This window comes from Dehalobacter sp. DCA (genome assembly GCF_000305775.1).
GTDB lineage: Bacteria > Bacillota > Desulfitobacteriia > Desulfitobacteriales > Syntrophobotulaceae > Dehalobacter > Dehalobacter alkaniphilus.
In genome coordinates this window covers 2,238,015-2,295,685 of the sequence record NC_018866.1, presented here as the reverse complement: position 1 = coordinate 2,295,685, position 57,671 = coordinate 2,238,015, and the positions used below count along the sequence as shown (strand labels likewise).

Annotated in this window: 50 protein-coding genes, 1 tRNA gene, 1 pseudogene and 1 riboswitch (2 of these 53 cut by a window edge); of the genes and pseudogenes, 44 read left to right on the top strand and 8 right to left on the bottom strand. The window is 45.7% G+C overall.

Annotation, left to right across the window (positions count from 1 at the left end; translation table 11 throughout):
- The 5 genes from DHBDCA_RS11080 to DHBDCA_RS11060 form a co-directional block, all read left to right on the top strand.
- A protein-coding gene (locus DHBDCA_RS11080; RefSeq protein ID WP_015044301.1) for a cation-translocating P-type ATPase crosses the window boundary here: on the top strand, positions 1 to 713 show its end. The gene continues 1,834 nt to the left of window position 1, outside the view; 713 of the gene's 2,547 nt are visible here — the last part of the coding sequence; the start codon falls outside the window, past its left edge; the stop codon is at positions 711 to 713.
- Between the two features lie 100 nt (positions 714 to 813).
- A complete protein-coding gene (locus DHBDCA_RS11075; RefSeq protein ID WP_015044300.1) occupies positions 814 to 1,758 on the top strand; it encodes a phosphodiester glycosidase family protein in 945 nt (314 codons plus the stop codon).
- Positions 1,736 to 2,164 carry a hypothetical protein gene (locus tag DHBDCA_RS11070; protein ID WP_242824899.1) on the top strand — a complete coding sequence of 143 codons (429 nt, stop codon included), beginning with the start codon at positions 1,736 to 1,738 and terminating at the stop codon, positions 2,162 to 2,164. Before DHBDCA_RS11075 ends, DHBDCA_RS11070 begins: the two co-directional genes overlap by 23 nt.
- A 90-nt stretch (positions 2,165 to 2,254) precedes the next feature.
- Positions 2,255 to 2,354: riboswitch (NiCo riboswitch) on the top strand.
- A 170-nt stretch (positions 2,355 to 2,524) separates the two neighbouring features.
- Positions 2,525 to 3,382: a cation diffusion facilitator family transporter gene (locus tag DHBDCA_RS11065; protein ID WP_015044298.1), complete on the top strand. Its 858-nt coding sequence runs from the start codon at positions 2,525 to 2,527 to the stop codon at positions 3,380 to 3,382.
- A 276-nt stretch (positions 3,383 to 3,658) separates the two neighbouring features.
- Complete coding sequence (locus DHBDCA_RS11060; RefSeq protein ID WP_015044297.1) at positions 3,659 to 5,611, top strand: carbohydrate-binding domain-containing protein; 1,953 nt, start codon at positions 3,659 to 3,661, stop codon at positions 5,609 to 5,611.
- Positions 5,612 to 5,761: 150 nt separating this feature from the next.
- On the opposite strand, the gene DHBDCA_RS11055 is transcribed toward DHBDCA_RS11060, so the two are convergent.
- Positions 5,762 to 6,109 (bottom strand): cupin domain-containing protein, encoded by a 348-nt coding sequence (locus DHBDCA_RS11055; RefSeq protein ID WP_015044295.1) that lies wholly within the window; start codon positions 6,107 to 6,109, stop codon positions 5,762 to 5,764.
- A 197-nt stretch (positions 6,110 to 6,306) separates the two neighbouring features.
- Between DHBDCA_RS11055 and DHBDCA_RS11050 the strand changes: the two genes are divergently transcribed.
- The 10 genes from DHBDCA_RS11050 to DHBDCA_RS11005 all read left to right on the top strand — a co-directional run bounded on the left by DHBDCA_RS11050 (position 6,307) and on the right by DHBDCA_RS11005 (position 15,601).
- Positions 6,307 to 6,936: a site-2 protease family protein gene (locus tag DHBDCA_RS11050; protein WP_015044294.1), complete on the top strand. Its 630-nt coding sequence runs from the start codon at positions 6,307 to 6,309 to the stop codon at positions 6,934 to 6,936.
- A gap of 81 nt (positions 6,937 to 7,017) precedes the next feature.
- Positions 7,018 to 7,094 (top strand) — tRNA-Val (locus DHBDCA_RS11045).
- Between the two features lie 536 nt (positions 7,095 to 7,630).
- A complete protein-coding gene (locus DHBDCA_RS11040) occupies positions 7,631 to 7,828 on the top strand; it encodes a hypothetical protein (protein ID WP_015044292.1) in 198 nt (65 codons plus the stop codon).
- Positions 7,829 to 8,222: 394 nt separating this feature from the next.
- A complete protein-coding gene (locus DHBDCA_RS15825) occupies positions 8,223 to 8,693 on the top strand; it encodes a hypothetical protein (RefSeq protein WP_242824898.1) in 471 nt (156 codons plus the stop codon).
- 326 nt (positions 8,694 to 9,019) lie between these two features.
- Positions 9,020 to 9,550 carry a DUF2284 domain-containing protein gene (locus tag DHBDCA_RS11030; RefSeq protein WP_015044289.1) on the top strand — a complete coding sequence of 177 codons (531 nt, stop codon included), beginning with the start codon at positions 9,020 to 9,022 and terminating at the stop codon, positions 9,548 to 9,550.
- Positions 9,551 to 9,746: 196 nt separating this feature from the next.
- Positions 9,747 to 10,496, top strand: a complete 750-nt coding sequence (locus DHBDCA_RS11025; protein ID WP_015044288.1) for an ABC transporter ATP-binding protein — start codon at positions 9,747 to 9,749, stop codon at positions 10,494 to 10,496.
- Positions 10,490 to 11,407, top strand: coding sequence for a SufB/SufD family protein (locus DHBDCA_RS11020; protein WP_015044287.1), 918 nt, complete (start codon positions 10,490 to 10,492; stop codon positions 11,405 to 11,407). The genes DHBDCA_RS11025 and DHBDCA_RS11020 overlap by 7 nt, the downstream gene beginning before the upstream one ends.
- Positions 11,408 to 11,814: 407 nt before the next feature.
- The gene (abc-f, locus tag DHBDCA_RS11015; protein ID WP_167967865.1) at positions 11,815 to 13,293 is read left to right on the top strand and encodes a ribosomal protection-like ABC-F family protein; all 1,479 of its coding nucleotides are present in this window, start codon (positions 11,815 to 11,817) and stop codon (positions 13,291 to 13,293) included.
- A gap of 119 nt (positions 13,294 to 13,412) precedes the next feature.
- Positions 13,413 to 13,772: a BlaI/MecI/CopY family transcriptional regulator gene (locus DHBDCA_RS11010; protein ID WP_015044285.1), complete on the top strand. Its 360-nt coding sequence runs from the start codon at positions 13,413 to 13,415 to the stop codon at positions 13,770 to 13,772.
- Complete coding sequence (locus DHBDCA_RS11005; RefSeq protein WP_015044284.1) at positions 13,769 to 15,601, top strand: M56 family metallopeptidase; 1,833 nt, start codon at positions 13,769 to 13,771, stop codon at positions 15,599 to 15,601. The genes DHBDCA_RS11010 and DHBDCA_RS11005 overlap by 4 nt, the downstream gene beginning before the upstream one ends.
- Positions 15,602 to 15,748: 147 nt before the next feature.
- Here the strand turns inward: DHBDCA_RS11005 and DHBDCA_RS15285 are convergent, their stop codons facing one another.
- A complete protein-coding gene (locus DHBDCA_RS15285; protein WP_015045365.1) occupies positions 15,749 to 15,949 on the bottom strand; it encodes a hypothetical protein in 201 nt (66 codons plus the stop codon).
- 194 nt (positions 15,950 to 16,143) lie between these two features.
- On the opposite strand from DHBDCA_RS15285, the gene recQ reads away from it, so the two are divergent.
- Both recQ and DHBDCA_RS10990 read left to right on the top strand, forming a co-directional pair.
- Positions 16,144 to 17,934: a DNA helicase RecQ gene (recQ, locus tag DHBDCA_RS10995; RefSeq protein WP_015044281.1), complete on the top strand. Its 1,791-nt coding sequence runs from the start codon at positions 16,144 to 16,146 to the stop codon at positions 17,932 to 17,934.
- A complete protein-coding gene (locus DHBDCA_RS10990) occupies positions 17,918 to 18,367 on the top strand; it encodes a YaiI/YqxD family protein (protein ID WP_015044280.1) in 450 nt (149 codons plus the stop codon). Before recQ ends, DHBDCA_RS10990 begins: the two co-directional genes overlap by 17 nt.
- Positions 18,368 to 18,624: 257 nt before the next feature.
- Here DHBDCA_RS10990 and DHBDCA_RS10985 read toward each other — a convergent pair whose 3' ends face one another.
- Positions 18,625 to 19,155 (bottom strand): TetR/AcrR family transcriptional regulator C-terminal domain-containing protein, encoded by a 531-nt coding sequence (locus DHBDCA_RS10985; RefSeq protein WP_015044279.1) that lies wholly within the window; start codon positions 19,153 to 19,155, stop codon positions 18,625 to 18,627.
- Between the two features lie 155 nt (positions 19,156 to 19,310).
- On the opposite strand from DHBDCA_RS10985, the gene DHBDCA_RS10980 reads away from it, so the two are divergent.
- The 13 genes from DHBDCA_RS10980 (at position 19,311) to DHBDCA_RS10920 (ending at position 36,959) form a co-directional block, all read left to right on the top strand.
- The gene (locus tag DHBDCA_RS10980) at positions 19,311 to 20,105 is read left to right on the top strand and encodes an SDR family NAD(P)-dependent oxidoreductase (RefSeq protein WP_015044278.1); all 795 of its coding nucleotides are present in this window, start codon (positions 19,311 to 19,313) and stop codon (positions 20,103 to 20,105) included.
- Between the two features lie 415 nt (positions 20,106 to 20,520).
- On the top strand, positions 20,521 to 21,369 hold the full coding sequence (locus DHBDCA_RS10975; RefSeq protein ID WP_015044277.1) for a sulfide/dihydroorotate dehydrogenase-like FAD/NAD-binding protein: 849 nt from the start codon (positions 20,521 to 20,523) through the stop codon (positions 21,367 to 21,369).
- A gap of 2 nt (positions 21,370 to 21,371) precedes the next feature.
- Positions 21,372 to 22,760, top strand: a complete 1,389-nt coding sequence (gene gltA / locus DHBDCA_RS10970; protein ID WP_015044276.1) for an NADPH-dependent glutamate synthase — start codon at positions 21,372 to 21,374, stop codon at positions 22,758 to 22,760.
- Between the two features lie 41 nt (positions 22,761 to 22,801).
- A complete protein-coding gene (locus DHBDCA_RS10965; protein WP_015044275.1) occupies positions 22,802 to 24,679 on the top strand; it encodes an NADH-quinone oxidoreductase subunit 5 family protein in 1,878 nt (625 codons plus the stop codon).
- Complete coding sequence (locus tag DHBDCA_RS10960) at positions 24,676 to 25,524, top strand: respiratory chain complex I subunit 1 family protein (RefSeq protein ID WP_015044274.1); 849 nt, start codon at positions 24,676 to 24,678, stop codon at positions 25,522 to 25,524. The genes DHBDCA_RS10965 and DHBDCA_RS10960 overlap by 4 nt, the downstream gene beginning before the upstream one ends.
- Positions 25,525 to 25,541: 17 nt before the next feature.
- Entirely contained in the window at positions 25,542 to 26,021 is a 480-nt protein-coding gene (locus DHBDCA_RS10955; protein WP_015044273.1) for an NADH-quinone oxidoreductase subunit B family protein, read from the top strand.
- Positions 26,003 to 26,389, top strand: coding sequence for an NADH-quinone oxidoreductase subunit C (locus DHBDCA_RS10950; protein WP_015044272.1), 387 nt, complete (start codon positions 26,003 to 26,005; stop codon positions 26,387 to 26,389). The genes DHBDCA_RS10955 and DHBDCA_RS10950 overlap by 19 nt, the downstream gene beginning before the upstream one ends.
- A complete protein-coding gene (locus DHBDCA_RS10945) occupies positions 26,386 to 27,465 on the top strand; it encodes a hydrogenase large subunit (RefSeq protein WP_015044271.1) in 1,080 nt (359 codons plus the stop codon). The genes DHBDCA_RS10950 and DHBDCA_RS10945 overlap by 4 nt, the downstream gene beginning before the upstream one ends.
- Positions 27,466 to 27,470: 5 nt before the next feature.
- Positions 27,471 to 27,860 carry a 4Fe-4S dicluster domain-containing protein gene (locus DHBDCA_RS10940; protein ID WP_015044270.1) on the top strand — a complete coding sequence of 130 codons (390 nt, stop codon included), beginning with the start codon at positions 27,471 to 27,473 and terminating at the stop codon, positions 27,858 to 27,860.
- A 709-nt stretch (positions 27,861 to 28,569) separates the two neighbouring features.
- Positions 28,570 to 28,896 (top strand): MazG-like protein, encoded by a 327-nt coding sequence (locus DHBDCA_RS10935; RefSeq protein ID WP_015044269.1) that lies wholly within the window; start codon positions 28,570 to 28,572, stop codon positions 28,894 to 28,896.
- A 172-nt stretch (positions 28,897 to 29,068) separates the two neighbouring features.
- On the top strand, positions 29,069 to 29,251 hold the full coding sequence (locus DHBDCA_RS10930; protein WP_034378645.1) for a transposase: 183 nt from the start codon (positions 29,069 to 29,071) through the stop codon (positions 29,249 to 29,251).
- A 129-nt stretch (positions 29,252 to 29,380) separates the two neighbouring features.
- Positions 29,381 to 32,884 (top strand): helicase-exonuclease AddAB subunit AddB, encoded by a 3,504-nt coding sequence (gene addB, locus DHBDCA_RS10925; protein WP_015044268.1) that lies wholly within the window; start codon positions 29,381 to 29,383, stop codon positions 32,882 to 32,884.
- Positions 32,877 to 36,959 carry a UvrD-helicase domain-containing protein gene (locus DHBDCA_RS10920; RefSeq protein ID WP_015044267.1) on the top strand — a complete coding sequence of 1,361 codons (4,083 nt, stop codon included), beginning with the start codon at positions 32,877 to 32,879 and terminating at the stop codon, positions 36,957 to 36,959. Before addB ends, DHBDCA_RS10920 begins: the two co-directional genes overlap by 8 nt.
- On the opposite strand, the gene DHBDCA_RS10915 is transcribed toward DHBDCA_RS10920, so the two are convergent.
- Positions 36,923 to 37,372, bottom strand: coding sequence for a Fur family transcriptional regulator (locus tag DHBDCA_RS10915; RefSeq protein WP_015044266.1), 450 nt, complete (start codon positions 37,370 to 37,372; stop codon positions 36,923 to 36,925). The genes DHBDCA_RS10920 and DHBDCA_RS10915 overlap by 37 nt on opposite strands.
- 303 nt (positions 37,373 to 37,675) lie before the next feature.
- On the opposite strand from DHBDCA_RS10915, the gene DHBDCA_RS10910 reads away from it, so the two are divergent.
- The 10 genes from DHBDCA_RS10910 to DHBDCA_RS10865 all read left to right on the top strand — a co-directional run bounded on the left by DHBDCA_RS10910 (position 37,676) and on the right by DHBDCA_RS10865 (position 47,808).
- Positions 37,676 to 38,659: a metal ABC transporter substrate-binding protein gene (locus DHBDCA_RS10910; RefSeq protein ID WP_015044265.1), complete on the top strand. Its 984-nt coding sequence runs from the start codon at positions 37,676 to 37,678 to the stop codon at positions 38,657 to 38,659.
- Positions 38,656 to 39,483 (top strand): metal ABC transporter ATP-binding protein, encoded by an 828-nt coding sequence (locus DHBDCA_RS10905; RefSeq protein ID WP_015044264.1) that lies wholly within the window; start codon positions 38,656 to 38,658, stop codon positions 39,481 to 39,483. The genes DHBDCA_RS10910 and DHBDCA_RS10905 overlap by 4 nt, the downstream gene beginning before the upstream one ends.
- Positions 39,464 to 40,306, top strand: a complete 843-nt coding sequence (locus DHBDCA_RS10900; protein WP_015044263.1) for a metal ABC transporter permease — start codon at positions 39,464 to 39,466, stop codon at positions 40,304 to 40,306. The genes DHBDCA_RS10905 and DHBDCA_RS10900 overlap by 20 nt, the downstream gene beginning before the upstream one ends.
- A gap of 364 nt (positions 40,307 to 40,670) precedes the next feature.
- Positions 40,671 to 41,282, top strand: a complete 612-nt coding sequence (locus tag DHBDCA_RS10895) for an FmdE family protein (RefSeq protein ID WP_015044262.1) — start codon at positions 40,671 to 40,673, stop codon at positions 41,280 to 41,282.
- Positions 41,283 to 41,700: 418 nt separating this feature from the next.
- Positions 41,701 to 42,714: a 3-deoxy-7-phosphoheptulonate synthase gene (aroF, locus tag DHBDCA_RS10890; protein ID WP_015044260.1), complete on the top strand. Its 1,014-nt coding sequence runs from the start codon at positions 41,701 to 41,703 to the stop codon at positions 42,712 to 42,714.
- Positions 42,715 to 42,735: 21 nt separating this feature from the next.
- The gene (locus DHBDCA_RS10885) at positions 42,736 to 43,599 is read left to right on the top strand and encodes a prephenate dehydrogenase (RefSeq protein ID WP_242824897.1); all 864 of its coding nucleotides are present in this window, start codon (positions 42,736 to 42,738) and stop codon (positions 43,597 to 43,599) included.
- A gap of 12 nt (positions 43,600 to 43,611) precedes the next feature.
- Positions 43,612 to 44,907, top strand: a complete 1,296-nt coding sequence (gene aroA, locus DHBDCA_RS10880; protein WP_015044258.1) for a 3-phosphoshikimate 1-carboxyvinyltransferase — start codon at positions 43,612 to 43,614, stop codon at positions 44,905 to 44,907.
- A complete protein-coding gene (gene aroC / locus DHBDCA_RS10875) occupies positions 44,888 to 45,988 on the top strand; it encodes a chorismate synthase (RefSeq protein ID WP_015044257.1) in 1,101 nt (366 codons plus the stop codon). The genes aroA and aroC overlap by 20 nt, the downstream gene beginning before the upstream one ends.
- The gene (gene pheA / locus DHBDCA_RS10870) at positions 45,976 to 47,163 is read left to right on the top strand and encodes a prephenate dehydratase (RefSeq protein ID WP_015044256.1); all 1,188 of its coding nucleotides are present in this window, start codon (positions 45,976 to 45,978) and stop codon (positions 47,161 to 47,163) included. Before aroC ends, pheA begins: the two co-directional genes overlap by 13 nt.
- A 297-nt stretch (positions 47,164 to 47,460) precedes the next feature.
- On the top strand, positions 47,461 to 47,808 hold the full coding sequence (locus DHBDCA_RS10865; protein ID WP_015044255.1) for a cupin domain-containing protein: 348 nt from the start codon (positions 47,461 to 47,463) through the stop codon (positions 47,806 to 47,808).
- Between the two features lie 277 nt (positions 47,809 to 48,085).
- On the opposite strand, the gene DHBDCA_RS10860 is transcribed toward DHBDCA_RS10865, so the two are convergent.
- Positions 48,086 to 48,904 carry a lytic transglycosylase domain-containing protein gene (locus DHBDCA_RS10860; protein ID WP_015044254.1) on the bottom strand — a complete coding sequence of 273 codons (819 nt, stop codon included), beginning with the start codon at positions 48,902 to 48,904 and terminating at the stop codon, positions 48,086 to 48,088.
- Positions 48,905 to 49,087: 183 nt separating this feature from the next.
- Between DHBDCA_RS10860 and DHBDCA_RS10855 the strand changes: the two genes are divergently transcribed.
- Positions 49,088 to 49,414, top strand: coding sequence for a hypothetical protein (locus tag DHBDCA_RS10855; protein WP_015045362.1), 327 nt, complete (start codon positions 49,088 to 49,090; stop codon positions 49,412 to 49,414).
- A gap of 46 nt (positions 49,415 to 49,460) precedes the next feature.
- Here the strand turns inward: DHBDCA_RS10855 and DHBDCA_RS10850 are convergent, their stop codons facing one another.
- Entirely contained in the window at positions 49,461 to 51,620 is a 2,160-nt protein-coding gene (locus tag DHBDCA_RS10850) for a PepSY domain-containing protein (protein ID WP_015044252.1), read from the bottom strand.
- Positions 51,621 to 51,902: 282 nt separating this feature from the next.
- Between DHBDCA_RS10850 and DHBDCA_RS10845 the strand changes: the two genes are divergently transcribed.
- Positions 51,903 to 52,331, top strand: coding sequence for an acyl-CoA thioesterase (locus DHBDCA_RS10845; protein ID WP_015044251.1), 429 nt, complete (start codon positions 51,903 to 51,905; stop codon positions 52,329 to 52,331).
- A 164-nt stretch (positions 52,332 to 52,495) separates the two neighbouring features.
- Positions 52,496 to 53,206, top strand: a complete 711-nt coding sequence (locus DHBDCA_RS10840; protein ID WP_015044250.1) for an ATP-binding protein — start codon at positions 52,496 to 52,498, stop codon at positions 53,204 to 53,206.
- 34 nt (positions 53,207 to 53,240) lie between these two features.
- Here the strand turns inward: DHBDCA_RS10840 and DHBDCA_RS10835 are convergent, their stop codons facing one another.
- Both DHBDCA_RS10835 and DHBDCA_RS10830 read right to left on the bottom strand, forming a co-directional pair.
- Complete coding sequence (locus tag DHBDCA_RS10835; RefSeq protein ID WP_015044249.1) at positions 53,241 to 54,641, bottom strand: Sapep family Mn(2+)-dependent dipeptidase; 1,401 nt, start codon at positions 54,639 to 54,641, stop codon at positions 53,241 to 53,243.
- Between the two features lie 187 nt (positions 54,642 to 54,828).
- Positions 54,829 to 56,211, bottom strand: coding sequence for a reductive dehalogenase (locus DHBDCA_RS10830; protein ID WP_015045361.1), 1,383 nt, complete (start codon positions 56,209 to 56,211; stop codon positions 54,829 to 54,831).
- A gap of 737 nt (positions 56,212 to 56,948) precedes the next feature.
- Here DHBDCA_RS10830 and DHBDCA_RS10825 point away from each other — a divergent pair.
- Positions 56,949 to 57,671: pseudogene (locus DHBDCA_RS10825) on the top strand (IS110 family transposase); it runs 518 nt beyond the window's last position.

The following is a 57,671-nucleotide window of genomic DNA, read 5'->3' as shown; positions in this document are numbered from 1 at the left end:
CCGATTTGGTCCTGCTGGATGACAACTTTTCAACCATTGTTGATACCATTAAGGATGGCCGAAGAATCTATGATAACATCAGAAAAGCCGTGGGCTATGTTTTCACGATCCATATCCCGATCGCATTTGCCTCTTTACTTGCACCCTTCCTGGGAATCAGTCCGGCGAGTCTTTTGCTGTTGCCGCTGCACGTGGTACTGCTTGAAGTTGTTATTGACCCCACCTGTTCAATTGTGCTGGAGCGGCAGCCGGCCGAACGGGATATCATGGATCAGCCTCCGCGGAATCCCAATGAAAAGCTGCTCACTGCAAAAATACTGTCTAAAAGTGTCCTACAGGGTCTCGTGATCTTTGGTGCATCATTCGGAACCTATTTCACTGTTTTAAACAACCATCCTGATCAGGCTTCTCTGGCCAGGACCATGGCACTAGCGATTATTTTGCTGGCAAACCTAGTGCTGGTTCAGGTGAACAGCTCCAATACGGATTCTGCTTTTCGGTCTTTTGCGAAACTGATTAGAGATAAGGTCATGTGGATGGTAAATATTGGAACAATAGCAGGATTACTTCTTATTATCTATACACCGCTGAATCACTTATTGAAGCTCGCGCCGTTGTCCTGGAAACAGCTTATCCTGGCCGCTGCTTTGGCCGTCGTATCTGTCGGATGGTATGAGGTTGTCAAAGGGTTTAAGCGCTGGAAAAGAACATAATATTCAATGAATGCTCATCAATAGTTCATCAAACTGTCACATGGGTCATTTAAGATAAAACAGAAATCGATGACAGAAGACAGGAGTGTTCATTGGCAACATGAAAAAATTCTTAGCCAAACCCTACCGTTGGGCGGCCGTCTTAGCTGTTTTACTGACATTTTCTTTTGTTTTTGTTCTGCTGGACACCTTTGTAATTCCAAAGAACGTGACCGAAGTCAAGCAGCGCGAGGCTGCCGAACAGCAAAATACATCCTCTGAGCAGCAAAGTGCAGCAGAGGATCCGTCCGAGTCCGGGTCGGAGACTAAAGCTGCGGTTACCGATCATTCTTATCAGGATGAAAATATCAAAATAACGATTGACACAGTACAGGCGTATGAAACAACCTTTTATGTCGCCGATATCCGGCTCAGCGATGTGTCTTACCTGAAAACGGCGTTGGCCGAGAACAGCTTTGGGCGCAATCTCAAGGAGACGACCTCGGATATGGCCGAAGAACATCAGGCAATCTTCGCGGTCAATGGCGACTACTACGGATTTAGAAATAACGGTTATGTTTTACGCAATGGCGTCTTGTACAGGGATACGGCCCGGGAGGCCGGAAACGATGAAGCCTTGGTGATTGACGACCATGGGAATTTCTCAATTATTAATGAAAATGCGGTCAGTGCCGATTCCCTGACAAATACCTGGCAGGTGCTTTCATTTGGACCAGCCCTGATCGAAAATGGAGAAATCGTGGTAGACAGTACCAGTGAGGTATCCCAGTCCAAAAACAGCAATCCGAGGACCGCGATCGGTCAGGTCTCCGGTCTGCATTATATCGTAATTGTCTCTGACGGCCGGACGGAAGAGAGCGCAGGATTTTCCTTGCTGGAGCTTGCGCAGGAGTTTGCCGAAAGAGGATGTACGATCGCGTATAATTTGGATGGAGGAGGCTCTTCGACCATGTACTTTAACGGAGAAATCGTCAATCATCCGACCGATGGCAGGAGTTCTCAGCAGAGAGAGGTGAGCGACATTGTCTATATCGGTAATGAATAGTAGGGAAGGATCACGGCAGATCCGCAAAACGGTGATTGTCTATCTGATACTCACAGCGGTATCCATTGCTGTCAATAATATCTATGCACAGTTCGGTCATGGGGTTCGTTCGGCGGCAATGACCCTGATGTTTCTGTATCCGCTTTTGGGCGGCGCATTGTTCTATTTTACTCTGGGGCTGATCGTTCCCCGGATCAGCGATCGCAGAAACTATCGTTTGTTTTACAATATCTATAATTCCGGCATTGCGGTATTAACCGTAGGCAGTCTGCTGAAGGGGATACTCGATATTGCCGGGACTGCATCCGGCTACGTTCAGCTGTTCCAAGTGACCGGCTGGGCCGGGGCGGCAGCAGGATTGGTGTGCTTGATTGCAATGGTATTTAAACGCAGGGAGCTATCCTAAATTTTAGGTAGAGCTATCTCAAGTTTTAGGCAAAACGATATTGACAGTAGAGGTTGTTTTCAAATATACTGGTTCTTGATTTATCAAAAAATATTGCGCATCGATCAGGCCGATACACTTGACACTTGATTTAGGTGTATAAGGCTGGGCCGGTATACTGGCAGCAGGAGACAAACCCTGTGGGACTATATTTCCAACAATTATAGTTCCACAGTTTTTTTATATAAGAAGGGGTTTCTCAATCATTTGCCTTGTCTTACAGAAATCTGCTCGTCATTATATTGTAATTTTAGGGTTAACAAGGTACTAGGTAATTTTAAGAAATTGATATTTTTGGTGATTTTGGGAGGAAGAAAAGCGGTGGCTGACAGAAGAGTCAAGTTTGCATTGTTATCCATTTTTTCGAATACTGCGCTGATCATATTTAAGATCATAGCAGGCATTCTGAGTGGTTCCGTCAGTATTATTTCCGAGGCGATCCACTCAAGCATGGACCTTGCCGCATCGATTGTCGCCTTTTTCTCGGTGAGACAGTCAACAAAGCCGGCGGATAAGGATCATCCCTACGGACATGGAAAGATCGAAAATATTTCGGGCCTTGTCGAAGGGCTTCTAATTTTTGTTGCAGCGGCACTGATTATTATTGAAGCTATTAAGAAAATATTTGAGCCTTCCGAGATTGAACAGGCAGCTGTTGCCATCGGAGTGATGCTGGTATCGGCGCTTGTCAATCTGGTTGTATCAAAAAAATTATATCAGGTGGGCAAAGAAGAGGAATCCATGGCCCTGGAAGCAGATGCACTTCACCTGAAAACCGATGTTTATACGTCGTTAGGCGTCGGCGTAGGAATCCTGCTGATTGAACTTACCGGAGTTGCCGCACTGGACTCCGTTGTCGCGGTTATTGTGGCTTTGCTGATCATCAAAGAAGCGTTTCACTTATGCAAAACAGCCTTTAACTTCCTTCTCGACTCGAAGCTCTCTGATGAAGAAGAAGCTGAGATTGAAAAGATCATTTCTGAGCACAGTCATCAATTCAGAGATTATCACAAGCTTAAAACAAGAAAATCAGGAAATATGAAACACATCGATTTTCACATTACGATCGATCACAACGTTACCGTCAAAGAAGCGCATGATATTATTGGAACCCTGAAAAAGGACATGAGTGACAAGTTGAAAAATACCCGCGTGAATATCCATCTTGACCCTTATTAAGATCAGAAAGATAAAGAGATAGACAAGTAAAAACATACGTAAAAGCTGCCACAAGACAGCATGATAAATCCGTTATGAGAATTTTTTTGGAACAATGGACAAATGAAAGAGAATTACAATAGTATAGGATACCTAGTATAAGGCCGGTTCGATCTGAACCGGCTTTTAATTATCGATTGTTGAATGTTTTCATCATTCTGTCACATTGCCTACACCTCATAGTCACAAACCTGTTGTACAATCACAAAAAAAGATTCCTGGAAAGGATGAAGACTGATGGGACCTAAGACCCCCAATACTCCCAATATTTCCAAGAAAAAAATAATTTTCATTGGCATGATTGCTATATTGTGCGTATCCCTTTTAACGTTAACAGCTTGCTCCTCACAGAAGACAGCGGAATCGGACAGCTCCAGTACTGTCCTGGACAGTACTGAGGGCCGTATCTCCGTTGAATATAATGATGAAGATACATATGCGGAATGGGATGATGCCAAGGCTTCGCATATTACTTTTTCAGGGGAATCCGTAAAGACAGAGGGAAGCGGAGTCAGCGTCGTCGATAACGTTATAACCATTCTATCTGCAGGTACGTATGTTGTCAGCGGCACAATTGCCGACGCTCAGATTATCGTCTACACCGAGGACAGCAAAACCGTTAGACTGATCCTGAATGGTGTCGATATGACCTGTTCAACCAGTGCACCTATTTATGTGCTGAAATCTGAGAAGACTGTCATTACCATGGCAGACGGCACAAAAAATACGCTGAAGGACGGCTCATCCTACACTTACTCGGATCCTAAAGAAGAGGAACCGAATGCAGTGATCTTCAGTAAAAGTGACCTGACGATTAATGGCAGCGGATCATTGAATATCAAAGCTAACTTCAAAAATGGCATAACGAGCAAAGATGAACTTAGGATCGTGAACGGCAACATTTCCATCAATGCCGTGAATAACGGGATCATTGGCCGTGACTTCATCGCCGTTAAAGATGGTAGTATCACGGTGAATGCAGGAGATGACGGGTTTAAATCTTCTAATGATGCGGATGCTGCTAAAGGCTTTATCCTGATCGAAGCAGGAACAATCCATATTGCCGCTGGTGAAGACGGGATGCAGGCAGAAACAAGCATTTGGTGCACAGACGGAACGATTGATATTACGTCCGGCGGAGGCAGCGCCAACAGCATTAATACAAAAACAAATTCAGGTATGATGAGACCCGGCGATGCCGCGGCCAAAGCAACTTCGACCGATGACAGTACGTCAACTGCCAGTATGAAAGGGTTCAAGGCCGGTTTGGCAATTACGATTGAAGGTGGTACGATCAGCATTGACTCGGCGGACGATGCGATCCATTCCAATGGCAGTTTAACGGTAAACAGCGGAAAGATTAATATTACAGCCGGTGATGACGGGATGCATTCCGATGCAACGCTGGATATTAACGCCGGAGAGGTTACGATTGCGAAATCCTATGAGGGAATTGAAAGTGCTGTGATCAATATCAATGGCGGGGATATGAACGTGAAGTCAAGCGACGATGGTATCAACGGTGCAGGCGGTACAGATTCTTCCTCAGTGAATGGCCGGCCGGGTCAAAATGATTTTGCGTCTTCGGGTGACTGCAGTATGAGTATCAATGGTGGTACCATCGTTGTTGATTCAGGCGGTGATGGGATTGATATCAACGGACCAGTCACCATGACCGATGGAAAGGTAATTGTCAACGGACCAACGGATAACGGCAACGGTGCTCTGGATTATACCGGATCATTCACCGTAACCGGCGGGTTCCTGGCAGCGGCAGGCAGCGCAGGCATGGCAGAGGCTCCGGATACGAATTCATCCCTCTACGCTTTGAACATTAACCTGCCGTCTGATCAGCAGGCCGGTACGATCGTCAGGATCGAAACTGCAGATGGAAAAGAAGTGCTTACTTTCGCGCCGACCAAAACGTTCCGGAACCTGGTCGTATGTTCATCGGAATTAACCAAAGGCACAACCTACAAGATTTATTATGGAGGAGGTTCAACAGGCACCTCTGCCAACGGTCTCTATTCAGGTGGAACCTATACGGCTGGAACATGCTACGAAGAGGTTGCGATTTCCGAGAAGGTTACGAGTGTCGGTTCCTATAGCGGAGGAATGGGCGGCAGAGCCGGGACCACTCAGCCTGGATCCGGTGGCGGGCCGGGAGGCGGAAGAGGCTTCAAACGATAGGAAGGTATACAGATAAGCTGATAGCGTAGATAGAATATTGAACCAAAAATATCCGATTAAAATAAGGCAGTAAAATATTAGAAAAGCCGATGATCATCAGAAACAAGAAACCTCCCGATTGCAGGGGGGTTCTTGTGTAAGCAAAGTCTATTATGAGTCAATATTGAATACAACGATCAGTAGCATTTTGAATTTCGCGGCAGCAAATATGGCGTGTGGGATAGCTGCAGGCATGACGATGGTCTGGCCTTTTTCCAGCACATGGTCCTGAGATCCGATCGTGATCCGGGCGCTGCCATCAAGGATGTAGACCATCGCATCTCCGCCAGAGGAGTGGGAGCTGATCTCTTCTCCCAGATCAAACGCAAAAAGTGTCAGACTTAAGGCTTTGTTCTGGGCCAGCGTTCTGCTGACGACCTGACCGTTCTGGTAATCTACCAAAGAAGCCATATCCAGAACTTTACCAAAATCAATGTTTTTAAGAAAATGTTTTTCCATAAGGATCACTTCCTTTTCTTTATTCACATATTCTTAAGCTTTATCCTGTATCTTATCCTGTATCTTATATTGTATCTGAAGTATTCCTTTGTCAAATGGGCCGGAATTATGTATTATTAGGATTATAGGATTTTATCCCCTTAATGTGGCGGCCTCTCAAAAGTTAAGAGAACAAATTACCCGAAAGGAAGTAAAGCATGGATTTTGATATTGTTCAAACCCTTTATATGTTACCCGGAATCATTATTGGTCTTACCTTTCATGAGTTTGCACACGCCCAGACCGCAGTGTGGTTCGGTGATGATACGCCCAGACTGCAGGGCAGGACGTCGCTTAACCCGTTGGTTCATATTGACATTATTGGATTTCTGATGCTGGTCATCGCCCATTTTGGCTGGGCTAAGCCTGTTCAGGTTGACACCAGCAATTTTAAAAACAGAAAAAGAGATGACATCCTGGTATCCCTGGCCGGACCGGTGATGAACTTGTTGCTTGCGGTATGTTTCGTGGTCCTGATATGGGCCACCAGTTATATTCCAGAAAGCGTCCTCGATAAAAATACTTTAAATATTCTGCAAACGATCTTTGTTAATGCGGTCTGGATGAATGTCGTCTTGTTTGTTTTTAACCTTCTACCAATCCCGCCGCTTGACGGTTCCCATGTTGTCTTTGGTTTGCTCGGTTTGAAAGACAGTAGTCTGTACAGCCAAATTTATCAGATGAGTACGTTTATCTTACTGATTTTGATTATTACAAATGTGATCAATATCGTGATCGGGCCGCCCATTGAGTATATCTATAAGTTTCTAATCAGTCCTTTACTTTGATAAAGATCGTTGCTTTTTAGAGCTTTAGGGTAGCATTTCCCAGATAATAGGGCTATAATAAGTTATGTCCATGCTATTTGTGGGTTTGTAGCTCAGCCGGTTAGAGCACCGTGTTCACATCGCGGGGGTCGTAGGTTCGAATCCTATCAAACCCACCAAATAAGAATTATTCTAAATTAAATAATATGACTGAGTCCGTTGGTAAAAGCGGATTTCCAGGTTTTTCAGAAGACAAAAAACATGTGGGCCTGAACGATAAATTAAACTAAATGTCCATAAAATTCCCTAAGTTTCCGTAAGTATTCGGTCAAAATTCGGTCAACAAAATAATAAGCTAGATTAAACTAAGAGAGCTAAAATAGCTCTCTTTTTATATATAAATTCTGTCATTATGCCGCCTATTTTGGCGATTTGGTTGTAGGAGGGCAGGGAAGCTCAGCTTGGAGTGCTGGAAATTATGGTAATAAAGTAAAAAAAGCTCTGGAATCACAGGCAAACGGAAGATTAATTGAAATTATTCGAGAGGCAGATTTCTATACTGCTCTGGGGATATAATATTTTTATTCAAGCTTTCTTGCTGAAAATTATATTCGTTTAATTGTTGGTCAAGATTTATTTATTCCGTTCCGATTTATTATATTTATTTACATAAGAAACTGCTCCATTTATACTAAAAGAAAGGGAGTTGATCCAAATGGACATTAACGAATCAATTCTAAGCGAATTGCAAGGCATTAACAAAAAACTTGAAAAGCTTGATAGCTTAGAAAAATCAGTCAAGAAAATTCAAAAAGACGTAACAAACATCAATTTGCACATTTCAAAAGGTGTATATGTAGATATTGAACGGCTGAAAAGCAGAGTAACAGAATTAGAAAAGAAAGTAATGTAACAGACTACTTTCTTTTTTATATTAATCTCGTTAAAATTACCCAAAAACGTTTAGGCCCGAATTCCTTATAGATCCGCATCAGGTGCCAGATTTGAAAATATATTTGGGGTTGAGCAGTTATACTAAAAATGTACTTTAGAATACCGCAAATTACTATAAGTATCCATAAGTTCCTAGTCAAAAACCTAGTCAGAAACCTAGGCAAAATAATAACTTAGAAAAACTAAGAGAGCTATTTCAGCTCTCTTTTGATATATAAAAATAACGAATATTTTGTAAGTGAAAAGACTTGTAACATTTTTAAGGACAAGACATATGTTATAGTGCGGGGGATCGTAAAGGTCAAAGCAGAAACTCAGTTCATTTATAAAGATGATTGGGGTTCTGCTTTTTTATGGCTAGAAAAGATTCTCAAGGATTTGCTAGAAACAAATTTAAGACAAAGAGGCATAAGCCGTTCAAAATCTCAAAAGGTATAATCCATCCCCTTGCTTACTTGCTCACCTTACAAGGTCATTTTACTCGCTTTTGCTTAAGATTTATTTCAGTAGTGGCTCAGTATTTGTCGTTTACCGATTTATTATATTTATTTACATATGACGCTGCTCCATTTATACTAATGGACAAAGGAGATGTTTGCCAAATGGATAAACTTGACTTAATCCTAGAAAAGTTATCATCTATGGATAGTAAAACAAACTCAATGGATGAAAAACTAGAATCCTTAGAAAAAGGACAAAAGGAAATGAAAAAAGAATTAAAACAAGATATTGCAGATATACATAAATATCTAAAGGTTGGCTTTGAAAAAGACATAAGCCGAATAAAAGACAGGGTGTCAAAATTAGAAGAGAAGGTAATATAAACCTTCTTTTTTTATGATCTGAAACCCCTTGAATTTGCTGGATTATTGAATATAGGCCAAATAAAAGAAGCACTGAGAGAAGGGAAGAGCATTGCAGGAGTAATCGCTAAATAAGGATTCGGTCAAAAATTGGGTCAAACTCTAGAAATCCACCAAAATTTTATACAATGAAACAAAGCTCCAGCTTAATTACCTGGAGTGTTTTACATTTGTTATTTTAGCAATCCTTTTACCCTTGAATTAATTGATCAGTTTGTATAGTATTCCATATGTAGGGTTCCAAGCTTCCTGCGTGCCAGAAATGAAGAAAAAAGGGGCTAAAGAACATGGATCTAAGAGAGCGGTTAATCGAAATATTCACAAAATTGGGATTTGATGAATACAGAGAAATCAAAGTTGATAACATTGTTTTTTCACAGGATGTATTCAATCAGTGCGCCAGAAATACCTGCGGGAATTTTGGAAAGAACCATGCCTGTCCGCCCGGAGCAGGTACGGAGGAGGAAAGAAAAGCCAGGGTTCAGAAATACGGTCACGCTTTCATTCTCTGCAAAATTATCTCGATCCGTTCCAGAAAAGAAATGAAGGAGTCGGTTGAGATTCTGGATAATCTGAACAAAGCGCTGCGGAAAGAATTCACTGCGGATGATGTTCTGATCATGGGCGCAGGTCCTTGCACATTGTGCGAGAAATGCTCGGCCCTTGAGGAAGAGCCCTGCCGCTTCCCGGACAAAAAGCAATATTCGATGGAAGGCAGCGGGATCGATGTCGTCCGGATGTCCATAGACCAGAATATGACGTATAACGCAGGAATGGGAAAAGTCGGTTTTTTCACGCTTGTGCTTTATAACCATTAAGGAAGATATTTGCCCTCAATAGCAGTTAATTGTTTTTTGAGGCGTTAACAAAGTAATTAAGAATTTAAAGAACACTGGGATTTCCTTTATTTTATTTGGGATGCTATAATATCCGGAGAAATATCTATCAGAAGATAATGATGGAAGATGTTGCAACCATTTTCAAATTGGAAAATGCTTAAAAGGTGGTATTGAGATGTTAGAACTGATAAATGTCGGCCTGACGTTAGACGATGACAAGGGAACAGATGTAGAAATTCTTGAGAACATCAGTCTCACCCTGGATAAGAAAAGAATTTACGTCATGACAGGTCCGAACGGGGGAGGAAAATCCTCGATCGCCAAAGTGATTATGGGTATTTACCAGCCTACGGCAGGGAAAATACTTTTGGATGGTACCGATATTACCGGTATGGGAATTACGGAAAGAGCACGACTGGGTATCGGCTATGCGTTTCAGTCACCGCCCCGTTTCAAAGGAATGAAGGTCCGCGATATTTTGAAGCTGGCTGCCGGTCCGGATAAAGAGGTAAATTCCTGTGATTTGCTTTATGATGTGGGTTTATGTGCGCAGGATTATTTGGACAGGGAAATTAATGCGAGCTTTTCGGGCGGGGAATTAAAGAGAGTTGAAATTGCCAGTATTTTAGCGCGCAACCTGAAAGTGGCTGTCTTTGATGAACCGGAAGCAGGGATTGACCTGTGGAGCTTCCAGAAGCTGACCGAGACGTTCCAAAATTTAAATAAAAAGTATGACACGACGATCGTGATTATCTCTCACCAGGAGAGGATTCTCCGTCTGGCCGACCAGGTTGTTTTAGTGTCCGACGGAAAAATCAGCGAAGTGACCACCAAGGCTAAAATTCTGGGTGAAATCGAGCTGCTGGATTCCAACTGCGAATGCAGAAATAACTGTACCATTGTAGGAGGAAAAGCCCAATGTTGAATGCGATCGATAAAAAAATTCTGGCTGAAGTCGCTGATTTGCATGAAATACCTCATGGAGCCTATAATATCCGTAAAAATGGTGAGAAAGCAGGACGAAATACGACTGCAAATATTGATATTATCACCAAGCAGGACAAGCCTGGCATTGATATCATTGTGAAACCCGGAACCAAAGGAGAAAGCGTGCATATTCCGGTTATTCTATCTGAAGGGATGGATGACCTCGTTTACAATACATTTGAAATTGGTGCCGACTCGGACGTTCTGATTGTGGCCGGCTGCGGGATTCATAACCCGGGAAGCAAGAAAGCCCAGCATGATGGCGTTCACGAATTTTTTGTTCGTAAGGGCGCCAAGATGAAGTATGTGGAAAAACACTACGGCGAAGGCGATGGCAGCGGGGAAAGGATTTTGAATCCGAAGACGATTATTGAAGTCGAAGAGGGCGGCGTGGCTGAGCTGGAAATGGTTCAGATTAGAGGTGTCGACCAAACCAAAAGGGATACGGAAGTGCGCCTGCACAAGAACGCGCGTCTGATTGTCATGGAAAGACTGCTGACTACCACCAACCAGAATGCCGAATCCAATATTACAGTTGAGCTGACAGGAGAAGATGCTGCCGCCCAGATCATTTCACGTTCCGTGGCGCAGGATAATTCCACCCAAGTTTTTCATTTGAATATGCGCGGCTATGCCCAATGCCGCGGACATATTCAATGTGATTCGATTATTATGGATCAAGCGAAAGTTTCTTCTATTCCGGAAATTTCGGCCTTCCATTCGGATGCTCAGCTGATCCATGAGGCGGCGATCGGCAGGATTGCAAACGATCAGCTGATCAAGCTGATGACGCTTGGCCTCACGGAAAAAGAAGCTGAAGATATGATTCTGCAGGGTTTTCTAGCCTAGTATCGAATGATAGGGTTATCTGATATAATACTAAGATTAAGTGATCTATCAATAGGGTGATTTGGAGTCTTTCTTAATAGATAAATTTGATCGGAGATGGGAAGATGCGCAAACTTTCTTGCTAAATGTGAAGTGAAAAGAGCGTTACGGAGTAAGCAGCAAGTGCTGCTGGCCTTGTGACGCCCACGGATGGGCTAATGCCGCGGTGCCAAGGATGGCAAGGAGCAGTAAGCCCACGGAGCAAGAAAGTTATAATCTTTTAAAGCAATCAAATTAAACCGACAGCATTCAGGATGTGCATTATGTTGACATTTTTTCTGCATATCAACTGCGTTCAAGGATATTTTGAGGCTGCAAGAATAAGCTTTCTTGCAGCCTTATTATTTTTACACAGTGAGGTGATCGCGATGGCGTTGATTAACATCGACCATTTAACGTTTTGCTATGACGGCAGTTATGACAATATTTTTGAAAATATATCTTTTCAGATCGATACGGACTGGAAACTTGGGTTCACTGGCCGGAACGGGCGCGGTAAAACGACCTTTTTGCAGCTGCTGTGCGGGAAATACCAGTACCGTGGAACAATTGAATCCCCCGTGTCTTTTGATTATTTTCCTTTTCAGGTTACCGATCCCAGTCAAAATGTCATTGAGGTAGTGGCAAGTATCTGCCCTGTTTTTGAACATTGGGAACTTCAGAAAGAATTGTCATTGCTCGAAGTCGCAGAGGATGTCCTGAAGCTGCCTTTTGCGGCCTTAAGCCAGGGGGAGCAGACCAAGGTTTTGCTTGCAGCACTGTTCATTAAACCCCACAACTTTCTTTTGATCGATGAACCGACCAACCATTTGGACATAGAGGGTAGGCGCGTTGTCGGGAAATATCTGAACAGGAAAACCGGCTTCATCCTGGTTTCGCATGACAGGGTTTTTCTGGACCGTTGTATCGACCATATCCTGACCATCAATAAAACCAATATTGAACTTCAAAAAGGCAATTTTTCAACGTGGTGGGTCAATAAAGAGAGAATGGACTCGTTTGAAACAGCGGAGAATGACAGGCTGCAGAAAGAGATCAAACAATTATCGGCAGCAGCCAGGCGGACGGCCAACTGGTCGGATAAAATCGAGAAAACCAAGAAGGGTACGCTGAACTCCGGCATCAAACCGGATAAAGGCTATATCGGCCACCAGGCGGCAAAAATGATGAAACGGTCCAAAGTGATCGAAGCTCGGCAGCAAAAGAACATCCAGACGAAAGAAAAACTTTTAAAAAATATCGAGCTGGCCGACAGCCTGAATATAAAACCCCTTTCACACCCGAAAAATACACTTGTGGAATTACGTGACCTGGCAATCTATTATGCGGACAGGAAGGTCTGCGAGAATGTTCATTTTACTGTAGAGAGAGGAGAGCGGGTGGCCTTAAGTGGCAGGAATGGCTGCGGCAAGTCCAGTGTTTTAAAGCTGCTGATTGGAGAAGATCTTGTCTTCAGCGGCAAGGTCAATATTGGAAGTAATCTAAGAATCTCCTATATTTCGCAGGATACCGCTTACCTGCAGGGTAGTCTGCGAAGTTTTGCGGAGCAGTACCAGATTGAGGAAAGCCGTTTTCTGACCATTCTGCACAAGCTCGATTTCTCAGGCGTTCAGTTCGAAAAAGATATGCGTATGTTCAGCGCAGGGCAGAAGAAAAAGGTGCTCCTGGCCAAAAGCCTCTGCGAGCAGGCCCATCTGTATATCTGGGATGAACCACTGAACTATATTGACGTTCTGTCCCGGATGCAGATTGAGGACCTCATTGTAAGATACCGGCCGACCCTGCTGTTTGTGGAGCATGATAGTGCGTTTGTGCAATCAGTGGCAACAAAATATATCAGGCTTTGATCGGTTGCCCTCGAACAAAATTTTTAGGGTCCTGAAGCACCGCGGATTTTCTGTTGACAAATAAGGTTTATTAGAATAGACTTACAAGTAGGTCTATTGAGATAAACCTTGGGGGTATCATGGAGAACTATAAATTATTTGATGCGGAGTATAAATTTGTCAGTATCGTCTGGGAAAAAGAACCGGTGAATTCGACTGAGCTTGCACGGCTTTCTTTGGAAAGACTGGGCTGGAAGAAGTCAACCACTTACACGGTTTTGCGAAAACTATGTGAACGGGGCATTTTAGACAATGCTGATGCAGTAGTCACTTCACTTGTTAAAAAGGAAGAAGTGCAGAAGTATGAAAGCCAATCTTTAATTGAAAAAAATTTTGAAGGTTCTCTGCCGCAGTTTTTAACAGCATTTCTCGATCGGAAAAAGCTTACAGCTAAGGAAGCTGAAGAACTGAAAAGAATTATTGAGGAGGCGATGCAATGAACAGCTTGATGACAGTTTTCAGTACTGTTGTCGGTATGAGCATGACAGCTTCCTATGTGGCTCTCGGTGTGATCCTGATTCGCCTGCTTCTGAAAAGGGTACCGAAAATCTTTTCTTATTTGTTATGGCTGGCGGTTTTCTTCAGACTGGTTTGTCCTGGTTCATTTACCTCGGTTTTCAGTTTCCTAAACGTTGTCAAACCCGCCATGCTGCCTGATGCTTTGCCTGAGACGCTGGTGATGGCAGGCCTTGAGAACATAAATTATGCGATAAACGGTACAGTAGACAGCTCAGTTGGCAGTACGCTGCCTCTGGACGCAGTAATGGGTGTAAGTCCGCTTTCTATGATGATGTTAACTGGTAGCATGGTCTGGATTACCGGAGTGATGGTGCTGCTGATTTGGAATATTTTTTCCTATTTTAAAATTGCAGGAAAGATCAAAACGGCTACGCTGCTGGATGCTTCTTTACCGCATATTTACGAGACAGATCAAATCAGCACGCCGTTTGTTTTTGGCTTTAGGAGACCGAGAATTTATTTGCCTGCAGGCATTTCGTCCCGGGAATTACCCTATGTATTGGCGCATGAAACGGTACATATTAAGAGACGCGATTATCTGATTAAACCGGCGGCATTTCTGCTTCTAATCATCCATTGGTTTAATCCGCTGATGTGGCTCTGCTTTGCGCTGATGGTTAAGGACATGGAAATGTCCTGCGATGAAACGGTTATCAGAAACAAGGGGCAAGAGATCAAAGCGGATTATTCCAATTCCCTGCTGGCGTTGGCAGTTCAGAAGAACAGCTTTTGGCAGGCTACCCCTTTAGCTTTCGGTGAAAACAATATTAAAGAGAGAATCAAAAATGTGATCCATTACAGAAAGCCCCGTGTTTGGATTGGCGCGGCTATAATTATCGTGATCACGGCGTTGATGATTGGATTCATAGCGAACCCGATAAATGGGACGGCTACAGGGCAGAAAACGTACTCAGGCTACGCGGTCGATAAATTACTGGCCAACAAAACACCGTATGTAGGCAATGCGAGCAAGGTTATCGCGCTGATTGACGCGATGCCTTTGCCGGAAGGGGTTGTCCGGGATAAAGTTGAGTTGCAGACGTCCGCTGAGCCATATGGCATAACCATTAATTATCGGATTAATAACGCTTCGGCGATTACGGCAGAAGACGGAATCATCGGAAATGTGTTTGACCGCAATGCCATTTTGCTCTTTGCTTTGGTGGACAACGTCCAAATCATTAACATTCGATTTGCCGACAGTACTGGGCAATTGGAAGGGTATAGCTGGTCAAAGTCAAGGAGCCGGATTGAGCAGGTCATGCAAGGAGATGTACGTCTTTATTCCGACAATATCGGAAAGCTGAAAGAACTGATTGACCGCTTGAGCAGCGTCTATGTCAGTTATGGATATACAGATGGGAATACAGTAGCCAATAATGCGAATAAGGTTAAAAATTGTCTGGAGAAGATCATGACATCACCAATGGCTTCCTCAAATCCCTATGATTATTTGAATGCGCATCCGGCAGAGGTTGAAACAATTATTGCCATGGATGAAAAAGCACTGCCTTACCTATTCTCCGAATTTGCAAAAGGCGGGCAGACAGGCTTAAAGGGAAGTCTTATGGAGATCCTATGCCGAAAGATCCTTGGCAGTGAGGATATCAAATATGCCAGTACGAATCATCAGGACTGGTATGATTCCTATAAGAAACATATCCAGGAGATAACAGATAAAAATAGTTTGGTCTGGGTGCAGGATCATTATCCGAAAGGTGTACTTATTTTGGGGGGAGAACAGAATTAACTAATTTTGGTCTTGTTCCAAACAACCTTTTCTTTAGAAAAGGGATGATGCTCATTTATATATTCAGAATGGGACAACCTACATTGAAAATTTGCCGTTTTTGAAATCTACTATACTAGTGTAGTAAACTTCAAAAACGGCAAATTTTCAAGATATCCATCCAAACGAATACCACAAAAAAACCACCGGATCGAAATGTTCGAACGCAGTGGTTTTTTTGTGTTTGGCTTTGCGGTTGCAAGGGTTTAGATCTTTGGCTCCGGCTCCTTTTTTGGGAGGGATGATTTGCGTGCCCATTTTAACCTTGAAGAAAGCACGCGGGAATTTGGTTTTTGGTTTCTTGTTCACAGAAACACCTCCTGAAAATAATTGCTGCAACGATATCAACGATATGAAGAATTGTAACAAAAATCCTGAGATTAATAAAGGAAATGACTTTTTTTCGGCGAACTTTAATACATAAAATCAGCCATAGGTTCTGCCATAGATTCTGCTCTATGGTTATTTTTCTATAATCCCGACGGATGGGAGATTGATTTGATATGATTGCCAGAGCAAAAGAAGCCCTGCTCAAGTATTTTGGTTATCGGGAATTCAGAGAAGGGCAGGAACAAGTCATTGAAAGCCTGCTTCAGAGGCAGGATACGTTAGCCATTATGCCTACAGGGGCAGGCAAATCGATTGCGTATCAGATTCCGGCGGTTCTGTTTGAAGGGGTTACGCTGGTTATTTCCCCTTTGATCTCTCTAATGAAAGATCAAGTGGACAGCCTCAGGCAAACCGGGATTCCGGCTACGTTTATCAACAGCTCTATTTCTCCGAAAGAGACCTGGTCGCGCATTGACAGGATGCAGCGGGGAGAGTATAAACTGGTCTATCTAGCTCCGGAGCGTCTGGAGTCCGAAGAGTTCCTTGCCAGGTTGAATGGACTGCCAATCCATTTTGTGGCTGTAGACGAAGCGCACTGTGTTTCCCAGTGGGGCCATGACTTTCGCCCGAGCTATTTGCGGATCAGCAAGTTTCTTCAATCTCTGCCCGCAAGGCCTTTGGTCGGGGCTTTTACGGCTACGGCCACCGAGGAAGTCAGGCAGGATATTATCCGCATGCTGGGCCTTAGGAAACCCAATTGCTTTATCACGGGATTTGACAGGCCGAACCTGAAGTTTTCGGTTCTTCGCGGTGAAAACAAGAAGGTATTTGTTCAGAATCGTCTGAGAAATAACCGCGATGATTCAGGAATTATCTATGCCGCAACGCGCAAAGATGTCGACAGACTCTATAAATTGCTGAAAGGACAGGGATTCTCAGTCGGCTGTTACCATGCCGGTTTGCCCGATCAGGAACGAAAGCGCAATCAGGAAAAGTTTATCTATGACGAGATTGCTGTGATGGTGGCAACAAACGCTTTCGGCATGGGAATCGATAAATCCAATGTCCGGTTTGTGATCCATTACAACATGCCCAAGAACATTGAATCCTATTATCAGGAAGCTGGCAGGGCGGGCCGTGACGGAGAGCCGGCAGAGTGTTTTTTGCTTTTTGGCCCCCAGGACGTGCAGATTCAGAAAATGATGATTGAAGAAACCATATTTCAGGAACAGCGTGTGGCCAATGAGTATAAAAAACTGCAGGCCATGGTCGATTACTGCCATACATCGAGATGTTTAAGGCAGACCATTCTGGAGTATTTCGGAGAAACAGAAAGTCCGGATAAATGCCGGAATTGCAGCAACTGTGACGATGACCGGAAAAAGGTTGATGTAACTCTGGATGCCCAAAAAATCCTGTCCTGTGTTTACCGGATGAAGGAACGTTTTGGTTCGGCGTTGGTAGCCGAGGTGCTCAAAGGCTCCCAGAACAAAAAGGTCCTTCAGTTTGGGCTGGACAGACTATCTACCCATGGGATCATGAAGGACACACCGCTGCAGGAGATTAAGGACAGGATCAGTTTCCTGGCAGCCGAAGGTTATCTCGTGGTTGCAGGCGGTCAGTATCCGGTAATGAAGCTTGCGCCGAAAGCGGCGGCTGTGCTTAAAAGTGAGGAAAAAGTGTATCAGATTCAGGTGCAACGGGAAGAAGTATCGCTCACCGCCGTTGAACAAATCTTTGAAAGACTGCGGGCCTTGCGCAAACAGATTGCCCAGCAGGAGGGATTACCTCCGTACATGATTTTTCCGGACAGCACGCTCAGGGAAATGGCTCAAAACTGTCCGCAGGACAGAAATGCGCTGATCCGGGTAAATGGCGTTGGCGAAAGGAAACTGCAGAAATACGGGGATTTATTTTTAACCGAGATCAAGGAGGCCCTGCAAGGACATGAAAATATTGGTTGACGCGGATGCCTGTCCGGTAAAGGAGCTCATTGTGAGCTGCGCGAAACAATTTGAACTTCCGGTCATCATGATCATCGATACTTCCCATGAACTGAAGGACGACTACAGTACGGTGATCACCGTGGACCAGGACCGGGACAGTGTGGATTTTGCACTGATGAAGCGGTTGGACAGGGAGGACATTGTTGTCACGCAGGATTACGGACTGGCGGCGCTTGTTCTGGGGAAAGGCGCCAGGGCCATTAATCAAAATGGTCTTATTTATACCGACAATAATATTGAACGCCTCCTTTTTGAACGTCACGTCGGACAAAAGGTACGGCGCGGGGGTGGAAGAACCACAAATGTTAAAAAAAGGACCAAAGAAGACAATGAACGGTTCAGGATGGCTTTCCTAAGGCTGATCGAAAAAACCCAAAATAAATACGTCTAAAATGATACCCCAAGTGATGTTCTTACTTCTGGCAGCACTCTCTTCCTGTGCAACACCCTCTATGATGGATATCATCAAAGAGCTGTAGGGGTCTTTGACTCAGAAAAAAACCTCCATATCGGTGCTTCCATTGACACCAATATGGAGGTTTACACAATTTCTGGGATACTCTCAGGTTGGGACGTGTTGTCCGCTACCCATGATCGGTTTGTTGTTGATACTGTCTTATGGATACCTCACTAAGAGGGCATTGTTGCTTACGAAAAATATTTCTGCAGCACATCGGGCATATTTTTTTTGTTTTTATCTACGAGCTCTTCCGGTGGGAAAGGCATCCCGGACATGATCCATTTCAGAAGCATACTTGACGCGCCAGATATCCAGAACTCCAGACTGTAATCCACAACTTCTGTCAACTTCTGAGGACCAAAATCAAGGACGATATGATTGCGCATATTTTCATAGCTCATCTTGTTGAATGTTTCATAGAAGCAGTTTTGTCCTTTCATCAGCATGACAGTGGTATAAAACTTCTTGTTTTCATAAAACAGACGGGCAGTTTTTACCGCAAACCTGTCTAAATCCTTAAATTCCTCCTGAAAACTGTCATAATTGCTGGTAAATATCCATTCGATCAGCTCTTGTTTGTCATAAAAATAATTATAAAACGTCTGTCTGCTGGCCACACAATGCTTCGTAATATCATTTATAGTGATCTTTTGCATGGGCATGGTCTTGCATAAATCAAGTAAAGAATCAGCCAACGCTTTCTTAGTCCCGATGGACATATGGCCTTCCTCCACATAAATTAGACATTTTTTTTCATTGTACAATAATTGGACGTCCAATGCAATATGGAAATTGCTATCGCCCTGCTGATTATTTACATTAAGGTTGGCTGTACTTTCAGTGCGCCAAAATATAAAATCAGGAGGACAAGACTATGTTATTGCAAGGGAAAAAGCTCATCATCACCGCTGGTGTCACCGGCTGCGGCAAGGCTATCGCCGAGGGAGCCGCCAGGGAAGGTGCGTCGGTAGTCACCGTATCTCGCGCTCTGCCCACCGATGAACGAGCCGTTAAGGTCATCGAGACCTGCCGCAGCCTGGGCGCGGGTTCCTTCAAGCACATCCAACTGGACGTCAGCGACCGCGACGCTGTTTTCCAAGTCTTCGACGAAGCCGTCGCCTTTTTGGGCGGCCTGGACTGCCTGGTCAGTTCCGCCGCGTTTGAGAGCGGCTGCTATTCCGACGCAGTAAACGCGGCCAAGTTGCGGCAGGTGTTTGACGTCAATGTCAACGGCACTATCTTCGCCAATCAGGCTGCCTTCAAACACATGCGGACCAAGGGCGGCTCCATCATCAACCTAGGTTCATTCGCCGGGATCAACGGTGTGGAAGGCGAGACAGCGTACAGTGTTTCCAAAGGCGCGGTGCATACCTTCTCTCGCTTGGTCGCCAAAGAGTGGGGCAAATATAATATTCGGGTCAATGTCATGCTGCCGGTGGTCGCCACCGATTTTGCCAGGCAAGCCTATCTCAATTGCGATGACGAGTACCGAGCCACCCTGGATGCTCTTTTGAACAGCACTATCTTTCTGGGCGACAAGTGGGGCTTTGACCGGCACGGCGATGTGAACGAAGCCGCCAACGCCGCCATCTTCCTTGCCAGTGACATGTCCAAGTACATCACCGGGCAAATAATCGGCGTTGACGGCGGTATGTTCATGGGTCGTTAGTTTGACAGCAACTCCAAAACGCTTTCAGCTACGAAGCAGCAAGTCTGGGAGCATTTAATGGTCAGGTATATTGTTGTCTCGGAAGAAAAGCCCTCCGCCTATGATCCTATAGTCCCATGTTAAAGCGGTCAGAGAACTGACGGCTTTAACTGTTTGTTCTTCATTGCGATTTCTTTGGCATCCAAATCCTAACCAATTGATTGTTGGTCGGAAGTTATATAGTAATCAGCCAACTCTTCAATAATAACATTCGCTATGAGGCCTATTCAAACGCTTTTTGACGAAAAGTCATTCTTTCAATCTAATTGGCATAAAATTTGCAAACTAAAATGGGGGTTAAAGACATCTATCAAGAGGTTAAACAGGTAGTACAATTCTGCAATCAAAGTATGCTACACAAGGAGGGAAAACGAAGATGTTCACAGTTGTAAAAAAACAACAACTATCTGAGACGATTGTCTTACTTGAAGTTTTGGCAACGGAAGTCGCCAAGAAAGCTCAACCCGGTGAATTTGTCATAGTTCGCCAAAATGAAGACTCTGAAAGGATTCCTTTGACCATCATGGATTTTAACCGGGAAAAAGGGACCATCACCATCGTCATCCAGGAAGCGGGTTATTCGTCCCACTTGATTACCCGGATGCGAGAAGGGGATTCTTTTGTAACATTTGTAGGACCGCTTGGACAAGAAACAGAAATTGAGAATTATGGTACGGTTCTGTGTATTGGCGGCGGTGTCGGCATAGCGCCGGTTCATCCGATTGCGCGGGCACTAAAAGAAGCAGGTAACAAGGTCATCTCCATTCTAGGAGCAAGAAGTAAAGGCCTGCTGATCCTCGAGGAAGAAATGCGAGCAGTCAGCGATGAAGTTGTCATCACAACAGACGACGGTTCTTATGGTATGAAAGGGTTTGTCACCCACGGCATCCAGTCCGTTTTAGACCGGGGAATCAAAGTCGACGCGATCTGGGCTATCGGTCCGGTCGTTATGATGAAATCTGTAGCGAACTTTACCAAACCGCTCGGGATTAAAACAATTGTCAGTATGAATCCGGTTATGGTTGACGGCACAGGAATGTGCGGCGCCTGCAGACTCGATGTCGGTGGCGAAACTAAGTTTGCCTGTGTTGACGGACCGGAATTTGACGGCCATAAAGTAGATTTTGACTTGGCCATGAAACGTTCGGCTTTCTACAAAACTGAAGAAGCTGTCACTTATAACAAAATCAAGCATGAGTGCCAGTGCACAAAGGAGGGTAAATAAGAATGGCCAGCAAAGCACCAAGACATGATATGCCCTGCCAGGACCCAATTATCCGGGGCAAAAACTTCAGTGAAGTTGCACTGGGTTACCCGGTAGAAACAGCTGTCGAAGAAGCTGAACGCTGCATCCAGTGCAAGAAGCCCAAATGTGTGGAAGGATGCCCGGTCGGAGTAGATATTTCGGAGTTTCTAAAAAAAATTGCTGAAGGGGAATTTCTTGAAGCGGCTTCTCTTTTAAAAAGTAAAAATACGCTGCCGGCAATCTGTGGACGTGTCTGCCCGCAGGAAACCCAATGTGAAGCTCAGTGTATTCTCGGAGTTAAAGGTGAACCGGTAGCTATTGGCCGCCTGGAACGTTTTGCCGCTGACTACGAAATGGCTAAAGGCACGAGTAAACTAGAAAAGGTCGCACCGACCGGTAAGAAGGTTGTCATTATCGGTGCCGGACCAGCGGGACTTACTTGTGCGGCAGAATTAGCCCGCAAAGGCCATGCCGTTACCGTTCTGGAAGCGCTGCATGTCGCCGGCGGCGTTCTGATGTACGGAATTCCAGAATTCCGTCTGCCGAAAGCCATTGTACAGAAGGAAATCAACAGCCTCAAAGATATGGGCGTAGAAATCCTGGTCAACCAGGTCGTCGGCAAAGTCACCTCGGTTCAGGAACTGCTTGCCAGCGGGTATGATGCTGCATTTATCGGCACCGGTGCCGGGCTACCGTACTTTATGAATATTCCGGGTGAAAACTTCAACGGCGTATATTCCGCTAATGAATTTCTAACCCGTTCTAATCTGATGAAAGCATATGATTTTCCGAATCATGCGACACCGATTAAAGTCGGGGAGCAGGTTGCGGTACTTGGCGGCGGCAATGTTGCGATGGATGCTGCCAGAACAGCGCTTCGCCTCGGGGCGAAAGAGGTTTATATCGTCTACCGCCGTTCTATGGTAGAGTTGCCTGCTCGTCTTGAAGAAGTGCACCATGCTGAGGAAGAAGGCATTCAGTTTAAGATCTTGACCAATCCGGTGACGATCAACGGGGATGAAAACGGGAACGTCAAGAGCATGACCTGTCTGAAATATGAACTGGGTGAGCCGGATGCTTCAGGACGCCGTCGTCCGGTACCAATCGAAGGTTCTGAGTTCGAACTGCCTGTCCAGACTGTCGTTGTCTCCATCGGACAGGGGCCGAATCCGCTCGTTACCACCACGACAGAAGGCTTGGAACTGAACAAGTGGGGTAATATTGTTGCCGACGAAACGACTATGGCGACCTCGATTCCAGGTGTGTATGCTGGCGGAGATATCGTAACCGGCGCAGCCACGGTCATTCTCGCAATGGGCGCCGGAAAAACTGCTGCGGCTTCCATCGATACGTATTTAAAGACAAAATGACCAGTCTAAGTTCTTAATTATATATAGAAAAGGGTGGACTTATGAATACGCTATTGACCACCATGATCGGCTTAATCGTTTTCCCGCTGATCGTGGCTATTCTACTTCTGGTTTTTGGGTGGTATCCTGCCAGAAGAGTTATTGTCCAACTTTCGACGATCGTAATCGCTCTCGGTACAGTGTATCTCACAGTTCAGGGACTGTCGAAAGGAAGCGTGTTTTTTCCGTTCGCGTCCGAACCAACAGGCCAAATTATGCTGGGGATCGAAGGACTTATTGCCCTGTTCATTATTTATATGGGAATACGCTACAAAAAGTATCTGGCATCGGTACTGGCCTTGCTGCAAGAAGGACTGATGTTCTATTTTGAACTGACATACGGACACAATCTCCATGCCGATAATAATCTGTTCATCGATGAATTCTCTATTATTATGGCCCTGATCATCGGTATCATCGGCGGACTGATCTGTATCTATTCGATCCGCTATATGAAAGATTATCATCATCATAACCCGGATGTCCCAAATCGCACGCCTTTCTTTTTCTTCGTTATGTTTGTATTTCTGGCCGCAATGTTTGGCCTGGTATTTGCCAATAATCTAATATGGCTGTACTTTTTCTGGGAAATCACCACACTTTGTTCCTTCCTTTTGATCGGTTACAGTAAGACAGTGATTGCAATGAACAACTCATTCCGGGCTATCATTATGAACCTGATTGGCGGTTTAGGCTTTGCAATTGCCATCGTCTTTCTCGCCACCCAGGCTGATGTCATTGAACTCAACAAACTACAGGGAGTCGCCCAGGCATTGATCCTGCTACCGGCAGCCCTTTTGAGCTTTGCCGGGATCACCAAATCGGCGCAGATGCCGTTTTCTTCCTGGCTCTTAGGCGCGATGGTCGCCCCGACACCAACCTCGGCCTTGCTGCACTCCAGTACGATGGTCAAAGCCGGAGTCTATCTAATTATCCGTTTATCGCCTGTTTTACTCGGCACCAACGTTGGTCTGATGGTCGCCTTGGTCGGCGCCTTCACTTTCCTGACAGCATCCTGCCTGGCGATTGCCCAGGATGAGTCCAAACGCGTCCTGGCATATTCCACGGTTGCTAATCTGGGTCTGATCGTCGCTTGTGCCGGAATCGGCACCGCTGAGTTGGTATGGGCCGCCATTATGCTGGTGATCTTCCATGCCGTAGCCAAGTCTCTGCTGTTCCTGGCTGTCGGTTCCGTTGAACATAAAATCGGTGACCGCAACATTGAAATCATGGACAGTCTGATTACCAAAGTACCAACCCTGGCGATAATGATTGTTATCGGTATTTTCGGCATGTTTCTGGCACCGTTTGGAATGTTGATCAGCAAATGGGCTGCTTTGGAGGGACTCATCAAAGCCAATGCCCTGCTTACGGTGTTTATCGCTTTCGGCAGTGCCGCAACCGTGTTGTTCTGGGGCAAATGGCTGGGGAAAATTGTTATGGTTAAGCAAAAACCTCAAGATTTTGACAGTAAAGTTCCGAGACTGGAGAAATACTCCCTGGGAATCCTGGCTTTTCTGACCATTGCAGTCTGCGTTCTGTTCCCGTTCATTTCTACCAAATTCATTATCCCGTTCTTAAACAGCACAAATACGATCATTTCCCAGGGCAACATTTTTATCATGTTGATCATGATGGTCATGATCATCTTAATGCCGCTTAGCCTGTGGTTTTATAAAGATGTTCATTACACTGGGATTTACATGGGTGGAGCCAACGCCGGTAAGGAAAGTTATTACGGAGCGATGCATGTGGACAGGGAACTGAGCATGCGCAGTCTGTATCTGGCCAACTATTTTGGCGAACATCGGCTGAATAAAATTGCGATAGGCTTATCAACAACATTAATCATCTTGATGATAGGAGTTGTGGCACTGTGAAAACATGGCTTATAGTAATCGCCTATATTGTTCTAGCTCCGGTTATTGGCGGTTTAATCGCTGGAATCGACCGAAAAATATCGGCTCACATGCAAAAACGGGTTGGACCGTCGATCCTGCAGCCATTTTATGACGTGCACAAACTGTTCAGCAAACAGAGTATTGTCGTTAACAAGTCACAGAAATTCTATGTCTTGGGCTTCTTCACCTTTATTATCTTTACCGGTTGTTTGTTTTTTGCTGGCGGAGATTTGCTGTTGGTCATTTTTGTATTGACCTTAGCCAGTATTTTCCTGGTCATGGGCGCTTACAGCACGAATTCCCCATACAGCTACCTCGGTGCTGAACGGGAACTGATTCAGATGATGGCTTATGAGCCCATGGTCATTTTGACGACCGTCGGCTTATATATGGTTACCCATAGCTTCTTTGTCAGGAACATAGCTGCTTTCGGTAAGCCGATCATCAGTGTGCTGCCCGGAGTATTCCTGGGATACGTGTTTATCCTGACGATCAAACTCCGAAAGTCTCCGTTTGATCTTTCTATGTCGCATCATGCCCATCAGGAACTGGTCAGAGGGCTTATTACGGAATTTTCCGGACCTGAACTTGCATGGATCGAAGTTGCGCATTGGTATGAAAACGTGTTCCTGCTCGGTTTAGTGTATCTATTCCTGGGCTCGAACCCCATCGCCGCGATCATCATGGTCCTGGTGGTTTACTTCCTGGAAATCTTTATAGATAATAACTCGGCAAGGCTGAAATGGCAGCATACCTTACTGGCCTCCTGGGTCATTGCCCTGATTTTGGGAGCAGGAAACATTGCGGTTCTAATGCTGTTTTAGAAGAGGTGAAAGATATTATGTCATTAACAAAATCTCCTTGGATTATCCATTATGATGCCTCTAGCTGCAATGGCTGCGATATTGAAGTATTGGCTTGCCTGACGCCGATGTATGATGTCGAACGGTTTGGTATCTTAAATATCGGCAGTCCCAAACATGCAGATATTTTCGTTATTACCGGATCGGTTAATGAACAGAACAAAGAGGTTATTCTGAATATCTATAATCAGATGCCTGACCCCAAAGTCGTCATAGCGGTTGGGATATGTGCGGCAAGCGGCGGAATTTTTAAAGATTGTTACAATGTATCGGGCGGTGTGGATAAGATCCTCCCGGTAGACGTCTATGTTCCAGGATGCGCGGCACGCCCGGAAGCGATCATTGACGGCGTGGTAAAAGCGTTGGGAGTTTTGGAGAAAAAAAGAAAAAACGCCGGCATAATCAAGGGTAAGACCATGCGAGAGGAGAGTGAACCGTCATGTCAAGCGAGCAAGTAATTCTAGATACCCAAGCCGATAACCTGAAAGATACGATTAAAAGCTATAAGGATAAAGGGTATCGTATGATTCAGATGCACTGCACCAAAGCGGATCCGGAACTTGACCTTTATTATTCCCTCGAAAACAGGAAGATGGATTTAGTTAACTTACGTCTTCCGGTTTGTTCAGGGATGAACCTTCCCAGTATCAGCGGCATCTTCTTATGTGCCTTTTTATACGAAAATGAACTGCATGATTTATTCGGATTGAATTTCATGGGTATCGCCGTCGATTACCAGGGGAAACTTTATCAGATGAAAGTCAAAACCCCTTTTCAAGAAACCGGCAGCAGCAAAGGCAACGAGAGGGGAGTAGCTGAAGCATGAGCAAAAAAACGATAATGCCCTTTGGGCCACAGCATCCGGTTTTGCCGGAGCCTATCCATCTGGACCTTGTCCTGGAAGATGAGAAAGTCATTGAGGCCCTGCCTTCGATCGGATTTGTGCACCGGGGTCTGGAGAAACTGGTGGAAACAAGGGATTATAACCAAATGCTTTTTGTAGCCGAGCGGGTCTGCGGTATCTGCAGCTTTATTCACAGCATGGGGTATGCCCAGGGCGCCGAGGATCTCTTAAACCTGGAAATTCCGGAGCGGGCCAAATACCTGAGAGTAATCTGGGGCGAATATTCCAGGATTCACAGCCACTTGTTGTGGCTGGGGCTAATGGCAGACGCCTTTGGTTTTGAAAGCCTGTTTATGCACTGCTGGCGGCTGCGCGAACAGATTCTGGATGTCATCGAAGCTACCACCGGCGGCCGGGTCATCTTCAGCGTTGTCAAAGTCGGTGGTGTGCGGCGTGATATCGAGGCCGGAACCTTGAAGTTCATGCTCGAAAAACTCAAGGAAATGAAAGCTGAGATTAAACAAGTAACGGATGTCTTCTCAAAAAACTATACCGTTGAGAAGCGGACGAAGGGTGTCGGAATTCTTTCCAGCCAAGAAGCTTACGAGACTGGAGCAGTCGGGCCGACTCTCCGTGCCAGCGGTGTGGCCTCGGACTTAAGAAAACTCGGGTATGCCGCTTATGGCCAATTGGATCTGGAACCGATTGTTGAAAATGAAGGCGACAGTTATGCCAGGACCAAAGTCCGGATTCGGGAATTGTTCCAGAGCATTGATCTAATCGAACAGGCTATCGGGAAAATACCGGATGGGGAAATTGCTGTTAAACCAAAAGGCAATCCCCAGGGGGAAACTTTCCAGCGTTTAGAGCAGCCTAGGGGAGAGGTCGTTTACTACTTAAAAGGAAATAGCACCAAGAATCTGGACCGCTTCCGGGTTAGGACACCAACCTTTGCCAACATACCGCCGCTTTTGAAGATTTTGGCCGGCAGTGACCTGGCAGATGTACCGGTTCTGGTATTAACTATCGATCCTTGTATAAGCTGCACAGAGAGGTGAGAAAGATGTCTGTATTTCCGATGCCCAGAATACTAATGAAGAGTTTGTTTAGCAAACCGTCTACCAAAATGTACCCGATTGTTAAGAATGAAGTATTTGAAGCGACCCGCGGACAAATTGCCAACGATATGAGTCTGTGCAATTTCTGCACCCTATGTGAAAAACATTGCCCGACAGGAGCGATTATGGTCAACAGGGAGGAGAAAACTTGGACAATCGATTTCCTGTCTTGTATTACCTGCAATTATTGTCTTGAAGGGTGTGCCAAAAAGTCACTGTCAATGGAATATGCCTATACCAATCCGGTAAGTAGTGCAGAGAAAGCGAATACGGTAATTACGCTACAACGACCTGTATCCGCAGAAAAATCCAAACAGGATTTCAGTAAGTATTAAATGGATATCGCGGTAGTTACAGATGAAATAGAATAATATGGCACGTGCATCTCTGTGTACCTGATCCATAAAGGCTCAGACCAAATCAGAAGAAAAAATGGCTCAAATAAGCCAAAAAAGCTCCCTCATATTTGCTTTGTAAGCTTCAAAATATTTTTGGGAAGGGTAATAGCCAAAATATAAATTACACTAAATATTTGCCGAGCTTTTCGAAGAGATGAATGAAAAAGAATACCCGATAACTAACAGTGTTTTTAGAGCTGACATGTTGCTTACAGCTTTCACAGTGATTCTTACTTATTCCAGAGAGAAGTACGCGGTTATTCGCCCGAAATAATTTTGGAACAGGTCTATTCAACATTTTTAAAATTAAATGAATATGTTTATTTTTTCTACAAAATGGGGATGCAGCGAAACCAAGTTTCGTTACGTTCCCATAGTTAATTTTGCTTGGGAGAATATGCCTCAGAAACATATGACAAATATTTGCCGTTGCTTTTATATAGACTCAAAGAACAATTTAATCATCCGCCATCAGGTAAAGCTAATGAGGATATGCTTTTATTTAGTGACATGTATAACCTTTTTATTGCCTGTTACACCTATTACAATTGAAAAGACTGAATTTAACATGACATGCTGTCATCAAGTTTAACGTGATATAATAACGGCATGTATACTAAATATTTATTAAGAAAGAAGATGTGATATGAAAGATATGAACTTTAGTGAGGTAGTTGAACGTTCCGTTCAAATAAGAAAATGCTATCATCAATTGGAAAGGCAATATCATGAAAAAGAATGGACAGTAGAAGAAGATGCTTTGGCTTTTTTGACAGACGCTGGTTTAGTGGGGCGTCTGACAATGTCTCAGCAAGAGCGTTGGCCAAAAAGTGGAGAGACAGTGTCTGAACTGGAGCATAAACTTGGTGAATGCATATGGTGGCTGATTATTTTAGCTGAGCGTATGAATATCGATATCTGTGAAGCGTTGCAGATATTTTTAAGCAAAACAGAAAAGCAGTTGGCCGATTAAACAAAGGTATTGCCCTTTCCGGTTAGTTCAAAAGATTTTAGTTTTTCGTTTCTGGCACCAATATTCTGTACAATTTTTGCAGTAGTTTCATTCAAGAAAAGACAGAGTGACCTTACCGCGATTTTATGGACACACAGAACGTGTGATAAAATTAATCACAGAGGTGTCCATTTTGAGAACATTTGATCGCGAATACAAATTGATGGCCGTCAGTCGCTTTAAGGAAAGTGGCAAACCGGTTGCCAAAGTCGCACGTGAGTTAGATATTAGAGTGCTAATACTTTGCATGGCTGGCTTAATAAGTTGGCTAAACACGCTAATGATGCATTTTCTGGCAGCGGAAGCGGCAAATTGACATAAGGAAAATGAAAAAAGTTAGAGAATAGGGTCTACCCAAAATCTGATTTGGTATAATCAGTTTGCAAATTGGACTTTTTCAGGAGAAACTAGTTAGTTAATTCTCAGATGATCGGAGAACATCAGGATGAGTCTTAGGTTTATCTATGGACGGTCCGGCAGCGGCAAGTCCAGCTATTGCTTGAACGAAATAAAGGAACGTATCAACACCGGAGCGGATCATCCGCTGGTGCTGCTTGTGCCGGAACAGTATACGCTGCAGGCGGAGAGAGACTTGATTAATGTGCTGAAGACCGGCGGTATTTTAAAGACGGAAGTATTAAGTTTCCGCCGCCTAGCATTCAGGGTATTTAATGAGGCGGGTGGAATCACGTATCCGCATATTCATCCAGCCGGCAAAAGCATGCTGATTTATCGAATTTTAACGCAGATCAAAGACGAACTGAAGTTCTATGCGAGATCAGCCGGCCGCAAGGGGTTTGTCAGCTCGCTTTCTGGGTTGATCACGGAACTGAAAAGATATAATGTCACGCCGGAAGATCTGCAGAACGTCATTGCCGGTATGGCGGATCAGCCGCTCAAGGACAAACTGACCGAACTGAATGCCGTCTATTTCGGGTTCGAGGAATTGATCCGGCAAAGATACCGGGACAGTGACGATGATCTTGCCCTGGCGGCAGTCAAGCTGGAATCCACGAACATTTTTGACGGCGCAGAAATCTGGGTTGATGGTTTTGCCGGATTTACACCGCAGGAATACAAAGTCATCACAAGGCTGCTGCTTAAGGTGAACAGGGTGAACATTTGTCTGTGTACGGACTGTCTTGATGAAGAAGGTCTGATGGAAACCGATGTATTCTCTGAAGTTAAAGGCGTGTACCGTAAGTTTAAGAAAATCTGCCAGGAGGCGGGTTTGAAGATTGAGCCGCCGGTTCATTTGGCGGAAGTTCCTCTGCCCAGGTTCCGCTACAGTAGAGAGTTGTCCCACCTCGAACGATATTATGATGCCTATCCGTACCGGGTATATCCAGAAGCAACCAGGGATATCTCCCTGCATGCTTCGGTGAATGTCTATACGGAGATTGAAGCTGCAGCGGCAGACATAGTCAGGCTCTGCCGGGATGGAGGGCTCAGATACAGAGATATCGCCGTAGTCACCGGAAATCTGGACGGCTACCGGAGTTTCCTGGAAACTGTTTTTGCTGAGTATGAAATTCCGTATTTTTTGGACAGTAAGACCGAGATCACGGATCATCCGCTGGTCAGAATGATTCTGGCGATGCTCGACATATTTAACGACCACTGGTCTTATGAAGCGGTATTTGCGTATCTGAAAACCGGATTGACCGGTCTGGACAGGGAGCGTATGGACCGCATTGAAAATTATGTACTGGCCTGCGGAGTCCGCGGAAGCCGCTGGACGAAAAATGAAGACTGGTCAATGCGTCCAGGCTTACTGCCGGAAGAAAATTACCGGTCTCAAGATGTGGAAAAGGCCGAAACGGAGCTGAAGGAGATCAATCAGACCAGACGCGAGATTGTAGCCCCGCTTCTTCAATTCCGCGCCAAAACCAAGAACAGAAAAAAGGCTTCGGAAATCTGCGAGGCCTTATATGATTTTCTTTGCGGGATAGGCGTCCCGGCCAGGCTGGAAACAGCCATGGAAGAATTCAGAAGGCAGGGAATGCTGAGTCTGGCTAATGAATACGGCCAGGTTTGGAATATCCTGATGAACGTACTGGATCAGACTGTGGAGATCATGGATGAGGAGCCTTTGAGTCTTGAAAACTTTGCGGATACCCTGAAAATTGGCTTTGCCGAATACCGGATCGGGTTGATACCGGCTTCCCTGGATCAGGTTTTGATCGGCAGCATCGAGCGGTTTCGAAGCCATGAGATCAAAGCACTTTTTATTTTAGGGGTCAATGACGGGGTGTTCCCTTCCTCTGCTCAGACGGAAGGCATCCTGGCTGATGCGGACCGTGCTGTGCTGAATACATTGGGTGTCGAACTGGCTAATGACACCCGAACGCAGGCTTTTCAGGCCCAGTATCTGATTTACCGATCTTTGACGACCGCATCTTCTTATCTTCACCTGAGCTGGCCGATCGCCGACCAGGAAGGCCGAAGCTTGCGGCCTTCGTTGGTGATTTACCGGCTGAGGAAGCTGTTCCCGGAAATTTCGGAAAACAGTACGCTGATTCCAGTGCTATCCAGGTTTGCTGCTGGTAAAGAAAATGCCGAGACAAAAAACACCTGGATCGAAAGTGATGAACTTGAGCTGCTGACAGGGAAATCCCCTTCTTTTAAACAAATGGTTGCAGCTTTCCGCTGTAAGGCAGAAGGGCTGGAAATCAACGGCTGGTGGCAGGATGTCTATCGCTGGTACAATGGACTGGAAGAATGGAAACCGCGCTGTGAGGCGCTTCAGACAGCATTTTCAGCCAGAAATATTGCCGAGCCGGTCAGCTCAGCAAAAATAACGGCATTGTATGGCGCATCGGCTCATACCAGTGCATCGAGGCTCGAAAAATATGCGTCCTGTCAGTTCGCATTTTATCTTCAATATGGACTTGAAGCCAAAGAAAGAAAGATTTATCAATTTAGCCCGCCGGATGTCGGGACGTTTATGCATGCCGTTCTTGAAAGATTTTCGCTGGAGGCGGCACAGCAGCAAATCTCTTGGCGAGAGATGGAAAGACCGTGGTGCCGGGAAAAAGTCTCGGCGATTGTAGACGAAATACTTCAGAATATGCAGGGTTCCGGACTCACAGCCTCCCAACGGTATACTTCACTTGCCTTGAGACTGAAAAGGGTTATCACGCGTGCGGTCTGGATGATTGCGGAGCACCTCAGGCGCAGCGGCTTTGAGCCGTTGGGTTATGAGCTTGGATTTGGCGAGCGGGAAAAGTTCCCGCCGATTGTGATTGAACTTGATTCAGGCCGGAAGGTATCTTTAAGCGGGAGGATTGACAGGGTCGATGCGCTGGAAGCTGAAGAAGGGACCTACCTCAGAATCGTGGATTATAAATCTGGGAGCAAGGATTTCAAACTGGCCGACGTTTATTATGGACTGCAGATCCAGTTGTTCACGTATCTCGATGCCCTCTGGCAGAACAGCGGGCTGGAGACGGAAAAACCAGTCCTGCCGGGAGGCATCCTGTATTTCCGGATCGATGATCCTATCGTCAGGGCCGACGGCAGGCTTACGGAGGAAGAGATCGAGCTGGACATTATGAAACAGCTTAAGATGAAGGGCCTGCTGCTCGCGGATGTCAAATTGATTAAGGAAATGGATCGGACCATCGACGGCACTTCGCTAATTATTCCGGCCAGGATCAATAAGGGAGACCTTCTGGGCAAATCATCGGCAGCTACCCTGGAACAATTTGAAATCCTCAGAGAATATGTCCGAAACCTTCTGAAAAACTTATGTGAGGAAATGATGAGCGGCAGTGTTTCGATCACGCCGTACAAGAAAAAGCGGATAACCTCGTGTACCTACTGCTGCTACGCAGCAGTCTGCCAATTTGATCCGGCCAGAAAGGAAAACAGCTTCCGGTTGCTGACCGACCGTGGGGATGAGGAAATCTGGAACGATATCATGAAGGCGGAACAAAATCATGACTGATCAGACGAAATGGACGAATGAACAATGGGAAGCAATTACGGCCAAGGACTGCAACCTGCTGGTTGCAGCGGCCGCCGGGGCCGGCAAGACGGCCGTGCTTGTGGAACGGATCATCCAAAGAATTACAGACAGCCATGATCCTGTGGACATTGACCGGCTGCTCGTGGTGACGTTTACCAATGCAGCTGCGGCAGAGATGAGGGAAAGGATTGCCGAAGCGCTCGCTGCAGTACAGGAAAGCAATCCGGGGTCTTCCAATATGCAAAAACAGCTGACGCTGTTGAGCAAAGCCAGTATTACAACCATTCACTCGTTTTGTCTTGAGGTCATCCGCAGTAACTTCCAGGCCATTAATATTGATCCGTCTTTCCGGATTGCCGATGAGACGGAAACGATGCTGATGAAAATGGAAGTACTCAATGACCTGTTCGATGAAATGTATGAAGAGAATGCCGAGAATCAGGATTTTTTTGAACTTTTAGAGTGTTATGGCGGCAACAGGGACGATCAGGCCTTACAGGACATGGTGCTGAATTTGCATACGTTTATACAAAGCAGTCCCTGGCCGGAAAAATGGCTTGCAGAGATGACAGGGCGTTTCGGCATACCCGAAGGTACGGATTTCAGTCAGACCTGCTGGGGAAAAGTCCTGCTTAAAAGTATCGGGCTCGAAATTGAGGGACTGATACAGAATATGCAGGCCGCAGTTGCGCTTCTGCAGCCTGGTGCCGGACTGGATAAATACCGTCCTGTCTTCGAGGAAGAATACTGCTTTTTACAGCATATCCGGGAGCTTTGTCTGGAAGAGCGTAATGCCAGATGGGATGACCTTGGCCAAACAGTCCGGAACTACCCGTTTCAAAGACTGCCGTCAGCCGGCAAAGATGCGGATAAAGCTGTTCAGGAGCAGGTCAAAGAAATCCGGGATCAGGTCAAAAAGAAGATTGGTAAACTGAAAGAACGGGCTCTGGCAGCTGATTCGGCAGAAATCAGAGCAGATTTGCAGACCCTTCGGCCGCTGATGCAGTGTCTGAGCAGACTGGTTGTTGAATTTGAACGCAGATATGCGTTGAAAAAGAATGGCAAGTCTCTGGTGGATTTTAATGACCTGGAGCATTTTTGCCTCGAAATTCTGACGGTGCAGGATGAAACGGGAGCGTATGTGCCGTCTGAAGCAGCCAAACGCTATCAGGAACGTTTCGCGGAAATTCTGGTCGATGAGTACCAGGACAGCAATCTGGTCCAGGAGATTTTGCTTCAGATGATTTCCCGCACAGGATCAGCCAGACCGAATGTCTTTATGGTCGGAGATGTCAAACAGAGTATTTACAGATTCAGACAGGCTAAACCGGAACTGTTTCTGGAGAAGTATCACAGTTACTCTCCGGAACAAGGCGCCAGCCATCGGAAAATTTGCCTGTATAAGAATTTCCGCAGCCGCCGGGAAGTGGTTGATGCTGTTAACTACATTTTCAGGCAGATCATGTCGGTGCAGGTCGGGGAACTGGACTACAATGACAACGAGGCTTTGAATCCGGGAGCCGTCTTTGCCGAAAATGACCAGGAACAGCTGACTGTTGGCGGATCCGTAGAATTTCATCTTATTCAAACAGGTGATCCGGAGCGGTTGGATCAGGAAAACGGATTTTCTGACAGTTCAGGTCAGGAAGAACAGGAATTGACGGAGTTTGCGGACGCCTCAAATGGACTCTCTGATGAAACGGAACAGATTGACCCGGGTATGCTGGATGCGATCCAGTGTGAAGCCCGTTTTGCGGTACGAAGGATAGAGGAGCTATTCCAGCCGGACGAACAGGGCAGACGGACGGCAGTTTATGATAAGGAAAGCAAAGCATACCGAGAGCTGCGTTGCAGCGACATTGTCATTCTTCTCCGGACCACCCGGAACTGGTCCGAGGTATTCACAGAGGAACTGACGGCGGCTGGCATCCCTGCCTTTGCTGATACCGGCACAGGATTTTTCAAGTCTTCCGAGGTACAGGTAATCCTGTCACTGCTCCAGATCATTGATAATCCGTTGCAGGATATTCCGTTATTGGCCGTTCTGAGATCGCCGCTGGCCGCTTTCTCATCTGATGAACTCGCCGGGCTGCGGCTTAACAGACGGCATGTGCCAATCTATGAGGCGATCAAACAGTTGGTGGAAGAGACGGCAGAAGAGGATACCCCTGAACCAGAGAGCAGAAAGCCTGATAACGAATTAGAGAGCAGTAAGCCGGAAATCAAATTTCAGAACCAACTCGTGGACGGAAAATCTGAGATAAAAAAGATGAAAAACGCAACACCTGAAAAAGAAACGCTGAAAAAGAAAGCAGCAATGTTCCTGAACAACCTTCACAGATGGCGGGACACCGCTCAATATCTGTCTGCCGACAGGCTGCTCTGGCAGCTTTATACCGAGACAGGCTATTATGGGATTGTCGGAGCGATGCCTGGGGGCGTGCAGCGTCAGGCCAATCTCCGGATTCTATTTGAACGGGCCAGACAATATGAGGAAACGAGCTTTAAAGGGCTGTTCAATTTTATTAATTTCATTGACAAGCTAAAAAGCAACCAGGGTGATTTTGGCAGTGCTAAAATCCTTGGTGAAAATGATAATGTCGTCCGGATTATGAGTATTCATAAAAGCAAAGGGCTGGAATTCCCGGTCGTTATTTTGGCCGGATGCGGCAAGAAATTTAACTTTCAGGATTTAAACAGGAGTATTTTATTTCACCAGGAGCTTGGACTCGGTCCTGACGTTGCGGATCCGAGGCTCAGGATAGCGTATCCGTCTGTTCCTAAATATGCAATTCGGGAACAAATCAGGATGGAGACCCTGTCGGAAGAAATGCGGATTCTCTATGTGGCCTTGACCAGAGCCAGGGAAAAGCTGATTATCTCCGGAGCAGTTTCCAATGCCCGGAAGGCGTTGAATAAATGGTCTAAAGCTGCTGCAGGTGATCAGGAAAAGCTGCCTGCATACGAAGTATTCAAAGGAGAAAAATATCTGGACTGGATCGGGCCGGCACTCATAAAGCACCGGGGCTGCAGCACTGCCACTCGGACCGGCTGGCTCGGGTATCCTACCGATGTAACAGAGGGAGCACCGGGAAACGGTCTGCTTGACGATCCGTCCGAATGGCAGATCCGCATGTGGACAAAAAATGAGCTTCTTGGCAGATCAGCCGTTCAGGAACAGGAAGAAGAAACATTCATCCGATGGCTGGCCGGTTTACATCAGGAGACCGAAGATCACGGTGATACCGAAGTTAATGATGATAAAAACGATAATAACGATAGTAGAGATAATCGTGATAATAACGACAGCGACAGTGATCGGCTCCACCGCAAAGATGTAAAGAAAGAGATTGCGCGAAGGCTTGGCTGGGAGTATACCTTCACTGCCAGTACCCGAATCCCGCCCAAAGTCTCTGTCACCGAACTGAAGAGACGGCTGGAAGCGGAGCTTTCGGAAGAGATGGGGCTGGGGCTTGCAAACGGATCGGCTTCCCTGCCGCAGCTGATCAAAAAGCCGTTATTTCTCGAAGAAAAGAAAGGGCTGAATGCGGCAGAAGCCGGAACAATTTTGCATTTTGTCATGCAGCACCTGGATATTCAACACGATGATATCCCAAGTCAGATTCAGGAAATGGTTAAAAAAGAACTGCTTACAGAGCAGCAGGCCGAAAGCGTCGATCCGGAAAAGATACGACTTTTCCTCGAATCTCCGCTCGGATGCAGAATGAAGGCTTCAGGCAGTGTGAACCGTGAAGTCCGCTTCAATATAGAAATACCATGCCGGGAAGTATTCTCCGACATGGCGGCAGGTGTCTGCGGGCAGGAGGTCGTCCTGTTACAGGGCATTATTGACTGTTATTTTGAGGAAGAGGATGGGATTGTCCTGGTTGACTATAAGACGGACCAGATTCCGGAAGGCGGATCCCGCATTATTCTAGAAAGGTACCGCCAGCAGATTCTCTATTACGCCAGGGCGCTGGAAATGCTGACAGGGAAAAAAGTCAAAGAAAAGTACTTTTATCTTTTTAGCTGCGGCGAGGTCTTGCAGTCCTGACAGTAACCGTAGATTTCCAGTTTGTGCTGGATCACATCAAAATTGGCCTGGTCTTTCAGGGCCTTTTCGAATTCTTTCATTGGGCAGTCCGCAATCGAGATCCGTTTGTTGCACTTCATACAAATCAGATAGTGTTTATGCTGGTCATGATTCAGTTCATATCTGGCTTTGCCGTCATCTGAGATATTTGTTTTGAGAAGCAGATTGCCCGACATCAGCTTTTCCAGCGTACGATAGACGGTAGAAAGGCAAATGGACGAACTTTTATCTTTTAGAGAAATAAAAATCTCCTCAGCCGTCAGAGGTTCTTCCGCATTTTGAAGCAGGTCAAATATCAAGTTCCTATGCTTGGTATTCTTGATCCCTGCTTTTTTCATGATTTCTTTTAATGGGTCTTGCTGGTTTTCAGGCAAAGAATTCAGTCCTTTTAGTCAAATTTTTGCGCACAACGGAACAGTGTCCCCCAAATTGATCATGAGGTTGTTTTTGTCAGTCGCTCCAGAAGATTTTTAATGATTTCAGCCTTATATATCTGACTCTGACTCTATTGTAATACTTTTACACAGCTTCACAAAGTATTAATGACTTTGCCAAAAAATATTTGGAATAATTTCTAAATCAAGGGGAATAAAATGCATACTTTTGTAGTATAATCAATTTATATATTAATGCAAATGCAAACCATTTGCAAAAAAGAAAATAGGGGAAATTAGTTGATGACTGCTAAGATCGCAAAGACGGCTGTGATTGATAAGACGGCAATGAATAGGGCAAATAGAACCAAAAGGAAAGAAATGTTTTTTAAATGGGCGAAACCTTTTTGCGCGGCTTTGCTGGCAATCATGGTAACCTTAAGCGGGTGCGGTGCGAAAGAGCGTGCAGCGGTGAATACGGATGACAGTCGGGGATCGCTGAAAATTGCGACTTCATTCTATCCGATTTATCTATTCACCTTAAACATCACGAAGGATATTCCAAACGTGACTGTCGTCAATATGACCAAACCTACAACCGGCTGTCTCCACGATTATGCCCTGACGACTGAAGATCTGAAAAGCCTGGAAGATGCTAAGGCTCTGGTGATCAACGGCGCGGGAATGGAATCATTCCTCGGTAAGGTTGTAGAGCAGATGCCGGATTTGAAGATCATCGACGCCAGTGAAGGGATTACCCTGATTCAGGATGAAACAAGGGAAAATCCGCATGTGTGGCTGAGTATATCTAAAGCGATCAGACAGGTTCAGAATATTGGCGATCAGCTGGCGGTTCTTGATCCCGAAAATGCTGAAAAATATCAGGAAAATACTGCAGCGTATATTGCGAAGCTCGAACAGGAAAAAGATAAAATGCACCAGGCCCTGGATGGGGTAAAGAACCGGGATATCGTGACTTTTCATGAGGCATTCCCGTACTTTGCCGAAGAATTCCATTTGAATGTGGCAGCAGTGATCGAGCGGGAGCCCGGATCAGAACCCAGCCCAATAGAACTGACGGAAACTATCGAAAAAATCAAAGCATTAAACGTCAAGGCTTTGTTCGCCGAGCCTCAGTATTCTGCGGATACGGCAGAGACAATTGCGAACGAAACAGGTGCCCGGGTCTATTACCTTGACCCGATCGTCACGGGCCCGCTGGAAGCGGATGCTTACATTGATCTGATGGATAAAAATCTGCAGACACTGCAGGAGGCCCTCCAATGAAAAATAAATGCTGCAATCATGAATTAAATGAAGAATGTGGATGCGGCTTATGCCGTACCCGGATCAACCACCTCGGGGTAACACTGAATAACAAAGAAATACTGCAGGATATTAATCTTGAAATATACTGTGGTGATTTAACTGCGGTGATTGGACCGAACGGAGCTGGTAAGACAACCTTGTTTAAAGCCATCCTTGGTGAAATTCCACACACGGGAACGATTGAATTTCTTGATCCTAAAGATAACAAAAAGGGCCGTCCGGTCATCGGCTATGTCCCGCAGAAACTTGATTTTGACAATAGTTCGCCGGTCACTGTGCTGGACTTGTTTACGGCGACTTACAAACGTTTTCCCGTCTGGCTCGGTTCTTCTCAAAAAACAAAAAAACGTGTTCAAAAGAATTTGACGCTTGTGCAGGCTGAACATCTCCTTAACAGAAAACTAGGTGCGCTATCCGGAGGGGAGTTGCAAAGAGTATTGCTCGCGCTGGCGCTTGACCCCGTCCCAAATCTCTTGTTTCTTGATGAACCGGTGTCTGGTATCGACCAGAAAGGATTGGAACTGTTCTATGATATTGTCTCCAGGCTGCGTCAGGACTATGACTTATCGATTATTCTTGTTTCGCACGATTTGAATCTCGTGGTCAAATATGCGGACCGCGTGATACTGCTGAATCATGCGACCATCGAATGCTGTGGAACCGCTGCTGAAGTCTTCGACAACGAGAAAGTGATTGAAACATTTGGTATGGGGTGGGCCAAAGGAAACGCTGAATCCAAAAGAAAAGAGGAAGAACAAGCCAATGATCGAACAATGGTATAGGATGCTTGATGCCCTGCTTCCTCTGGCCTGGCTGGAATATGATTTCATGAAGAACGCTCTGCTGGCTGTTCTTCTGGTGACGCCCATTTTGGGCATCCTCGGCACAATGATCGTGAATAACCGGATGGCCTTTTTCTCAGATGCGTTGGGACATTCGGCGTTGACAGGCGTTGCGGCGGGAGTTGTACTCGGGATACAAAGCCCTTTTTGGGCTCTGCTGGTTTTTTCGGTGTTGTTTGCGGTTGCGGTGATTAGTGTTAAAAATGCCAATACGGCATCGACGGATACGATCATCGGCGTATTTTCCTCAACGGCAGTTGCGCTGGGCATCGTGATCCTGTCACGTAACGGTGGTTTTAGCAAGTACTCCGGGTATTTGATCGGTGATCTGTTAAGCATAACCCCTTCAGAGCTGGGAATTCTAGCCCTGATTTTTGTGCTGGTGCTGGTGTTTTGGGCAGGCTGGTTCAACAAGCTGCTGCTGGTAAGTGTCAATCAATCCCTGGCCAAAAGCCGGGGAATTCATATCCGCCTTTATGAATTTGTATTTGCAATCGTGATCGCCGTTGTGGTAACGTTCGCGATTCGCTGGGTAGGCATTCTGATTATCAGTTCCCTGCTTGTCCTGCCTGCAGCTGCTTCCCGAAACCTGGCGTCCAACATGAGGCAGTATCATGTCTTTGCCGTGATCATCGCCTTGATTTCCGGTCTGGCAGGACTGATCCTGTCCTATTTTTGGGGAACGGCAACAGGCGCCACCATTGTTCTGGTGCTTGCCCTATTCTTTGCCGTGACATTTATCTGGAAAGTTTCAACAAGATAAGATCTACGATGACCATTCTAGTAGAACGCTTTGGAAATAAGTAAACATATCCAGCATTCAAATTGATTTAATTTTGGCATGCAGACGAACTTAAACAGGCTGATAATCAGTCTGGGGGCCACAGTTCCGCTGCGAGCGGAGCATGGATGCGAAGCGCGGCTTTTTGTGCCACGGAGGGCACAATAGCCGAAAAGCGGTATTGTGGCCCCTAGACTAGCCCTAATAAATACGTGAAAATAATTTGAGAACGTTGTACCAGTGAATTATAGTGTATAATAGGTATACTAATTTTAGAACTACCGATTGAAGCAATAGTGACGATTGAATGAGCTTACCGCGTTATTTAAGAAAGGACTGACCAATCATGTGCAGAGAAAAAACACCCTGGGAAAAATGTGTTGAATTTCATGGACATCAATGCATGGGACTTGCAATTGGCTTCAGACAGGCGTTTATCGGACTCAATGCGCTTGGTGTGACAAGGGCGGCTGATGAAGAACTGTTTGCGGTCGTCGAAAACGATGCCTGCGGCGTTGATGCGATCCAGGTACTTACCGGTTGTACGCTCGGAAAGGGTAATCTGATTTATAAGGATGCCGGCAAACAAGCGGTCACGCTGGCCAACCGCAAATCCGGCAAAGCGGTCAGGATTTTAAGAAAACTCGGCAACAAACCTGATGATGAACAATATACTGAATTGAAGGCAAAGATATCAGCCGATTCGGCCAGTGAAGAGGAAAAGGCAGTCTGGGGGACGCTGCAGAAGGACAGAATTGAAAAATTTTTGGCCGCACCTGCTGATGGATTATTTACGGTTACCGAAGTCACTATGCCCGGGATTGAACCGGCCAGAATTTTTCAGACAGTCGTATGTTCTCAATGCGGGGAGCCATTTGCGGAAGTCAAAGCGCATCTTGTCGAAGGAAAAATCATCTGTTCCGACTGCAATGAGACTTACACCAGGGGATGGCGTTAACCAGAATTGTTTAGATGATTGTCGAAACTAATTTGATTTTCGTTTGACAGCCAAAGAATTTATACGGTATAATGAACAAAACTCAAAAGTACCTTTTGGGAGAATGAAAATGCTTAACGGTAAGAGAATGCTAGAACAAATCAAAATCAATAGCTTTACGTTTAGAAGCTTTAGCCAGTGCTATTATTATTTTTATTTTAGCACCGGTTATTTTTGGTTGTTCTACAATCGAATACTTTCTCTCTTCACTAATGAGCGTCCGGGAAAATGCCTTGCGGCCTGACCCCGGTCGAGAGAAACCGAAGTTGAAATACGATACTGTTAAAGAAGGCTCATTAGAAATAATGAGCCTTCTGTTTTTATTCAAGCTTGAGTAGTATCATGTAAGTAAGTAGGACAGTTTAAGGAGGTAGGAAAAATGATTATTGTGATGAGGCCGAAGACGCCACCAGAGGAGATCGCGAAGATGAAACAGAAGATATTGGACCTAGGATGTGAGGTTCATGAGTCTTTAGGCGTGAACTACCATATTCTTGGATTGATCGGGAATACCAGCAGCATTGACCCGGACACGCTGCATGCAAATGATTATGTTGAAAAAGTCATTCATGTTCAGGAGCCATTTAAAAAGGTTAACCGTTTATTCCACCCGGAAGATACGGTCATCAGTGTCGGGGACAGAAAAATCGGCGGCGACACCTTTGCTGTGATTGCCGGTCCGTGTTCGGTAGAAAGTGAAACGCAAATCGTCGGCATTGCCGAAACGGTCAAAAAATCCGGGGCTGCTTTTTTAAGAGGCGGCGCTTTTAAGCCGCGTTCCTCACCGTACAGCTTTCAGGGTTTAAGAGAAGATGGTCTGGAACTTCTGAAAATAGCCAGAACCAAGACAGGACTGCCAATCGTCTCGGAATTAATGTCGACTGAATATCTGGAGAGATTCGTTGAAGACGTGGATATTATTCAGATCGGCGCCCGTAATATGCAGAACTTTGAACTCTTAAAAGAAGTCGGAAAAATTCAAAAACCGGTGATTCTAAAAAGAGGGTTATCCTCGACGATTGAGGAATTATTACTCGCTGCGGAATATATTCTGGCGCATGGCAACGAGAATGTTATTTTCTGTGAAAGAGGCATTCGGACTTTCGAAAATTACACCCGAAATACGCTTGACCTGACTGCTGTGCCGGTGATCAAGAAACTGAGTCACCTTCCGGTTATTGTTGATCCAAGCCACGCGGCAGGGCTGTGGTGGCTTGTCGAACCGATGGCTAAAGCAGCGATGGTCGTAGGTGCCGACGGTGTCATGATCGAAGTGCACAACGACCCGGCCAATGCCAAATGTGATGGGCAGCAGTCTATCAAACCTGAGAGATTCGAGGCTTTAATGGATTCGCTGAGACAGCTGGCGGTTATACAGAATAAGATTATTTAATCAATAAGATGATCCCTGGAGGTGGATTTCTTGGAAGAACCGGACTTTGGTAGTATGGAAATTACGGTAGTGGGTCTGGGACTTATTGGCGGATCATTCGCCATGGCTTTGAATAAACTAAAACCAAAGAAAATCTGGGCAATCGATGTTAACATCAGCGTACTGGAACAAGCAGAAAAAACGGGTGTGATCAGCAAAGGATTCACGGAGGCAAGCATTCCGCTGCAAAGCTCGGATATTGTTGTGATCTGCATCTATCCGGAGCTTGCCGTTCAGTTTGTAAAAGACAACCTGGCCTATTTTAAACACGGTGCCCTGATTACGGATACAGCAGGACTCAAAGAACAAGTCGTTCAGGAGATTAGTTCAGTCTTAAGGGAAGATTTGAGCTTCGTCGGGGGACATCCGCTGGCTGGCAAAGAATCCAGCGGATTTGCCTACGCTTCTGAAGAGATTTTTCGGGGGGCCAACTATCTGATTACCCCAATCGACGGCACGAAGAATGAAAGCTTGAGACTGGTGGAAAGGCTGATTCTTGGTCTCGGCTGCAGACAGCCGATCCGAATGGAACCGCATAAACATGACGAAATAATTGCGCTGACAAGTCAGCTTCCGCATGTCATTGCGGCCGCCCTGATGAACAGTTCCTGTGCTGAGGATACCGGCAGCTTTGTCGGAGGCAGCTTCCGCGATGCAACACGGGTCGCGAGAATGAATGCCGAGCTCTGGAGTGAACTTCTACTCGAGAATAAAGACAATATTTTAGAACAAATTGACGTGTTCATCGAAAACGTCCGGATGATCCGAACGGCGGTCGCAGAAAAGGACCGGGATTCGCTGAAACAAATGCTTGAGAACGCCAGCCGGGGCAGAGAAAAGTTTTAAGGAGAGATTTTCTTGACGTGCTTACGCTTGCAACCTTCAACCTTAACAGGGGAGATCAGGATACCTCCTTCCAAAAGCATCAGTCACCGGGCAGTGATATGTGCCGCACTGGCTGAGGGGACCAGCAGCATTGACAATCTTGTTTTTTCTGAAGATATTTCTGCAACCTTGGACGGGCTGGTGTCTCTGGGTACAACCGTCGGGGAAGTCTCGGCGAACCCTGGTGAACCAGGCGCGCTTTGGCTGGAAGGGAACCCGAAGCTTCAAATCGCGCAGGAAACAATCAACTGCCGGGAATCCGGATCTACGCTGAGATTTCTGATACCGCTGGCCACACTGACAGGAAGCCCGGTGACCTTTACCGGTGCCGGCAAGCTGGTGGAGCGTCCTCTGGACGCATATTATGAGCTGTTTCAACTGCACGGAATCGAATATCAGACCCGGGACGGATATTTGCCCTTGACGATCAAAGGGAGATTTTCACCGGGTGAGTATAAACTGAAAGGCAATGTCAGCTCTCAATTTATTACAGGACTTATGTTTTTGCTGCCGCTCTTGGACGGAGATTCGAGAATTGTCGTTACAACGGAACTAGAATCCCGCGGTTATGTTGACCTGACCATCGATGCGCTGGAAAAGTCGGGAATAACCGTACAAAACAACGCATACCAGGAATTTTTTATTCCAGGAAAGCAGCGGTATAAGGCAATTAATTGCCGCATTGAAGGAGACTACTCCCAGGCTGCGTTCTGGCTGGTGGCAGGTACACTGGGGTCCGGTCTGAAATGTCTGGATCTAAATGCTCGGTCCCTGCAGGGGGACAGGGCGATTCTCGATATGATGCTGGGGATGGGTGCCCGAATTTATTGGATGGATGACAGTCTAGAAGTGCTGGGTGGTCCGACTGAGGGAATGGTAATTGATGCCGGCCAGTGTCCGGATCTGGTACCTGTGCTTGCAGTCCTGGCTTCTTTAAGCAAAGGCACAACCAGAATCATTAATGCTGGAAGACTCCGGATCAAAGAATCGGACAGACTCAAAGCAACGGCATCAGAGCTGAACAAACTTGGGGCCAGGATTCAGGAACTGCAGGAAGGGCTCCTCATCGAAGGGGTAGAAACCCTGCATGGCGGAACCGTCGACAGCTGGAACGATCACCGGATCGCGATGGCTATGGCTGTGGCCTCCGTCAGGTGTACAGAACCTGTGTTTCTAACCGGAGCCGAAGCCGTCAAAAAATCATATCCGCATTTCTGGCAGGATTTTTGCAAATTGGGAGGTAGAGCTGATGAGTGGAACATGGGGTGAAACCCTTAAACTATCGCTGTTTGGGGAATCACACGGAAAATGCATCGGGATCGTACTCGATGGTCTGCCGGCGGGATTAAAGCTCGATCTGCCCTTCATCAGCCGGGAACTGGCCAGAAGGGCACCGGGGAAGAACGCGCTTTCAACCCCGCGGCAAGAAAAAGATGAATTTGAAATCCTAAGTGGTTTCTTTCATGGATCTACGACTGGAGCCCCGCTCTGCTGTGTGATCTGGAATAAGGATCAGCACTCCGGGGATTATTGCGAATTGAAAGACACGGTGCGGCCCGGCCATGCGGATTATACCGCGATGGTAAAACACAGGGGTTTCAACGATTACCGGGGTGGAGGCCATTTTTCCGGCAGACTAACTGCACCATTGGTGCTGGCTGGAGCCATTGCCAAACAAATCCTGGAAAAGAAGGCCATTGTGATAGGCAGCCATATTTTAAATATCGGTGGTATTGGAGAGGATCGTTTTGATGACCTTCGAATTGATTCAGGTCTACTCCGGGAACTGACAGAACAAGAATTCCCAGTTTTGTCCGAAGAAGCGGGTGCCCGGATGAAACAGAAAATTCTTCAGGCCAAAGCCGAGGAGGACTCTGTCGGCGGCGTGATTGAAACAGCGGTAGCAGGTTTGCCTGCCGGCTTGGGGTCGCCATTCTTTGATTCAGCTGAAAGCAAAATTGCCCATCTGCTGTTTGCTGTTCCGGCGGTGAAGGGAGTCGAATTCGGCGCTGGGTTTGCAATTGTGCAGATGAAAGGATCTGAAGCTAATGATCCGTTCGCTCTCACAGACGGTAAAGTGGTGACGCTTTCCAATCATAATGGCGGAATCCTTGGAGGGATCACGAATGGCATGCCTTTGATATTCCGGGCTGCCGTGAAACCGACGCCTTCGATCGGCAAAGTGCAGCAGACGGTGAATATGGCCATCAGGGAAGAGACGCAAATCACAGTTCAGGGAAGACACGACCCTTGCATCGTCCCCCGGGCGGTTCCTGTCGTAGAAAGCGCCGCTGCACTGGCCTTATTGGACTTGATGATAGAAAAGGATGGGGTAACGTGGATGAACTAAAAAATCGGAGACTGCAGGACCTCAGGTCTAAGATAGATGAAATTGATACCGAACTGCTTCGTCTTTTTGAAGCAAGAATGGAGACCGTCATTGAGGTAGCTGAATATAAGATCTTGAACAGCATTAATATCTTGGATGAATCCAGGGAGAATAAAGTCCTGCAAAAAATTGAGCAGGTCAAAAACAAGGATCTAGTTAAAACTGCAGAAGAATTCCTCAAAGCTGTCATGAGTATTAGTAAAGGTGTTCAGGCTGAACGCTTTTTTAGGCCAGAAACCGGTTCCTGGCAGGAAATTTCGGAAATTGAAGAGGAGTCGGAAACCGGAGAACTGGGGAAATGTGTTTCCGGAAATGTGGTCGGGTTCCAGGGAATTCCGGGTTCTTATAGTGAACAGGCGCTTAAGGAATATTTCGGGGAAGGCAAGAATGCCAAGAATTATGTGAACTTTGAAGATGTGTTTCAGGCGTTGGCTGCAGAAGAGATTGATTACGGGGTTCTTCCGCTGGAAAATTCGTTTACCGGCGGTATTGCCGACGTCTACGACCTGCTTTGTCAGTTTGGGTTTTATATCGTCGGTGAAAAATGTATCCAGATCGATCATAACCTGTTGGCGGTTAAAGGAGCAAAACTCGAAGATATCAGGGAAGTATGCTCCCATCCCCAGGGTTTTCAGCAGTCCAGTATTTTTTTAAGAAAACATCCCGAATGGAACCAGGTAACCTGCAGCAATACCGCAGTAAGTGCTAAGAAAGTCGCCGATGCAGGCTCGAAAGCTCTGGCATCGATTGCCAGCAGGCGAGCGGCGGAGCTCTATGGCCTTGACATTCTGGCCGAAAAGATCAACAATAATCCGGCGAACTTCACCCGGTTTATCATCATTGGCAGAAAACCTGAGCTCAGAAGCGCGGGCAACAAGATCAGTCTCGTTGTCGCCATTTCCCATGAACCCGGTTCATTGTACAGGGTTCTCAGTCATTTTGCCCGCAACGGGCTGAATATGATGAAGATCGAATCCCGTCCGATGACGGATAAAACCTGGGAATATCTCTTCTATATTGATTTCGAGGGTAATCTGAATAATGATATGGTCAAGAAAGCAGTTGATGGGATCGAGAAAGAAAGCGCTTACTTCCAGATGCTTGGGAACTATCCGTCAGATAGACAAAACAGGTAAAAATAATAAAAACCGAATATAGAGTTGTTTCAGGAATCCATTAATTCTTAATTACCCCAGATTAAGTCTGTGTGCCACAGTTCCAGCGTCAAGCGGAGCTGGATACGGAGCGCGGCCTTTTGACGGCCACGGATGGCCTAATGTCGCGATGCCAAGGATGGCAGGGAGCGACGTGTCAAGGATGACACAACGGCCGAAAGTGGAATTGTGGCACACAGACTAACCCGATAAGTCGATCACCGGAGTAAACTTGATATTTAGTTAATAAAACAGAGAAATAAGATCGGAGGCGAAACGATGATTGTTGGCCATGTGAACGAATTGGCAGGGGTTCCTATGCAGGGAGCAGGAATACAGGGTGCCACCAAAAAAGTACTGGTATCTCCCAAAGAAGGCTGGGAGGGCTGGACGATGCGGCTCTTTACGCTTGAACCGGGCGGCTTTACACCCAGACATACGCATGATTGGCCCCATATTAATTATATTGTTTCAGGCGAAGGAACATTGCATTTAGACGGTCAGAATTACGTACTGAAGGAAGGCGCGTATGCCTATGTTCCCGGAGGTGCGCTCCATCAATTTCAGAATGACTCCGGGAAAGAATTTTCATTCCTATGCATTGTACCCGAAGAAGGAGATAAGTAACCTTTATCTTTGCCTTGGATACTATCAATTGAGAATGTCAAGACCACTTCATTTTTCAATTTGTTTGAATAAAGATTTAGGGGCTGCCAGAATATAAAGTGGCAGCCTCTTTCAATACGTTCTTTTGGTATGTTTTTTTGTTCAAATAATTGTTACCTTACCCGGACGCCGGGTTCGATGCCCCCACGGTCCTCGAAGCCGAACAGTTTGGCAGGAATTGATTCCACCAAAGGTAAACCCTGCTGATATTAGAAAAAGCTGAGATGCCCCGCTTCTCTTAGGCGCTTCTACCTGTATAGTAACTCATAACGTTTTGAACAAAATTTCTTGTTTCGGCAGGCATTTTCACAAGATCCTCCGGCCCCTGGACGCCTCTGGCCCGAATTGTTCCTGATCCAGCATTATAGGCAGCCAGAGCCATCTCCGTAGATCCGTAACGGTCGATCAGCTGCCGTAAATAACGCGTTCCGCCGTCAACATTCTGTTCAATATTAAAGGGGTCGGTTACGCCCAGCCCTGAGGCGGTTGCCGGCATCAGCTGCATCAGGCCGATTGCGCCTGCTGAAGAGACCGCGTTCGGGTTAAAGGATGATTCCTGACGAATGACGGCTGATATCAAAGATTTTTCCACACCGTATTTTTCCGAAGCTCCCGTAATCGCAGCTTTTATCGAAGCATCAGTCGAAGACGCGTTGGAAGAGCTATTCGTGTTATTCATGTTGTTCATGTTATTCATATTGTAAGCACTGTAAGCACTGTTGTATGTCTGCCCGGATGAGGTCATGTTATTCGTTCCTAGGAAGTCCCCGGTTCCGGTCAGGCTTTCGGTTCCGTCTCCTGTGTTGAGCAATGAATTCTGCAGATTAACAAGGTTATAGAGATAGAGCATCTGCATCTGGCCAGACGTATTGGACTGATCCGTTTGATCCATCTGACTTGACAGATCCGACGTAACATTACTGTCTTCCTGCATGGTCTTCAACAGCATTTTATAAACCATCTGAAAAGCTTCGGAGTTTTCAGAAGTTCCTTCCAGCGCCTGGACCATATTTTGAAGCTGCAGCTGCAGCAGTTCGTTTTGAGCATCAATTTTCATATGATCCTCCCGGTTGTTTAAAAAAATGGAAACGTACTGTTTGTCTTAACTATTATTATGCGATGAACAGACGCTGAAAGCAAGCATGGGATTGTCTTTATTTACCTGGACAATTTACTGCGGACTTGTTTTATAATAGATGAGTACTTATACAATACAACTGCAGCAGGTGGGATAATAAAGGTGAAACCTCTTTTTGAAAGATCGACAACCCTATTTGAGAAAGTTTTCTTGACCTTGGTTATATTGAGTTTGATAGCATTCTTAGTTGGCTGCAATGTGGATCTGGACATCCTTGTCTATGCGGGATTCGGCGCGTATGTCATCCTTGGCTTCTTTGCTTTTATGCAGCCGAAAAAAATGATGGAAGTACTGAAAAAAGAAAATGAAGATTTTTTAGTCAGAAATCAAAAAAGAATCCCGCTGATTAAAACAGGATTCAGATTTGGTGGATTCACACTGGCCATCCTTGGGATAGCCCTCGGTTACATTTTTACTGTCTATTATTAGTTTCGCACATGGACCGTCGTGATTTCCTTACTGGTTTCGTACGGAATTAAGATTTGAACCCGGTTTCAAACGCTCTGATCAGGGCGTAAGCTGTATCAGCGCGGGTCATAGGCTGAAGCGGATAAAATTTGCTATTTTCCGCTTTCAGAATGCCGAGACCCGTGGCGAGTGAAGCGTATCCGAGCTCTTCAACCGGGACATCATCGAAGGAAGTCTGGAACATTGGGTTCAGCGCGGCGATTTTCTGAAGTCCGAGGAAGCGGACGATGATTTCGCTGCACAGTTCTTTGGTAACGATTTGGGACGGGGCCAGGTTATCCTGAATCCATCCTTCTTCTTTAGCTTTTTTCACGACATCGGTATCGGAAAGATTGTTCTCCGAGCCGTTTTTTATTGTGTAAAGAGCCCGCAGGAAGGCACTGGCAGTGATATTTTCGGTCGGCCGGAACTGGCTTCCGTATTCACCGAATAATCCAGCCATTCCCAGCACGGTGATTTCTTTTTCCGCAGTGTTTCCGGCAATATCCGTGAAGATATGAGCCTGAGGCTGCTCTTTTAAGGAATTTCCCTGGGAATCCAAAAATGATCCGGTTCTGGCATCCATCAGGTCGGAGGTTTGACTGCTTTCTGAGGAAGGCTGATAGACAAGCCGGACTTCCTTGGCTTCTCCTTGATCGTACAACAGAACATAGGTCAATTGCATAGGTCTAGCCTGGAAGAGTATTTCCTGGACTTTGGCTGGAGACATTGCTTCCGACAATTGCGGGAAATCGAGATTCCACCAATTCAGATAATAAGAAGTGATTTTCTTCGTCTGCAAATCAACAGTAATGCTGACGTTATTGGAAGGGAACAGAATGCCGTTGACGATCCGTTCATAGTTGAACGTGATGCTGGTGAGTTCTGCTGATTTGACGGAATCGGCTGTGTTGTCCGCATTGAGTTTAACCTGCTGAGATTTGGCCGGCTGGATTTTTCTGATAAAATCCTGCGCAATGGTCTGGGCCTGTTGGCTTGTAATCGCATTATGGCTTCCGTCGGCGTTTGCGGAAGAGGAGTAAACAGAGAAAGAGATTAATTCGCCACTGGCTGCATTGACCCTGGCATTAATCGTTTGGGCTCCGGACCCGCTTGGGGTTCCCCATTCAAAGGACCATACCTTTCCGCCGCGTAGACTGTAATCCTGGTAAAGATTGATGCTTTTCAACGTAACATTCGAAGGGATTTCCACCCACTGCTTGACGGCCTCAATCGCTTTTTCCCTGGGTAGAAGCTTCGCATTTTCGGCGATTTCCTTTTGTTCCTGCGGCGTTAAAGGAACGGATTTGGCTGCGCTTTCAGCCGAGCCAAGTCCACCCAGCGCCCGGTCATTCGTAAACAGCCATTGACCGGAGTTCAGGACCAAGGGTTTTCCGGTGAATGCATCGATTGTTCCACCGTTTTTCAGGGTATAAACCAGCTGGACTTTCTCACTATTTTGTGCTGTGGTCAATGGCTTATAAGCCGGTGCCAGAAAGTATTGCAGTTCCAGAAGTTTAGCGGTATTAAAGTATTCAGTTGCTTTCCCGGCATTGATGATATTATTCACTTCAGGGATCTTAAGATCATTCCAGATGATGTTATAAGCAGTGACCTTGCCGCTCGAAGCACTCACCTGTACACTGACCAGGTTGCCCTGGAACGGGATGCCGTTTTCAAACCGCTGCCAATTGTAGCTGTAAACGGTCTCTCCATAGAGATTGATCGGAACAATTGCCTTATTCTCGAGGAATTTCAATTTGGCATATTTCGGCCCGGTTAATTTTTGGACAGTAGTTTCCGCAATTTGCCTGGCCTGTTCCGAGGTTATCCGCGGAAGTGTATAGGCCTGATCGCCCTGGACGGACTGCCAGGAATATATGGACAGAATTTCTCCGCTGACAGCGTCGACCTGTGCTGAAAAATTACCGCCGGAGCTGCCGGAAGTGTTCCAGTCCAGCGACCAAACCTGACGGGACTGATAATTGCTGAAGCTTGAAGTGAACTCGGTCAGCTCTTTGGAAATTTCAAAATTTTGTTTGACAATCTGCAGGGCTTGTTCCAGGGAGATTTTTGTTTCCGCCGAACCTGTTTGAGGCGTTACGGTATCAGCGCCCAAAAGCGGTACCGGCAGCTGGAAGATCAAAACAAAAACCAGAGGAAGTATAAACCAGCGATGACGTTTCATTTTTCCAACCATCCTTTCACAACATTTTGATCTGTATGCGTTTTCTTGCTAAAATAGACTGTAATAAGGCAGCGATTATGACGCAGCCGAAAGAAAATATTTCCTGTTTTCTGCGAGCTGATTAATAAAAAATTTTAGAGATCACCAATGCCAAGAAAATGGAACCCAGAAAGGAATCGGATTCAAAGGCGGTTGAAATGCTGGAGGCTTAAAAAGAAAAGTAAATAACAGATAGCTGATGATTAGCTGTCAAATATGAAAAATTGAGAATAGGAGAAAGAAATGGAACCATATTTGATCTCGACAAAAGAAATCCAGGTAAGTTATGCCGATACCGATATGATGGGCGTAATCTACCACGCCAATTATCTGAAATGGTTTGAACTCGGAAGATGCCAGCTGGTCGAAGATGCCGGATATCATTATCTGGATATGGAAGAAGCCGGGTATTATGCTCCGGTCTATCAAGTCGAAGTAACCTATAAAAAAGCGGTACACTACGGTGAGCGTGTGTTCGTGAAAACCTGGGTCGAAGAAAATCAGGGTTTATGGACGGTATACGGCTACAAGGTTGTTAACGACAGCGGTGAAGTCTGCGCCGAAGGACACACGAAACATATTCTGGTCCGGAAAGACAATTTTAAGCCTGTCCAATTCAAAAAAGTATTTCCTGAATGGTTTCGCCGCTACGAAGAAATCAAGAAGAAGTAATAATTATCATTTTTTGATGCCAGGTCCTTTTTGAATTGACTTTCTTGTCTTTATTTGGTGTTATTATCGGAGTTGTTGTAACGCAGGTTACCGATTTTTAATAATTATTGCTCTAGAGTAAAGATAAGCCAAATAACAGAAAATCAAGAAAAAAGGTGATAAAAATGATTAGAAAGATAATCGAAATCGATCAGGAAAAATGCAATGGCTGCGGATTGTGTGTAAGCGCCTGTCACGAAGGCGCGCTGCAGCTTGTTCATGGTAAAGCCGTTCTGGTCAGTGATGAATATTGTGACGGACTCGGCGACTGCCTGCCGGAATGTCCGACAGGTGCAATTCAGATTATCGAAAGAGAAGCCACAGGCTATAACGAAGAGTTGGTCAAAGCCAAGCTTGCCCAGAAAAAAGAAAAACCCGGTTGCTCTTGCCCGGGTACCATAGCCGCAATGATCAAAAAAACGCCTGCAGGGGAAAAACAGGATTCCGGAGATATCGGGGCTGAACGCCCGTCAGAACTCAGGCAATGGCCGGTTCAACTGAATCTGATTAACCCCCAGGCTTCTTACCTGAAAAATGCCGATCTGCTGGTTGCGGCGGACTGTACCGCCTATGCCTATGCTTCTTTCCATGAGAAGTTCATGAAGGACAGAATCACGCTGATCGGCTGTCCCAAACTTGATGACAATGATTATTACACGGAAAAGATCGCGGAGATCATCAGAATCAATCATCCGCAGAGTATCAAGGTGGTCCGAATGGATGTACCATGTTGTTCCGGGATTGTACGGGCTGTAAAAACAGCCATGGTCCAGGTTGGCATTTCGGTGCCGTACAGTGAAGTTATCATCGATTATCGGGGAACTCTATCCTGTTAAGTCGAGCTAACGGCAACGAATAAGAAGGTAACGCTTATTCGTTTCTGACAAGTGATTGAAGTGCTAGGGCGTAGATCTCAGTGCACTTGATAAGATGTTCAATCTCCATATATTCATCAGGCTGGTGCTCAACTTTAGGCATCCCGGGAAAAGTCGGACCAAAGGCAACTGCGCGTTTGAAAGCTTTGGAAAAAGTGGTTCCGCCCATTCCCAGAGGTTTTGCTTCAGTGTCTCCAGTAAAATCCTGATAGACCTGTATGAGTCTACGAATATTGGGATCATCTTCCGGGAAACTCAAAGATTCCAGTGAATCGATGATTGTGAGGTTTCCCTGGAAACCGCTAAAGGCTCTCTCGATTTTAGGTTTGATTATGTCAAGCCGCTCCTTAGCCGGGAAACGAATATCCACCTTCAGGGTAATGTTATTCTCGTCAATCAGGATATACCCGGGGTTAACAGTAAGTTTACCTGTCAGTTGATCTTCAAGACTGAGGCCCAGGGATTCACCATAATATTCCATTGCCATGCTTTGGGCATAGGCTTGGATGAACTCCTTTTGCCCGCCTTCAAGCTCCAGCAGACTTAAAAACATAATGAGCTGGGAAATGGCATTTCGTCCTTCATTGCAGATAAAGGCATGGGCGGATTTTCCCTTGGATATAAGTTTGCAAACAGAAGCATTTTTTTCAAGAGAGATATCATATCCTGTTTGTTCTTGGAATAGCTTGAGTTCCTCTTTGGTCTGTGTTTTTTGGTCATCATTCAATCTAAGTGTAGCTTCGCAGTAATCAGGAACAATATTGAGGGACTGTCCTCCCCCTTGCATGGTTTCAATCGTAATCCCACTATTGCCGGAGGATTCCTGACTTAATTTTTTCTTGATTTCCAGCCAGACCAGGCCCTTCTCGGCAATAACAACCGGGAATTTCGAATCGGGAACAAAAGAAAAATCAGGTTCTTTAATTTTTTTTAATAATTTAGGTGTTGTATTCCAGATGCCCTCTTCATCAATTCCAATAATAATCTGAACCTTACATTCAGAGCTAATTCCTGATCCGGAATCCTTTAAGGCTTTTAAAGCATAGAGGGCTGAGAGCGCCGGCCCTTTGTCATCGATTGCGCCCCGGCCATAAATTTTTCCTTCTTGAATCAGACCTCCGAAAGGGGGGAATTTCCAGCCACTTCCCTCAGGGACAGTATCAAGATGAACAATCATCCCGTAGGTTTTTTCCCCTTCTCCATATTCGATTACTCCGCCCAGGTTTTCTACGTTATGTGTCGAAAATCCCATGCTATGAGCCAGGGCAAGGTAATACTCCAAGGCCTTTTGGGTACCATCGTGATCGCTAGAGACACTTTTAATCCGAATGCAGTCTTGCACAGAATGAATCAAATCTTCTTTAAAAGAATCTATGGCATCTTTTAACCCTTTCATAAAACCTCCGTATGCTGCATTATTGCCCGTAGATATTGCTAGTATTGTTATTGGAACTTTAAAATATGATTTTATTCTGAACAAGAGAATAATATTTTGGCCAAGGTATATGTCAATAAACAAAAATTATTGCGGCGTACTAAGAGATACGTCGCAATAATTTTATTATGCAATTAAACTGTACTTACTAACTTGGCATATTAATTTTATAAAGCTCCGGCCATTCCAGCCACCATTTGTATTTATCAACAATTTCAGTCCCGTAGCCGAACATATCATCAATGGCTTTCAACATTGTTGAAGCAGTTTCTCCTTTACTGCCTATCCACAGGCCTGCTTCATGGAACCAGGAGTTTTCTTTGGAATTCCATGGACAGACTTTAATACACCTGCCGCAGTTGACGCCTTCCTCATTACTGCAACGGAATACGGTACATTTTTTGTAGTCGCTGTTCCACCGCAGGTAGCCGTTCATTTCCACTGGCTCTTTATCTGGGCTGATAGCTTTAGAAGGACATTCAACAGCACATTTCATGCAAACCCTGCAAAAATCCAACATTCCAAAATCAATGGGTTTATCGGCAACCAAAGGCAAATCGGTGGTAACCGCAGCACATTTGTTGCGGAATCCCATTCTGGGATGAGCAACACAGTCTCCGGTACGGGTATGTTCGCCCAGTCCGGAAGCTATAAGTGCCGGAGGAACGGCAAGACCATAATTGCCAAAATGATGGGCTCTCGCATTATAGCCGATATTTCGAATATATCGCGCCATAATGACGGCAATATTAGCTGTGGCATGATAACAACGCATTGACTGGCTTACAGATATTCCGTCATACCCAGTAGATGCCAAATAGGTTTCCAAATGCTGTTCAACCGCGACAGTAAGGACATAGGGGTACTCCGGTTCTGTATTTGGTACTTCTGCGATCGGCGTTTGTGGCGGAAGGATACCGGCAGCTATTACAGTTATGGGAGGCATACTCTTCGTGCCGTAATAACCGTATGAAGGCATTTGGCCTATACCAACATCATCTGCCCTGAGATAATAAGCGAGATCTTTGATATGCTGGGACATTTGTTCGGGATCGGGAATAGGAAGTTTATCTTTTCTCGGCGTGCCCATGACAGTCTCATCTCCACTAATCATCCCAAGAGCCTGCATTATGCCACCCGTTAAAGGACTTCTTTCGCCCTGGCTAAGGAGTCCGAATTTCGCCTTATTACCCAGTAGACCTCTGGTAGCAAGCCCGAAACCCGAATTAAATTCTCCCGATTTTTTGATCGGCCCAACAATTTTGCTTGTTCCCAACCACTGGTCGTTATTTTCTACAAAGTGAACCGTGGCACCGCCATAATTGTTTACAGGGCGTAATTTCGACCATTGTCCTTTGGCAGGTGTATAGCTTAGGTCATGAATAGCCGCGTTTGCCACCTTGGACGGAGCTGCGATTGCCCCCATGACACCCATCGCGGCAGCAGCTGCCCCGGTTCTCAGAAAACCGCGGCGGCTTACCGAAAATTGCTGCTTGGGTTCTTTTCCCCCACTTTTTGAAATCTCCGACATCAGTTCTCCTCCTCGTATAATTGATTTAGTTCCACCCCACGAGTCCAAAAAACTAATGGAACGTGGGGTATTTAAATGACCATAGAAAACTGGAAATTCAGTTAGTATGGTTAACATCAACAAGATGCGCGCAGGATAACGCATACTCCATGTAGCCATCGTGCCTGTGGGCAGTGTGGACAAGTCAACCCCAAAGCATACTTCAAATTCAACTTGTCCAAAGCCTGTTGGGAAAGCTCTTTTAAGACAGACCCCAAAGTGCTTTTCCACAGGATGGCACTGCCCACAGGCTCAGGATGAGGAATACTTGATTTTGGGAAGGGGGTGCGGGGGAAACCCTTTTTGTTAGAGACTCTTTTGATGACTAACAAATGGCTTTTCCCCTTTAAAGGAACACACTTTCACTAAAAAGATTCCTCAGATCGTTCTTTAACAAAATAGTATTTAAGTTTGTTGGGATTTCAGGCAAAATGGTACCGTGAGGTTCGTTCTGGCAAGGCCTTCTCCTCCTTGAGGCTTTGACCTCTTTATTAAGTCTGACTGCCAGCCCACAATTTGAACTTTTAACTCGAAGGTTGCACAGCTTAAAGGGAATCCCCTCCGATGGTAGCAGATCGGCTGGATCCAAGGTCTTTTTAAGACAAGTGCTGATTCGGCGAGGTTGTTGACCTGTTGTGGTGCCTGGTCCCAACGTTAATCTTACACATTCTTCGGCTCAGAAAGTGAGGTGATTTTACTTGAGTTTATTTGTCGGTATTGATGTGAGTTCCAGTGATTTTAAAGTGCGAATCTTAGATGAGCGGGGTAATGAACCGGTAAAAAAACTGCGGGCTTTGAATGATCAGCCTGGTTGTGAGCAAGTTACCCGATATCTCTCTGAAGCCTGCGCTAAAGAGAATGAGGACCGGCTGGTTATTGGTTTAGAGGCCACTTCCGTGTACAGTTGGCCGTTACAAATGTTCTTGGCGGAAGACCCTTGTTTAGCACCTTTACAGCCCCAAATCTATTCCTTTAACCCCAAGGTCGTTGCTAATTTCAAGAAAGCTTATGTGGACCTTCCGAAGAACGACTGGATTGATGCCTGGGTCATTGCCGAACGTTTACGCTTCGGCCGGCTCCCAGAAGGCTCTCAGGTTGATTTCCGCTACTTACCATTACAGCGCCTCACTCGCTTTCGTTGTCATATGATTGAGATGATCTCCAGAGAGAAGAACTATTTTCTCACGAACTTGTTCTTGAAGTTTAGCACGCTTGCCCAAGGTACGGTTTTTAGCAACACTTTCGGCGCTACTTCTGAATCCTTGACACTTGAGTTTTTTTCTCCAGAAGAGGTTGCGGCTCGACCGCTTGATGAACTGATTGATTTCCTCATGGAGAAAGGAAAAAGTCATTTCGAGGATCCAGAAGCCAAAGCCAGAGAGTTGAAGGAAGCCGCCCGCAAGGCCCATCGACTACGTGGA

Bases quoted from the DNA above. Each gene is read 5' to 3' on its own strand.
- DHBDCA_RS11075 (WP_015044300.1), top strand. From the start codon at position 814: ATGAAAAAATTCTTAGCCAAACCCTACCGTTGGGCGGCCGTCTTAGCT.
- DHBDCA_RS11060 (WP_015044297.1), top strand. From the start codon at position 3,659: ATGGGACCTAAGACCCCCAATACTCCCAATATTTCCAAGAAAAAAATA.
- DHBDCA_RS11055 (WP_015044295.1), bottom strand. From the start codon at position 6,109: ATGGAAAAACATTTTCTTAAAAACATTGATTTTGGTAAAGTTCTGGAT.
- DHBDCA_RS11050 (WP_015044294.1), top strand. From the start codon at position 6,307: ATGGATTTTGATATTGTTCAAACCCTTTATATGTTACCCGGAATCATT.
- DHBDCA_RS11040 (WP_015044292.1), top strand. From the start codon at position 7,631: ATGGACATTAACGAATCAATTCTAAGCGAATTGCAAGGCATTAACAAA.
- DHBDCA_RS15825 (WP_242824898.1), top strand. From the start codon at position 8,223: ATGGCTAGAAAAGATTCTCAAGGATTTGCTAGAAACAAATTTAAGACA.
- DHBDCA_RS11030 (WP_015044289.1), top strand. From the start codon at position 9,020: ATGGATCTAAGAGAGCGGTTAATCGAAATATTCACAAAATTGGGATTT.
- DHBDCA_RS11025 (WP_015044288.1), top strand. From the start codon at position 9,747: ATGTTAGAACTGATAAATGTCGGCCTGACGTTAGACGATGACAAGGGA.
- DHBDCA_RS11020 (WP_015044287.1), top strand. From the start codon at position 10,490: ATGTTGAATGCGATCGATAAAAAAATTCTGGCTGAAGTCGCTGATTTG.
- abc-f (WP_167967865.1), top strand. From the start codon at position 11,815: ATGGCGTTGATTAACATCGACCATTTAACGTTTTGCTATGACGGCAGT.
- DHBDCA_RS11010 (WP_015044285.1), top strand. From the start codon at position 13,413: ATGGAGAACTATAAATTATTTGATGCGGAGTATAAATTTGTCAGTATC.
- DHBDCA_RS11005 (WP_015044284.1), top strand. From the start codon at position 13,769: ATGAACAGCTTGATGACAGTTTTCAGTACTGTTGTCGGTATGAGCATG.
- recQ (WP_015044281.1), top strand. From the start codon at position 16,144: ATGATTGCCAGAGCAAAAGAAGCCCTGCTCAAGTATTTTGGTTATCGG.
- DHBDCA_RS10990 (WP_015044280.1), top strand. From the start codon at position 17,918: ATGAAAATATTGGTTGACGCGGATGCCTGTCCGGTAAAGGAGCTCATT.
- DHBDCA_RS10985 (WP_015044279.1), bottom strand. From the start codon at position 19,155: ATGTCCATCGGGACTAAGAAAGCGTTGGCTGATTCTTTACTTGATTTA.
- DHBDCA_RS10980 (WP_015044278.1), top strand. From the start codon at position 19,311: ATGTTATTGCAAGGGAAAAAGCTCATCATCACCGCTGGTGTCACCGGC.
- DHBDCA_RS10975 (WP_015044277.1), top strand. From the start codon at position 20,521: ATGTTCACAGTTGTAAAAAAACAACAACTATCTGAGACGATTGTCTTA.
- gltA (WP_015044276.1), top strand. From the start codon at position 21,372: ATGGCCAGCAAAGCACCAAGACATGATATGCCCTGCCAGGACCCAATT.
- DHBDCA_RS10965 (WP_015044275.1), top strand. From the start codon at position 22,802: ATGAATACGCTATTGACCACCATGATCGGCTTAATCGTTTTCCCGCTG.
- DHBDCA_RS10955 (WP_015044273.1), top strand. From the start codon at position 25,542: ATGTCATTAACAAAATCTCCTTGGATTATCCATTATGATGCCTCTAGC.
- DHBDCA_RS10950 (WP_015044272.1), top strand. From the start codon at position 26,003: ATGTCAAGCGAGCAAGTAATTCTAGATACCCAAGCCGATAACCTGAAA.
- DHBDCA_RS10945 (WP_015044271.1), top strand. From the start codon at position 26,386: ATGAGCAAAAAAACGATAATGCCCTTTGGGCCACAGCATCCGGTTTTG.
- DHBDCA_RS10940 (WP_015044270.1), top strand. From the start codon at position 27,471: ATGTCTGTATTTCCGATGCCCAGAATACTAATGAAGAGTTTGTTTAGC.
- DHBDCA_RS10935 (WP_015044269.1), top strand. From the start codon at position 28,570: ATGAAAGATATGAACTTTAGTGAGGTAGTTGAACGTTCCGTTCAAATA.
- addB (WP_015044268.1), top strand. From the start codon at position 29,381: ATGAGTCTTAGGTTTATCTATGGACGGTCCGGCAGCGGCAAGTCCAGC.
- DHBDCA_RS10920 (WP_015044267.1), top strand. From the start codon at position 32,877: ATGACTGATCAGACGAAATGGACGAATGAACAATGGGAAGCAATTACG.
- DHBDCA_RS10910 (WP_015044265.1), top strand. From the start codon at position 37,676: ATGACTGCTAAGATCGCAAAGACGGCTGTGATTGATAAGACGGCAATG.
- DHBDCA_RS10905 (WP_015044264.1), top strand. From the start codon at position 38,656: ATGAAAAATAAATGCTGCAATCATGAATTAAATGAAGAATGTGGATGC.
- DHBDCA_RS10900 (WP_015044263.1), top strand. From the start codon at position 39,464: ATGATCGAACAATGGTATAGGATGCTTGATGCCCTGCTTCCTCTGGCC.
- DHBDCA_RS10895 (WP_015044262.1), top strand. From the start codon at position 40,671: ATGTGCAGAGAAAAAACACCCTGGGAAAAATGTGTTGAATTTCATGGA.
- aroF (WP_015044260.1), top strand. From the start codon at position 41,701: ATGATTATTGTGATGAGGCCGAAGACGCCACCAGAGGAGATCGCGAAG.
- aroC (WP_015044257.1), top strand. From the start codon at position 44,888: ATGAGTGGAACATGGGGTGAAACCCTTAAACTATCGCTGTTTGGGGAA.
- DHBDCA_RS10865 (WP_015044255.1), top strand. From the start codon at position 47,461: ATGATTGTTGGCCATGTGAACGAATTGGCAGGGGTTCCTATGCAGGGA.
- DHBDCA_RS10860 (WP_015044254.1), bottom strand. From the start codon at position 48,904: ATGAAAATTGATGCTCAAAACGAACTGCTGCAGCTGCAGCTTCAAAAT.
- DHBDCA_RS10850 (WP_015044252.1), bottom strand. From the start codon at position 51,620: ATGAAACGTCATCGCTGGTTTATACTTCCTCTGGTTTTTGTTTTGATC.
- DHBDCA_RS10845 (WP_015044251.1), top strand. From the start codon at position 51,903: ATGGAACCATATTTGATCTCGACAAAAGAAATCCAGGTAAGTTATGCC.
- DHBDCA_RS10840 (WP_015044250.1), top strand. From the start codon at position 52,496: ATGATTAGAAAGATAATCGAAATCGATCAGGAAAAATGCAATGGCTGC.
- DHBDCA_RS10835 (WP_015044249.1), bottom strand. From the start codon at position 54,641: ATGAAAGGGTTAAAAGATGCCATAGATTCTTTTAAAGAAGATTTGATT.
- DHBDCA_RS10830 (WP_015045361.1), bottom strand. From the start codon at position 56,211: ATGTCGGAGATTTCAAAAAGTGGGGGAAAAGAACCCAAGCAGCAATTT.